Origin of the sequence: Rothia santali, from assembly GCF_024199905.1 — a bacterium.
In the GTDB taxonomy this organism is placed as follows: Bacteria; Actinomycetota; Actinomycetes; order Actinomycetales; family Micrococcaceae; genus Rothia; species Rothia santali.
This window is the reverse complement of record NZ_JANAFB010000004.1, coordinates 57,672-111,444: the sequence shown is the minus strand read 5'-3', so window position 1 is coordinate 111,444 and position 53,773 is coordinate 57,672. Positions and strand designations below refer to the sequence as shown.

The 53,773-nt window shown below is 72.4% G+C and carries 60 protein-coding genes, 1 pseudogene and 1 riboswitch (2 of these 62 only partly in view); of the genes and pseudogenes, 31 read left to right on the top strand and 30 right to left on the bottom strand.

All coding sequences use genetic code 11. The features are described from left to right. Positions 1-306 carry the 3' end of an MFS transporter gene (locus NBM05_RS03075; protein ID WP_254165034.1) on the top strand. The gene continues 978 nt to the left of window position 1, outside the view, so only the last 306 of its 1,284 coding nucleotides appear in the window; its start codon lies beyond the left edge, outside the window; it ends in the stop codon at positions 304-306. Here the strand turns inward: NBM05_RS03075 and NBM05_RS03070 are convergent. Next, a complete protein-coding gene (locus NBM05_RS03070; RefSeq protein ID WP_254165033.1) occupies positions 303-596 on the bottom strand; it encodes a DUF4229 domain-containing protein in 294 nt (97 codons plus the stop codon). The two genes, NBM05_RS03075 and NBM05_RS03070, sit on opposite strands and share 4 nt — an antisense overlap. Positions 597-675: 79 nt before the next feature. Between NBM05_RS03070 and NBM05_RS03065 the strand changes: the two genes are divergently transcribed. Beyond that, positions 676-1,134 carry a PLD nuclease N-terminal domain-containing protein gene (locus tag NBM05_RS03065; RefSeq protein ID WP_254165032.1) on the top strand — a complete coding sequence of 153 codons (459 nt, stop codon included), beginning with the start codon at positions 676-678 and terminating at the stop codon, positions 1,132-1,134. Between the two features lie 241 nt (positions 1,135-1,375). Here NBM05_RS03065 and ccsB read toward each other — a convergent pair whose 3' ends face one another. The 9 genes from ccsB to NBM05_RS03020 all read right to left on the bottom strand — a co-directional run bounded on the left by ccsB (position 1,376) and on the right by NBM05_RS03020 (position 9,325). Continuing rightward, positions 1,376-2,497 carry a c-type cytochrome biogenesis protein CcsB gene (gene ccsB / locus NBM05_RS03060; protein ID WP_254165030.1) on the bottom strand — a complete coding sequence of 374 codons (1,122 nt, stop codon included), beginning with the start codon at positions 2,495-2,497 and terminating at the stop codon, positions 1,376-1,378. Next, a complete protein-coding gene (resB, locus tag NBM05_RS03055) occupies positions 2,494-4,173 on the bottom strand; it encodes a cytochrome c biogenesis protein ResB (RefSeq protein ID WP_254165028.1) in 1,680 nt (559 codons plus the stop codon). Before resB ends, ccsB begins: the two co-directional genes overlap by 4 nt. A gap of 58 nt (positions 4,174-4,231) precedes the next feature. Continuing rightward, the gene (locus tag NBM05_RS03050; protein ID WP_254165026.1) at positions 4,232-4,984 is read right to left on the bottom strand and encodes a cytochrome c biogenesis CcdA family protein; all 753 of its coding nucleotides are present in this window, start codon (positions 4,982-4,984) and stop codon (positions 4,232-4,234) included. Positions 4,985-4,991: 7 nt separating this feature from the next. After that, positions 4,992-5,627 carry a TlpA family protein disulfide reductase gene (locus NBM05_RS03045; RefSeq protein WP_254165025.1) on the bottom strand — a complete coding sequence of 212 codons (636 nt, stop codon included), beginning with the start codon at positions 5,625-5,627 and terminating at the stop codon, positions 4,992-4,994. Positions 5,628-5,769: 142 nt separating this feature from the next. Beyond that, positions 5,770-6,447 carry a histidine phosphatase family protein gene (locus NBM05_RS03040; RefSeq protein ID WP_254165024.1) on the bottom strand — a complete coding sequence of 226 codons (678 nt, stop codon included), beginning with the start codon at positions 6,445-6,447 and terminating at the stop codon, positions 5,770-5,772. 36 nt (positions 6,448-6,483) lie between these two features. Further along, the gene (locus NBM05_RS03035) at positions 6,484-6,759 is read right to left on the bottom strand and encodes a glutaredoxin family protein (RefSeq protein ID WP_254165023.1); all 276 of its coding nucleotides are present in this window, start codon (positions 6,757-6,759) and stop codon (positions 6,484-6,486) included. 106 nt (positions 6,760-6,865) lie between these two features. Beyond that, positions 6,866-6,964 (bottom strand): 30S ribosomal protein bS22, encoded by a 99-nt coding sequence (locus tag NBM05_RS03030; RefSeq protein WP_003792170.1) that lies wholly within the window; start codon positions 6,962-6,964, stop codon positions 6,866-6,868. 169 nt (positions 6,965-7,133) lie between these two features. After that, positions 7,134-8,267, bottom strand: coding sequence for a FadR/GntR family transcriptional regulator (locus NBM05_RS03025; protein ID WP_254165022.1), 1,134 nt, complete (start codon positions 8,265-8,267; stop codon positions 7,134-7,136). A 350-nt stretch (positions 8,268-8,617) separates the two neighbouring features. Continuing rightward, entirely contained in the window at positions 8,618-9,325 is a 708-nt protein-coding gene (locus tag NBM05_RS03020; RefSeq protein WP_254165021.1) for an Lrp/AsnC family transcriptional regulator, read from the bottom strand. 197 nt (positions 9,326-9,522) lie between these two features. Between NBM05_RS03020 and NBM05_RS03015 the strand changes: the two genes are divergently transcribed. From NBM05_RS03015 to NBM05_RS03005, 3 genes are all read left to right on the top strand, one after another. Then, positions 9,523-11,193 (top strand): amidohydrolase, encoded by a 1,671-nt coding sequence (locus tag NBM05_RS03015; RefSeq protein ID WP_254165020.1) that lies wholly within the window; start codon positions 9,523-9,525, stop codon positions 11,191-11,193. Between the two features lie 89 nt (positions 11,194-11,282). Then, positions 11,283-11,621 carry a hypothetical protein gene (locus NBM05_RS03010; RefSeq protein ID WP_254165019.1) on the top strand — a complete coding sequence of 113 codons (339 nt, stop codon included), beginning with the start codon at positions 11,283-11,285 and terminating at the stop codon, positions 11,619-11,621. Next, the gene (locus tag NBM05_RS03005) at positions 11,608-12,267 is read left to right on the top strand and encodes a nucleotidyl transferase AbiEii/AbiGii toxin family protein (protein WP_254165017.1); all 660 of its coding nucleotides are present in this window, start codon (positions 11,608-11,610) and stop codon (positions 12,265-12,267) included. Before NBM05_RS03010 ends, NBM05_RS03005 begins: the two co-directional genes overlap by 14 nt. 149 nt (positions 12,268-12,416) lie before the next feature. Here NBM05_RS03005 and NBM05_RS03000 read toward each other — a convergent pair whose 3' ends face one another. The 4 genes from NBM05_RS03000 to NBM05_RS02985 form a co-directional block, all read right to left on the bottom strand. Then, positions 12,417-14,186, bottom strand: coding sequence for a dipeptide ABC transporter ATP-binding protein (locus NBM05_RS03000; RefSeq protein ID WP_254165015.1), 1,770 nt, complete (start codon positions 14,184-14,186; stop codon positions 12,417-12,419). Then, entirely contained in the window at positions 14,186-15,160 is a 975-nt protein-coding gene (locus NBM05_RS02995) for an ABC transporter permease (RefSeq protein ID WP_254165013.1), read from the bottom strand. The genes NBM05_RS03000 and NBM05_RS02995 overlap by 1 nt, the downstream gene beginning before the upstream one ends. Then, complete coding sequence (locus NBM05_RS02990; RefSeq protein ID WP_254165011.1) at positions 15,153-16,079, bottom strand: ABC transporter permease; 927 nt, start codon at positions 16,077-16,079, stop codon at positions 15,153-15,155. Before NBM05_RS02990 ends, NBM05_RS02995 begins: the two co-directional genes overlap by 8 nt. 132 nt (positions 16,080-16,211) lie before the next feature. Beyond that, positions 16,212-17,822 carry a peptide ABC transporter substrate-binding protein gene (locus tag NBM05_RS02985; protein WP_254165009.1) on the bottom strand — a complete coding sequence of 537 codons (1,611 nt, stop codon included), beginning with the start codon at positions 17,820-17,822 and terminating at the stop codon, positions 16,212-16,214. Positions 17,823-18,934: 1,112 nt separating this feature from the next. Here NBM05_RS02985 and NBM05_RS02980 point away from each other — a divergent pair. After that, positions 18,935-19,357, top strand: coding sequence for a VOC family protein (locus tag NBM05_RS02980; protein WP_254165007.1), 423 nt, complete (start codon positions 18,935-18,937; stop codon positions 19,355-19,357). Between the two features lie 19 nt (positions 19,358-19,376). On the opposite strand, the gene NBM05_RS02975 is transcribed toward NBM05_RS02980, so the two are convergent. Further along, on the bottom strand, positions 19,377-20,618 hold the full coding sequence (locus NBM05_RS02975; protein WP_254165005.1) for an MFS transporter: 1,242 nt from the start codon (positions 20,616-20,618) through the stop codon (positions 19,377-19,379). A gap of 249 nt (positions 20,619-20,867) precedes the next feature. On the opposite strand from NBM05_RS02975, the gene NBM05_RS02970 reads away from it, so the two are divergent. After that, on the top strand, positions 20,868-21,233 hold the full coding sequence (locus tag NBM05_RS02970; protein ID WP_254165003.1) for a TA system antitoxin ParD family protein: 366 nt from the start codon (positions 20,868-20,870) through the stop codon (positions 21,231-21,233). Further along, positions 21,230-21,790, top strand: a complete 561-nt coding sequence (locus NBM05_RS02965) for an ATPase (protein WP_254165001.1) — start codon at positions 21,230-21,232, stop codon at positions 21,788-21,790. Before NBM05_RS02970 ends, NBM05_RS02965 begins: the two co-directional genes overlap by 4 nt. A gap of 40 nt (positions 21,791-21,830) precedes the next feature. Here the strand turns inward: NBM05_RS02965 and NBM05_RS02960 are convergent, their stop codons facing one another. The 4 genes from NBM05_RS02960 to NBM05_RS02945 all read right to left on the bottom strand — a co-directional run bounded on the left by NBM05_RS02960 (position 21,831) and on the right by NBM05_RS02945 (position 26,072). After that, the gene (locus NBM05_RS02960; protein ID WP_254164999.1) at positions 21,831-23,060 is read right to left on the bottom strand and encodes a cystathionine gamma-synthase; all 1,230 of its coding nucleotides are present in this window, start codon (positions 23,058-23,060) and stop codon (positions 21,831-21,833) included. Continuing rightward, positions 23,057-24,625 carry an O-acetylhomoserine aminocarboxypropyltransferase/cysteine synthase family protein gene (locus NBM05_RS02955; RefSeq protein ID WP_254164998.1) on the bottom strand — a complete coding sequence of 523 codons (1,569 nt, stop codon included), beginning with the start codon at positions 24,623-24,625 and terminating at the stop codon, positions 23,057-23,059. The genes NBM05_RS02960 and NBM05_RS02955 overlap by 4 nt, the downstream gene beginning before the upstream one ends. 42 nt (positions 24,626-24,667) lie before the next feature. Beyond that, positions 24,668-24,787: riboswitch (SAM riboswitch) on the bottom strand. A gap of 166 nt (positions 24,788-24,953) precedes the next feature. Next, positions 24,954-25,382 (bottom strand): ASCH domain-containing protein, encoded by a 429-nt coding sequence (locus NBM05_RS02950; protein ID WP_254164997.1) that lies wholly within the window; start codon positions 25,380-25,382, stop codon positions 24,954-24,956. Positions 25,383-25,493: 111 nt separating this feature from the next. Beyond that, complete coding sequence (locus NBM05_RS02945) at positions 25,494-26,072, bottom strand: GNAT family N-acetyltransferase (protein ID WP_254164996.1); 579 nt, start codon at positions 26,070-26,072, stop codon at positions 25,494-25,496. 184 nt (positions 26,073-26,256) lie between these two features. Between NBM05_RS02945 and NBM05_RS02940 the strand changes: the two genes are divergently transcribed. The 5 genes from NBM05_RS02940 to NBM05_RS02920 all read left to right on the top strand — a co-directional run bounded on the left by NBM05_RS02940 (position 26,257) and on the right by NBM05_RS02920 (position 31,033). Next, complete coding sequence (locus NBM05_RS02940; RefSeq protein WP_254164995.1) at positions 26,257-27,066, top strand: DUF4352 domain-containing protein; 810 nt, start codon at positions 26,257-26,259, stop codon at positions 27,064-27,066. Between the two features lie 350 nt (positions 27,067-27,416). Continuing rightward, a complete protein-coding gene (locus NBM05_RS15325; protein WP_302183637.1) occupies positions 27,417-28,190 on the top strand; it encodes a hypothetical protein in 774 nt (257 codons plus the stop codon). Positions 28,191-28,273: 83 nt separating this feature from the next. Next, positions 28,274-29,068, top strand: a complete 795-nt coding sequence (locus tag NBM05_RS02930) for a CDP-alcohol phosphatidyltransferase family protein (RefSeq protein ID WP_254164994.1) — start codon at positions 28,274-28,276, stop codon at positions 29,066-29,068. A gap of 78 nt (positions 29,069-29,146) precedes the next feature. Next, on the top strand, positions 29,147-30,208 hold the full coding sequence (locus tag NBM05_RS02925) for a zinc-dependent alcohol dehydrogenase (protein WP_254164993.1): 1,062 nt from the start codon (positions 29,147-29,149) through the stop codon (positions 30,206-30,208). Positions 30,209-30,343: 135 nt separating this feature from the next. Beyond that, complete coding sequence (locus NBM05_RS02920) at positions 30,344-31,033, top strand: hypothetical protein (RefSeq protein WP_254164992.1); 690 nt, start codon at positions 30,344-30,346, stop codon at positions 31,031-31,033. 73 nt (positions 31,034-31,106) lie between these two features. Here NBM05_RS02920 and map read toward each other — a convergent pair whose 3' ends face one another. Beyond that, the gene (map, locus tag NBM05_RS02915; RefSeq protein ID WP_254164991.1) at positions 31,107-31,877 is read right to left on the bottom strand and encodes a type I methionyl aminopeptidase; all 771 of its coding nucleotides are present in this window, start codon (positions 31,875-31,877) and stop codon (positions 31,107-31,109) included. Positions 31,878-31,943: 66 nt separating this feature from the next. Here map and NBM05_RS02910 point away from each other — a divergent pair, with 66 nt between their 5' ends. The 6 genes and pseudogenes from NBM05_RS02910 (at position 31,944) to NBM05_RS15560 (ending at position 35,585) form a co-directional block, all read left to right on the top strand. Continuing rightward, entirely contained in the window at positions 31,944-32,228 is a 285-nt protein-coding gene (locus tag NBM05_RS02910; RefSeq protein ID WP_254164989.1) for a helix-turn-helix domain-containing protein, read from the top strand. Between the two features lie 62 nt (positions 32,229-32,290). Continuing rightward, positions 32,291-32,671 carry a 6-pyruvoyl trahydropterin synthase family protein gene (locus NBM05_RS02905; protein ID WP_254164988.1) on the top strand — a complete coding sequence of 127 codons (381 nt, stop codon included), beginning with the start codon at positions 32,291-32,293 and terminating at the stop codon, positions 32,669-32,671. 61 nt (positions 32,672-32,732) lie between these two features. Continuing rightward, positions 32,733-33,779, top strand: a complete 1,047-nt coding sequence (locus NBM05_RS02900) for a glycosyltransferase family 4 protein (protein ID WP_254164987.1) — start codon at positions 32,733-32,735, stop codon at positions 33,777-33,779. Beyond that, complete coding sequence (locus tag NBM05_RS02895; RefSeq protein ID WP_254164986.1) at positions 33,776-34,696, top strand: hypothetical protein; 921 nt, start codon at positions 33,776-33,778, stop codon at positions 34,694-34,696. Before NBM05_RS02900 ends, NBM05_RS02895 begins: the two co-directional genes overlap by 4 nt. Next, positions 34,693-35,145: pseudogene (locus tag NBM05_RS15780) on the top strand (lysylphosphatidylglycerol synthase transmembrane domain-containing protein); the annotation flags it as partial. The gene NBM05_RS02895 and the pseudogene NBM05_RS15780, both read left to right, overlap by 4 nt. A 53-nt stretch (positions 35,146-35,198) precedes the next feature. Further along, a complete protein-coding gene (locus NBM05_RS15560) occupies positions 35,199-35,585 on the top strand; it encodes a hypothetical protein (protein ID WP_254164985.1) in 387 nt (128 codons plus the stop codon). A 143-nt stretch (positions 35,586-35,728) separates the two neighbouring features. Here NBM05_RS15560 and ribA read toward each other — a convergent pair whose 3' ends face one another. After that, positions 35,729-37,096, bottom strand: coding sequence for a GTP cyclohydrolase II (gene ribA / locus NBM05_RS02885; protein ID WP_254164984.1), 1,368 nt, complete (start codon positions 37,094-37,096; stop codon positions 35,729-35,731). Between the two features lie 291 nt (positions 37,097-37,387). On the opposite strand from ribA, the gene NBM05_RS02880 reads away from it, so the two are divergent. Then, positions 37,388-37,561 carry a hypothetical protein gene (locus NBM05_RS02880; protein WP_254164983.1) on the top strand — a complete coding sequence of 58 codons (174 nt, stop codon included), beginning with the start codon at positions 37,388-37,390 and terminating at the stop codon, positions 37,559-37,561. Positions 37,562-37,600: 39 nt separating this feature from the next. On the opposite strand, the gene NBM05_RS02875 is transcribed toward NBM05_RS02880, so the two are convergent. The 3 genes from NBM05_RS02875 to NBM05_RS02865 all read right to left on the bottom strand — a co-directional run bounded on the left by NBM05_RS02875 (position 37,601) and on the right by NBM05_RS02865 (position 40,227). Beyond that, on the bottom strand, positions 37,601-38,170 hold the full coding sequence (locus tag NBM05_RS02875; protein ID WP_254164982.1) for a YdeI/OmpD-associated family protein: 570 nt from the start codon (positions 38,168-38,170) through the stop codon (positions 37,601-37,603). A 71-nt stretch (positions 38,171-38,241) separates the two neighbouring features. After that, on the bottom strand, positions 38,242-38,874 hold the full coding sequence (locus NBM05_RS02870; RefSeq protein WP_254164981.1) for a winged helix-turn-helix domain-containing protein: 633 nt from the start codon (positions 38,872-38,874) through the stop codon (positions 38,242-38,244). 9 nt (positions 38,875-38,883) lie between these two features. Continuing rightward, a complete protein-coding gene (locus NBM05_RS02865; RefSeq protein ID WP_254164979.1) occupies positions 38,884-40,227 on the bottom strand; it encodes an MFS transporter in 1,344 nt (447 codons plus the stop codon). A 303-nt stretch (positions 40,228-40,530) separates the two neighbouring features. Between NBM05_RS02865 and NBM05_RS02860 the strand changes: the two genes are divergently transcribed. Genes NBM05_RS02860 through NBM05_RS02850 form a run of 3 tightly spaced genes read left to right on the top strand, consistent with a single transcriptional unit; the run spans position 40,531 to position 43,165 of the window. Then, positions 40,531-41,208 (top strand): isochorismatase family protein, encoded by a 678-nt coding sequence (locus NBM05_RS02860; RefSeq protein ID WP_254164977.1) that lies wholly within the window; start codon positions 40,531-40,533, stop codon positions 41,206-41,208. After that, positions 41,205-42,014 (top strand): SDR family oxidoreductase, encoded by an 810-nt coding sequence (locus NBM05_RS02855; protein WP_254164975.1) that lies wholly within the window; start codon positions 41,205-41,207, stop codon positions 42,012-42,014. Before NBM05_RS02860 ends, NBM05_RS02855 begins: the two co-directional genes overlap by 4 nt. Further along, positions 42,011-43,165, top strand: coding sequence for an isochorismate synthase (locus NBM05_RS02850; protein ID WP_254164974.1), 1,155 nt, complete (start codon positions 42,011-42,013; stop codon positions 43,163-43,165). The genes NBM05_RS02855 and NBM05_RS02850 overlap by 4 nt, the downstream gene beginning before the upstream one ends. Positions 43,166-43,395: 230 nt before the next feature. Here the strand turns inward: NBM05_RS02850 and NBM05_RS02845 are convergent, their stop codons facing one another. Beyond that, a complete protein-coding gene (locus NBM05_RS02845; RefSeq protein WP_254164973.1) occupies positions 43,396-44,055 on the bottom strand; it encodes a response regulator in 660 nt (219 codons plus the stop codon). Positions 44,056-44,208: 153 nt separating this feature from the next. On the opposite strand from NBM05_RS02845, the gene NBM05_RS02840 reads away from it, so the two are divergent. The 4 genes from NBM05_RS02840 (at position 44,209) to NBM05_RS02825 (ending at position 48,455) form a co-directional block, all read left to right on the top strand. Then, a complete protein-coding gene (locus NBM05_RS02840; RefSeq protein WP_254164972.1) occupies positions 44,209-44,364 on the top strand; it encodes a hypothetical protein in 156 nt (51 codons plus the stop codon). A gap of 88 nt (positions 44,365-44,452) precedes the next feature. Further along, on the top strand, positions 44,453-45,601 hold the full coding sequence (locus NBM05_RS02835; protein WP_254164971.1) for a sensor histidine kinase: 1,149 nt from the start codon (positions 44,453-44,455) through the stop codon (positions 45,599-45,601). A gap of 261 nt (positions 45,602-45,862) precedes the next feature. Then, positions 45,863-46,801: a sugar phosphate isomerase/epimerase family protein gene (locus NBM05_RS02830; protein ID WP_254164970.1), complete on the top strand. Its 939-nt coding sequence runs from the start codon at positions 45,863-45,865 to the stop codon at positions 46,799-46,801. A gap of 238 nt (positions 46,802-47,039) precedes the next feature. After that, a complete protein-coding gene (locus tag NBM05_RS02825; protein WP_254165039.1) occupies positions 47,040-48,455 on the top strand; it encodes a sugar porter family MFS transporter in 1,416 nt (471 codons plus the stop codon). Positions 48,456-48,639: 184 nt separating this feature from the next. On the opposite strand, the gene NBM05_RS02820 is transcribed toward NBM05_RS02825, so the two are convergent. Further along, positions 48,640-49,245 carry an NAD(P)-dependent oxidoreductase gene (locus tag NBM05_RS02820; RefSeq protein WP_254164968.1) on the bottom strand — a complete coding sequence of 202 codons (606 nt, stop codon included), beginning with the start codon at positions 49,243-49,245 and terminating at the stop codon, positions 48,640-48,642. A gap of 108 nt (positions 49,246-49,353) precedes the next feature. Here NBM05_RS02820 and NBM05_RS02815 point away from each other — a divergent pair, with 108 nt between their 5' ends. After that, a complete protein-coding gene (locus NBM05_RS02815; RefSeq protein ID WP_254164967.1) occupies positions 49,354-49,749 on the top strand; it encodes a winged helix-turn-helix transcriptional regulator in 396 nt (131 codons plus the stop codon). 21 nt (positions 49,750-49,770) lie between these two features. On the opposite strand, the gene NBM05_RS02810 is transcribed toward NBM05_RS02815, so the two are convergent. The 4 genes from NBM05_RS02810 to NBM05_RS02795 form a co-directional block, all read right to left on the bottom strand. Beyond that, positions 49,771-50,820, bottom strand: coding sequence for an NAD(P)-dependent alcohol dehydrogenase (locus NBM05_RS02810; protein ID WP_254164966.1), 1,050 nt, complete (start codon positions 50,818-50,820; stop codon positions 49,771-49,773). 221 nt (positions 50,821-51,041) lie between these two features. Further along, positions 51,042-51,476 (bottom strand): OsmC family peroxiredoxin, encoded by a 435-nt coding sequence (locus tag NBM05_RS02805; RefSeq protein ID WP_254164965.1) that lies wholly within the window; start codon positions 51,474-51,476, stop codon positions 51,042-51,044. A 164-nt stretch (positions 51,477-51,640) separates the two neighbouring features. Continuing rightward, the gene (locus NBM05_RS02800; protein WP_309248099.1) at positions 51,641-52,051 is read right to left on the bottom strand and encodes a DUF202 domain-containing protein; all 411 of its coding nucleotides are present in this window, start codon (positions 52,049-52,051) and stop codon (positions 51,641-51,643) included. Beyond that, positions 52,048-52,428, bottom strand: coding sequence for a YidH family protein (locus NBM05_RS02795; RefSeq protein ID WP_254164964.1), 381 nt, complete (start codon positions 52,426-52,428; stop codon positions 52,048-52,050). The genes NBM05_RS02800 and NBM05_RS02795 overlap by 4 nt, the downstream gene beginning before the upstream one ends. 301 nt (positions 52,429-52,729) lie before the next feature. Between NBM05_RS02795 and NBM05_RS02790 the strand changes: the two genes are divergently transcribed. From NBM05_RS02790 to NBM05_RS02780, 3 genes are all read left to right on the top strand, one after another. Then, complete coding sequence (locus tag NBM05_RS02790; RefSeq protein WP_254164963.1) at positions 52,730-53,227, top strand: MFS transporter; 498 nt, start codon at positions 52,730-52,732, stop codon at positions 53,225-53,227. Positions 53,228-53,236: 9 nt separating this feature from the next. Further along, a complete protein-coding gene (locus NBM05_RS02785; protein ID WP_254164962.1) occupies positions 53,237-53,641 on the top strand; it encodes a DUF6578 domain-containing protein in 405 nt (134 codons plus the stop codon). Positions 53,642-53,736: 95 nt separating this feature from the next. Next, positions 53,737-53,773 carry the 5' end (the start) of an antitoxin gene (locus tag NBM05_RS02780; protein ID WP_254164960.1) on the top strand. The gene runs 137 nt beyond the window's last position, so only the first 37 of its 174 coding nucleotides appear in the window; its start codon is at positions 53,737-53,739; its stop codon lies off the right edge, out of view.

Here is a 53,773-nt window from a genome sequence, read left to right as displayed (position 1 = left end):
CTGCCGCAGGCTGCCGTGGTGTGGGTCGGCCTGGCCGGCATCGGCTGCGGCGGCGGCTTCTCCCTCTCGCTGGCCATGATCGGGCTGCGCACGGCGAGCCCCGGGCAGACCATGCGGCTGTCCGGGATGGCGCAGTGCCTCGGCTACCTCATGGCCGCGGCCGGGCCGCTGCTGACGGGCTGGATCGCCGAGGCCACGGGGACCTGGGCGACCGTCCTGTGGGGCCTGCTGGTCCTGGTGGTTCTCCAGTTCGTCGCGGGCGGCCTGGCCGGGCGCGACCGGAAGATCGGGCAGCCGGCCGCCTAGACCTCGCGGCCCTCGCGGCGCAGCCGCTCGTCGACGTAGGAGTCCTCGGCCTCCGCGTCCCGGGAGGCCACCGTGCTGCGGCGCCGCTGGGGCGCGAGGCGGTGCCACAGCCGGGCGAAGTCCCGTCCCGCCGCGGCGTGCAGCCGGGGGAAGGCCAGGTAGGAGACGGCGAATCCGATGATCACCGCGAAGACGCCGGCCAGGACGAGTCCCGTGCCGAACCAGGCGCAGGCGCAGAACACCACTGCCATGATGCCGAAGCGCACGAGGGTGTAGTACAAGAAGCTCACGGGAGGACATGGTACCCGGCTTGCCTGAATGCCGCCTCGGTACCGGTCAACCCCCAGGTTGTACCGGTAGAATGGACGCATGCGAGCAGTCCTGATCATCGCCGCGGGGGCCCTCATCGTGGGGCTTACCATCTACGCCGTCCTCGACATCTCCCGCACCTCCCGGGAGCGGATCAAGGCGGTCTCCAAACCCCTGTGGGTGATCATCGCGCTGCTGTTCCCCGTGATCGGGCCCGGGCTGTGGCTGTTCTTCGGCACGGAGCGCTCCTCGGGCTCCCGCGTGGTCACCCGGGAGGCCCCGGGCTCGGCCCGCGCCGCCGCCCCGGACGACGACGCCTCCTACCTCGAGTTCCTGGCCAAACAGGCCCAGCGCCGCCGCGCCGACGAGGAGCGCGCCCGGCGCGAGGAGGAGAAGCGCCGCCAGCGTGAGCGCGGCGGCGGAACGAACGGCAACCACCCCCCGGACGACGACGAGGCGACTGATCCCACCCCGAGCGACCGGGACGACGACGGCCCGCGCGAGGACCGCGGCCGCTAGGGACGGGTCCCGCCACAGCGCACGCTACCCCCGGTTCCCCTCATCGGGGACGTCCAACTCCCCCTCACCGGCGGAAGCCACTCCCCCCACACCCGCGAAGGGCCCCGGATCCACCACGGATCCGGGGCCCTTCCTCGCGTCGTCCTCTTCGGTCACGACGCCGGAGCGGCGCGCACGTCCCGGGCCGGCGAGTACGTTCCGGCCCGGCCGGCCCGGCGCTGATGCCCCGGGCCGGCGCGCCTCACAGCCCCGAGTAGGAGTGCAGCCCCGAGAAGAAGACGTTGACCACCGTGAAGTTGAAGATGATGCACAGGTAGCCGATGATCGACAGCCAGGCCGAGCGGGGCCCGGTCCAGCCGCGGGTCGCGCGGGCGTGCAGGTAGGCGGCGTAGACGACCCAGATCACGAAGGTCCAGACCTCCTTGGTGTCCCAGCCCCAGTAGCGGCCCCACGCCTGCTCGGCCCAGATGGCCCCCATCGCGAGGGTGAAGGTCCACATCACGAAGCCCACGGTGTTGAGGCGGAACGCGAAGTTCTCCAGCGCCCGCGCCGAGGGCACGAGCCGCATGAACGGCATCCGGTCGGCCCCGCCCTCGGCGAGCCGGCGCTCCCGCCGGGTCTGCATGAGCTGGAGCACCGCGAGGGCGAAGGTGATGGTGAAGACCCCGCTGGCCATCACGGCCACGGAGACGTGGATGACGAGCCAGTAGGACTGGAGGGCCGGCTGGAGGTGGCCCACCGGCGTCGGGAACCCGATGGTCGCCGCGACCATCATGACCACCGCGAGGCCGGAGACCAGGGTCCCCACGAAGCGCAGGTCGCGGAAGATCAGCGCGATCAGGAAGACCACCGAGACCACGAGCGCGCCCGTGGTGCAGAACTCGTACATGTTGCCCCACGGCACGCGCGAGGCGGCGAGGCCGCGGGTCAGCACGCCCGCGAGGTGGATCAGCACGCCGATCACCATGACCGCCACGGCCACGTTGGCCGCCGGGCGCCGGGCGCCGGAGTAGACCATCGAGTCGTCGGCCGTCCTGCGGCCGGAGACGCGGTCCAGGTCCCCGGGCATCGAGGAGTCGACGGGCCAGGAGTCCTGGGCGGCGTCGTCCTCGGTCCCGGAGAGGGTGCCGGACCCGGCATCGTCGAACCCGGCGGCGGATCCGCGCTCGGCGGCGGGGCCCGCCCCGGCCATCGCGGGCCGCTTGGCGGACTCCGCGCGGCGGCCCGCGGCGTCGGCCCGGCGCGCCGCCTTCGAGTGGGAGGCGATGTCCCAGGTGAACGCGATGAACGCGACCAGGTAGGTCACGGCGGCCAGGAGCATCGACAGCTCGCTCCACTGGGCCAGGCTTTCATTGATGGTCATGATGCACCTTTCTGGGCCGCGGACAGCGGCGTCGAGCGGGGCGCTGCGTCCTCGCTGAATTCTAGACCCCATTGCTGGGCGAAGAGCTCGGTGAGCCGGTCCGCCTCGTGCGCCAGGCGCGGGTCCTCGCCGCGGGCCAGGAGCCCGTACTCGACGACGACGGCGCGGCGCCCGTCCGCGTCGACCGTCTCGCGGGCCTTGACCCACGCGCGGCGTCGGGCGACGAACAGCGAGATCAGCAGCCCGGCGAAGGCCAGGAGGAAGGACACGAGGACCACGGGCTTGCCCGGGTCGTAGTGGACGTCGAGCCCGACGTAGCGCGTGACGCCCTCGAACTCGATGCTGCCCTTGCCGTCGGGCAGCTGATAGGAGTTGTCCTCCTGGGTCAGCACGATCCCGCCGTCCGCGGACTGCATCGAGTTCAGCTCGTCGAGGCCCTCGGTGTCCAGGACGTAGACGTTCTGCGGGGTGCCGCCGTCCAGCCCCAGGTCGCCCGAGTAGGAGGCGAGCACCAGGGCCGGGTTGGCCAGCACCGGGTCGGCCGAGTACGGGACCTGGCCGTCCTCCAGCACCGCCGTGGGCAGGAACATGCCGACGAAGCCGAGCTGGTCCGGGGCGGCGTCGGGCACCTTGAGGACGATCGAGGAGGTGTAGTTCTGGTCGGTCGTCAGGGTCACGATGGGGCCCTCGTAGGCGAGGTTGCCCTCGCCGTCGTTGACCTTCACGATCGGCGCGTAGCCGTTGCCCGCGAGGTAGACCCGGTTGCCGTCCACCGTGAGCGGGGAGTTGACCTTGAGCGTCTCCTCGGTGGGCTCGGAGTCGCTGTCCGCGCGCACGGTCACGCCGGCCTCGAAGTCCAGCGGCTGGGCGTAGGTGGGCGAGCCGGGCTGGCGGTCGAACTCGACGTCGAAGCTGTCCAGCGTCAGGGAGAAGTTGTGCAGCCAGTCGGGGTTGAAGTTGGTGCCCGGGGTGAAGGAGTCGTAGCTGACCAGGGTGTTGACGAAGGACTCGTCCTGCACCACGATCTTCTGCCCGCTGTAGCCGAACAGCGAGCCGATGGCCATGCCGATCAGCACCCCGATCATGGCCGTGTGGAACACGAGGTTGCCGAGCTCGCGGAACATCCCGCGCTCGGCGGCGACGTTCGGCTCCGCCGAGTCCTCGCCGCGCAGCTCGGTGCGGTAGCGGCGCCGCCTGAGGATGTCCCGGGCCTGGGCGGCAGCCGACGCCGCGGTGAGCTCCCGGCCGTCCTCGAGCGACTCGGCGGGGATGGTCAGCACCCGGTGCTGCGGCATCCGGGAGAGGTTGCGCGGGGTGCGCGGCGGCTTGGCGCGGTACTCCTTGGCGTGCTTGAGCGCGCGGGGCACGACGCAGCCGACCAGGGAGACGAAGAGCAGGATGTAGATCGCGGAGAACCACACCGAGGAGAAGACGTCGAACAGCTGGAGGTTCTCGGCGATCGGCCCCCAGGTGGGGTGCTGGTCCAGGTAGTCCTGGACCCGGGCGGGGTCCTGGATGTTCTGCGGGAAGATCGAGCCGGGCACGGCGGCCACGGCGAGCAGCAGGAGCAGGAACAGTGCCGTGTTCATCTTGGTCAGCTGGCGCCAGGCCCAGCGCAGCATGCCGATCGGGCCGAGCGCCGGGGCGTCCGTCGCTGCCTTCTTCTCTGTACTCATGCGCACTCTTCCGGTCTCATCGCGGTGGTTCTGGGTCCTCTCGGGCGGGCGTCCGCGCTCATACGGGAAGCTCGTATCCCGGGAGCGCGGCCTGGACCCAGGACATCAGGGAGTTCCAGAGCCCCGTGGCGATCATGACGCCGATGAGGACCAGGACGGCCCCGCCGGTCACCTGCAGCGCCCGGCGGTGCCGGCGGAGGAAGGAGAACATCTCGGCGGAGCGGCGGAACCCCAGGGCGATCAGCAGGAACGGGATCCCGAGCCCGAGGCAGTAGATCAGGGTCAGGGTGATGGCCTTCGCGCTGCTGGGCCCCTCGACGTAGACGAGGGTCTGCACGGCGGCGAAGGTCGGTCCGATGCACGGCGCCCAGCCGAGGCCGAAGGTGATGCCCAGGATGGGCGCCCCCCACAGGCCCGACGGGGGCCGGGCGTGGATCTTGCGCTCGCGCTGGAACCAGGAGAACCCGCCCATGAAGACGACGCCCAGGAGGATCACCAGGACCCCCAGGACGACGTTGATCCAGGTGTGGCCCCTGACCCACGGCGCGGCGCCGATCTGCGCGAGCACCACCGACATCAGGACGAAGACCACGGAGAACCCGAGGACGAACAGACCCGTTCCCAGGACCATCCGGCCCCGGCGGCTGCGCTGCAGGTCGGAGCCGGTCAGGCCGGTGACGTAGCCGAGGTAGCCGGGGACCAGGGGCAGGACGCACGGGGAGGCGAAGGAGATGAGCCCGGCCAGGGCCGCGAGGGGGACGGCCGCCCAGAGCGAGCCGTCCATCACCACGGAACCGAAGGAGAAGTCCATCCCGGTCCTACTCGTCGCCCGAGCCGCTGCCCCCGCCGGGCAGCACGTCGTCGATCAGCGTGCGCAGGACCGACTCGTCGATCTGCCCCAGGACGCGGGCGGAGACCCGGCCCTCGGGGTCGAGGACCAGGGTCGTGGGCACGGCCTGGGCCGGGACGAAGTTGGAGAGGTCCATGAGGACTCCCCCGGCCCGGTCCTCGATCGAGGGGTAGTCGATGCCGAAGTTGCGCTCGAAGGCCTCGGCCGTGCCGCGCTCGTCCCTCAGGTTCACGCCAAGGAAGCCGACGCCGTCCCCGAACTCGTCGTGCAGGGCCCGCAGGTGCGGGGCCTCGGCCCGGCAGGGCGCGCAGCCGGCGTACCAGAAGTTGACCACCGCGGGCGCGCCGCGCAGCGACTCCCCCGTGACCTCCTCGCCGGTGAACAGCTTCCCGGAGAAGACCACGGGCTCGCCCCGCTCGTCCTCCCGGTACTCGGTCACCGTGCCGTCGCCGGAGATGTAGCCTTTGCCGTCGGCGGAGTCCGCCTGCTCGGCGAGGCCGGAGTCGTCGCTCGAGCAGGCCGACAGCGCGACCGCCCCGACGGCGGCGGTGGCGGCGACGAACAGGCCCCTGCGGGTCAGGCGGCGGGGAGTGGAGGCGGGCATAAGTCTTTCTCGAAGGTGTTGGTGACTCGTGGGCGGCGCGGGCGGGATCCGGCGGGGCCTGAGACGGCCGACGGCGGCCGGTCCGGACCGCGGGCGCGCCCGGGATCCTGGCGTGCGCCCGGACGCCGGAATGCGGTCTCCATTATGAGCCGGGAAGCTGAATGACCCCTGAATAGAGCTCCGCGGCGGGCTCGCAGTAGGCGACCGAGGGGCGCCCCGGCGCGCGGACGTCGTCGAACCTCAGGGACGTGAGGGAGGCGAGGTTGCACTGGCGGGTGCGGGGGTCGTGCGGCAGGGGCCGGCCCTCGACGCCGCTGCGGACCATCCAGATCGGCAGCTGGTGGGAGACGAGCACGGCCTCCGCGCCGTCGCCGCCGATCCGCACCGCCTCCGCCGCGGCGTCCTTGACCGCCTCGGACATGCGCCGGACCTGCTCCCGGTAGGGCTCGCCCCAGGAGGGCCGCAGCGGGTTCAGGAGGCGGGGCCAGTGCCGGGGGTTGCGCAGCAGCTCGTCGCGGTTCACGTGCAGGCCCTCGAAGTGGTTCCCGGCCTCGAGGAGGCGCTCGTCGGGGCGGGCCTGCAGGCCCAGGAGCTCCTCGATCGGCGCGGCGGTCTCCCGGGTGCGGGTCAGCGGCGAGATCGCGAGGTGGACGATCGCGGCGCCGTCGTCGGCCCGGCGGCGCAGCTCCTCGGCGGCCAGGCGGGCCATCGCCCGGCCCCGCTCCGAGAGGTGGTAGCCGGGCAGGCGGCCGTAGACGATGCGGTCGGGGTTGTGCACCTCGCCGTGGCGGAGCAGGTGGACGGTGGCGGAGTGGCTCATGATCCTCGAATCGTGGCGGCGGGCGGGGAGGCGGGCTCAGGCCTCGGGGTCGCGCCCCTCGAGCAGGCCTGTCAGGATCCGGGTGATCCGGGGGCGGTCGACGCGCCAGAAGTCGCGCGGGACGCCCTCGATCATGACGACCGGGATCTCCTCGGCGAACCGGCGCAGCAGCTCCGGGTCCAGGGTGACGTCGACCTCGGTCCAGGTCAGGCCCAGGGGCTCGACGACCTGATCGAGGTCCGCGCGGGCGGCCTCGCACAGGTGGCACCCGGGGCTGGTCAGCAGCTCGATGGTGGGGGCGGTGTGGCTCATGCTCCCAGGGTATCCGGCCCGGGCGGGCGGACGGACCCCGGGTACGGCTTCGGCCGCGCACCGTCTGACGAGGTGTGCGGCCGAAGACTGCGCGACGCCGGGGCGTCTACTTCTTGTTGCGGCGCTGGTGGCGGGTCTTGCGAAGCAGCTTGCGGTGCTTCTTCTTGGCCATGCGCTTGCGGCGCTTCTTGATGACTGAACCCATAGGATCCCTACCTTGCGTGTCGATTCACCGTACGGGGCGCTGCTGCGCCACCGCCACGGCATGTGCCGGCCCCCTGGTCCGGGACCGGACGAGGCCTGTGGTCAAAACGCTTGTTCACGGCTCCGGCGGGCAGAGCCGCCGGCAAGACCGAAAACGTTCCTCACACACCTTACAAGGTGGAGTCAAACTTCTTCGAATCCGCTCCGACCCGCTCGCCGCGCTCGGCCGGGTGCTCCGGCTCGTCGGCGCGGGCGCCGCGGGTCGCCCCCGGGCCGTCCGGCCGCTCCTCGTCCGCGTCGGGCTCTGACCGTTCCTCGGGGGCGGCCCCGAACGCCTTCTCGGCTCCGGAGGCCTCCCCCTGGCCGCGGAGGCCCGCGGGCTCGCCGGCGTCGTGCGGGGCGGCCGCCGGCTCGACGTCGCCCTCCTCCCCCGCGCCCGGACGGAGGGACCCGAGGCCCTCGCGGCGGGCGGGGGCGCTGTCCGGCAGGTCGGCGTCGGAGGCCCGGGAGTCGGCGACCGTGCTCGACAGGGGCGAGGCGGCGGTCAGGGGCTGCACCTCGCCTTCCGCGTCCGTCTCCGGCTGGACGAAGACGCTGGCCGAGGACCGCCGCTTCCGGTCCGGGTCCACGCCGGCCTCGAGGTAATGGCCCTCGATGTGCTCGGCGACCATGCGCGCCGCCAGCTCGTTGTCCCCCGACTCGATCGCCGCGTAGATGGCCCGGTGCTCGGCGCGCAAGCGCGTGGCCGTGGCGGACCACAGCGGGACGTAGCCGACCAGGGACATCGTGTACTCGTACACCGAGTCCCGCAGCGAGGTGGTCAGCCCCGTGATGAGGCTGTTGCCGGCCAGCCGGGTGAGCGCGACGTGGAAGGACACCTCGAGGCGGTGGAAGTCCTTCAGGCCGAGGTCCTCGCGGTCCATCTCGTCCATGATCGCGGCGAGCTCGCGCATGGCGGGGTGCTCGGGGTCGGCGCGGCGCACCGCCCACGTCTCCATGAGCACGCGGGTGTGGACGATGTCCCGCAGCGGGTATTCCGCGGTGGCCATATGCAGCTTCAGCCCCGGCGCCGCGCTGGCCGCGGGGTCGCGCACCAGCTGGGCGATGAGCTGCCGGCGCTTGCCCTCGAACAGGCGCACGACCCCGAGCGTCTCGAGGTCCTTGAGCGCCTGGTGGGTGGCGTTCCGGGTGGCTCCGATCGCCGAGGCGATGTGCCGTTCGTCCGGCAGCTCCTGGCCGAGGGCCAGGGCGCCGTCGAACAGCTGGTTCTCGAGCCACTGAAGTATTTTCCGGTCGGTAGCCATGCGGTGATGAGTCTTTCGTCCGTGGGGTCGGTGACGTGCGGTGTGAGCGTGGGGGCGTGCGAGGCGGCCCCGAGGTCGGCTATCTCGCGCGCCGCTTCCCAAACAGATTAGCCAGAAAACCTGTGGGTTTGCTCTCTGCTACGTGCCCCGCGTCACGCTGCGGGCGGGCCAGGGCGTCCACGGCCGGCTGCTCCTGGCCCGGCTCGGCGGAGGGTGAATCGTGGGACGAGGCGGGCCCGTCGGAGGCCTCGACGGCTTCGGCAGGCAGGGTTTCGGTCTCGGGCTCGGTCCCAGTTCCGGTCATGGGCTCGGGCTCGGGCTCGGGCGCAGGCTCGGGCTCCGGCTCGGGCTCAGTCTCGGCCTCGGCGGGGGGCCCCCCCCCGGGGACCCCGGGCCCCCCCGCGAGGGCCCCCAGGCGCGGGCCCGGGGGCCCCCCCGCCGCCCCCCCCCCCCCCGCCGATACGCATCACGCGCGCCTCCAGCAGCCGCAGCACCCGGCTCCGGCACGCCGAGGGCGAGTGCCCCGTGCGCCGAGCGAGCTCGCCGAAGGTCAGCCGCCCGTCCCGCTGCAGCTGCGTCATCAGCGCGACGTCGAAGTCGTCGAGGGACGCCTCCGGCGCCGTCGGCTCCTCGCCCAGCAGCAGGGTGCGCAGCACGCGGTCGTACAGCGTCAGCTGGACCTCGACGACGCCGGGGATCCCCCGGATCGCGTGCACGGTGCGGGCCAGCTCGCCCTGCGAGGACGCCCACGCCTCCACCACCGCCTGCGAGGCGCCCGTGACCTCGGAGAGGTAGACGACGGCGTCGAGCTCGCGCAGGCGCTCGAAGACGGGGCCGGTGGGCCCGGCGAGGCGCAGCGCGAGGTGGGCCTGGACCGGGAAGCCGAGCACGCGCGGGTGCACCGCGGCGAGGACCCGCAGCTCGCCGGAGCCCAGCAGCTCGTGGACGCGCTGGGCCACGAGGGACCGGTGGACGCCGAGCTCGGCTGCCAGGGCGGAGAACTGCGCGCGCCCGTCGACCTGCAGCGCCCGGAGCAGGTCCTCGTCGAAGTCGGTCATGGCCCGATCCTCCCAGATCCGGGCCGAGACCGGAACGACAGATCGTCTCAACCACCCCGGCATCCGTGCCGATTCACGATGAGATGACGGCTCCCAGCAGCTTTCCGTCTACATGCGAACCGTTGTCGAACGTTCTGCCGCCCGCACCCCGAGGCCCTCGCTATGCTCGAAGTCACCCGACCCGAAGGAGTCCCACCGTGCGCAAGCTCGCGTTCACCCAGGCCCCGGCGCCCACCGCACCCCAGATCGTCACGGCCGCCCGCATCCGGGCCCTCGACGAGGCGGGCGGCACCCCGGAGGCGTTCCTCGTGGTCGGAGACCGGATCGGGCACGTCGGCGGCGTCGAGGAGTGCCGGGCCGCGGCCGCCCGCCTCAGCGCGCTCGAACCCGAGCTGGTAGACCTCGGCGAGGCCACGGTGGTCCCCGGCTTCGTGGACGCCCACGCCCACCCGCTCATGCTCGGCCAGATGATGAGCTGGGTGGACTGCGGCCCCGAGAAGGCCGGCTCCATCCCGGAGATCGTCGAGCTGCTGCGCGCGGCCGCGGCGGACCTGCCCGCCGGCCGCCCGATCCGCGGGTACGGCTACGAGCAGCGCAACCTCGCCGAGCGCCGGCACCCGACCCGCCACGAGCTGGACGAGGTCTCGACCGACCGCGAGGTGTACCTCATGAACGCCTCCGGCCACGGCGGCGTCGTGAACTCCCACACCCTCGAGCTGCACGGCGTGACGCGCGAGACCCCCAACCCCCAGGGCGGGGAGTTTTTCCGGGACGCCGACGGCGAGCTCACCGGCGAGCTCTCCGACGCGGCGTGCAACGTGCTCACCGGCCTGGAGGGCGTCAAGATCGGCCACCACGGCCCCAACTTCCACCTCGCCGACGAGCCCGAGGAGCACCGCCGTCAGCTCGCCGCCGCGCAGGAGAGGTTCCTCGCCGGGGGCGTCACGACCATCGGCGACTGCCAGGTCAGCCGCCGCGAGTTCGACATGTACCTGCGCCTGGCCGAGTCCGGGGACCTGAAGGTGCGCGTGAGCATGTACCTGCTCTCCCACCTGCTCGACGACGCGATCGAGATGGGCCTGCACGGCCAGTTCGGCAATGAGCACCTGAGCTTCGCCGGCATCAAGTTCTACTCCGACGGCACCCTGGGCGGGTGGACCGCCTACTTCCCGGACGGCTACGTCGGGGACCCGTGCCGCACCGGCCAGCTCTACCACGACCCGCGCGACTACGCCGAGATGATCCGCAAGGCCCACCGGGTGGGCCTGCAGACCGCGACCCACTCGCAGTCGCCGACGGCGCTCGAGATGGTGATCTCCGCGATCGAGTCCGCCCTCGAGGAGCGGCCCGACGCCGACGCCCGCCACCGGATCGAGCACTGCGGGCTGCCCACGCCCGAGCAGATCGGCCGGATGGCCGCGGCCGGGATCTACCCAGTCAACCAGCCGCAGCACCACTACAACTGGGGCGAGGGCGTCGAGCAGGCCATCGGGACGCCGGGCGAGCGGTTCAACCCGCTGGGCGAGTTCGAGCGGGCGGGCGTGCAGGTCACGATCTCCTCGGACGCGCCCGTGGCCGACCCCCGCCCGATGGAGGCCCTCCAGGCGGCGACCACGCGCATCACCCGGCGCGGCACGCAGCTGGGGCCGGAGGACCTCGCGGTCTCCCTCGACACCGCGCTGCGCGGCCACACGATCGCCGCGGCGCGCGTGCTGGGCCGCGAGGACGAGATCGGCAGCCTCGAGACCGGCAAGCGCGCCGACTTCGCGGTGCTCGCGCGGGACCCGTACGAGACGCCCGCGACGGAGCTGGCCGGCGTCGAGGTCCTCTCGACCTGGGTCGGTGGGGAGCGCGTCCACGGGGGCTGAGACGGAGCGCGATGCGGCGGCCGGTCCCGTCCCCTCTGGAAGGAGCCGGAGGCCGTGGGTAGCGTAGGGAGTGAGAGGAGGTCGTGAGCATGACCGTCGAAGACCGGGTCGGATTCGGTGACCGGAAGGTGTACTCGGTTCCCGAGCGCTGGGAGGACCTGCGGGGACCGGAGCGAGGCGTCCTCGAGCTGCCGGTGACCCTGCATTGGGTCGAGGACCGGCGCATCCGCCTGCAGGATCCGGGTGAGCTCCGCATGGGATACCGTGCCGTGATCTGCGAAGGTCTGGCCGCAGACCAGGGAAAGTACCTCAATCCACTGCTGCTGCGCTCCATCTGGACGGACATGGTCCTCCCTCCCCGTGTCCGTGCGATGTGGCGCGCCCGCTTCCCCGACCACCTGCCGGAGAACGCGCATGGCGTCCTCTGATCGGATCCGCGACCTGCGGTTCCAGCAGGAGGTGACTCGCCTGCTGCTGGAGCAGCTGCAAAAGCCGGGTTTCGTGCTCACCGGCTCGGGAGCGCTGCGCGAGCACGGACTCATCGACCGGCCCACCGAGGATGTGGACCTGTTCACCGAGATGTCATCGGCTCAGGACTTCGGACCGGCTACCGAACGAGCAGTCGCGATGCTACGCGACGCCGGATACGACGTCGACATCAACCGCGACTTCCCCGCCTACAAGGCCCTGGGAGTCAGCCGCGGAGGTCAACGCCTCGAGGTGGACTTCGGAATAGACTACCGCGGCCACCAACCGGTCCGGATGGCCATCGGCCGGGTCCTCGCAGTCGAGGATGCCGTCGGGAGCAAGGTCAGCGCCCTCTACAGCCGGGGCTATCCCAGAGATTTCCTCGACGTCGACGCGATCCGCCGGTCCGGGCGCTTCACCGATGAAGACCTGCTGGAGGCCGGCCGTGCCCAGGATCCGAGCCTGGATCGACGCGCCTTCGGCGAGCTGCTCATGGACGTCCGCAAGATCCGATACGGCGAGGTGGCTCCCTACGGGGTCACCGAGGACGAGTTCGAGGAGATCAGGGAACGCATGATCGCATGGGGCAAGGTTCTCAGCGGATAGAGGCCCCTGGGCCCTGGCAGGCCTCGAGCGCCCTCAGTACCGCTGTCCTCTTCGTGAGCAGCGCCTATCCCCCTCGCCTATTCAAGGCAAGGGGGATAGACGATTGTGGATCAAAGCTCGGACGGAGTCGAACCCGCCGGGCATCACCCCTAGGAGGCCAGCTCCACGCTCCTCCCCGGGATCGCCGCCAGCAGCCGCTTGGTGTACTCCTCGCGCGGGGAGTCGAAGACCTCCAGGCTGCCCGCCTGCTCGACCACGCGCCCCTGCTGCATGACCAGCACCTGGTCCGCGATCTGCCGCACCACCGCGAGGTCGTGCGTGATGAACAGGTAGCTCAGCCCCAGCTCGGCCTGCAGGTCGTTGAGCAGCTTGAGGATCTGCGCCTGGACCAGCACGTCCAGGGCGGAGACCGCCTCGTCGAGCACCACGACCTCCGGGTCCAGCGCCAGCGCCCGGGCGATCGCCACGCGCTGCCGCTGACCACCCGAGAGCTCGTTGGGGTACCGGCTCATCACCGCGGCCGGCAGGGAGACCTTGTCCAGCAGGTCGCGGATCTTCCGCTCCCGCTCCTTGCCCGTCCCGACGCCGTGCAGCCGCAGCGGCTCCTCGATGGACCGGTAGATGGAGTACATCGGATCCAGCGAGGCGTACGGGTTCTGGAAGACCGGCTGCACGCGGCGCCGGAAGGCCAGCTGCTGCGCGCGGCTGCGGATCGTGGTGATGTCGACGCCGTCGAACTCCACGGTGCCCGACGTCGGCTCCAGCAGCCCCAGCACCATCCGCGCGACCGTGGACTTGCCCGAGCCGGACTCCCCCACGATCGCGGTGGTGGTGCCGCGCGCCAGCTCGAAGGAGACGGCGTCGACCGCGGTGAAGTCCCGCTTGGCCAGCCCCTTGCCCGGCAGCTTGAACACCTTGGTCAGGTCCGTGGTGCGGATGACCGGGGCGCTGACCTGACCTCCGAACTCATCGGCCGACGCGGCGTCCGCGCTCGAGGGGGATCCGGCGGATTCCGGCCCTTCGCCGTGCCCGATGACCTCCTCGGCGTGCTCCAGGGCGGTCTCCGCGGCCTCGGCCCGCACCTCCGCCCGCTCCCGCGCCATGAGCCGGCGCGAGCGCAGCGAGGGCGCCGAGTTGATGAGCCGCTGCGAGTACGGATGCTGCGGGTCCTGCAGGATCTGCAGCGCCGGCCCCGACTCCACGACCTGCCCCTTGTACATGACCACCAGGTGGTCCGCCCGCTCGGCGGCGAGGCCGAGGTCGTGCGTGATGAGCAGGACCGCGACGCCGAGCTCGTCCGTCAGCCCGTCCAGGTGGTCCAGGATCTGCTTCTGCACGGTCACGTCCAGCGCCGAGGTCGGCTCGTCCGCGATCAGCAGCTGCGGCCGGGCGGCCAAGCCCGCGGCGATCAGCGCGCGCTGGCGCATGCCGCCCGAGTACTCGTGCGGGTACTGCCGGGCCCGGGACTCGGCGTCGCCCAGCCCGGCCTCCTCCAGCAGCTCGACGACGCGGCGGTCCGCGGCCTTGCCGCGCGCGACGTCGTTGACCTCCAGGACCTCCTTGATCTGCGTCCCGACCCGGTAGAGCGGGTTGAGGTTGGACATGGGGTCCTGCGGGACCAGCCCGATCCGGTCGCCCCGGTAGGCGCGCTTCTTTCGCGCGCTGAGGGAGGTGAGGTCGACGCCGTCGAACTCGATGCTCCCGCCGGTGATGTGGCCGGTGCCGGGCAGCAGGTCGATGATCGCGTGCGCCGTGGTGGACTTGCCCGAGCCGGACTCCCCCACGATGGCCACGGTCTGGCCGGGGTAGACGGTGAGGTCGACGCCGCGCACCGCGGGGACGTCCTTCTTGCCGGAGGTGAAGGCGATGTGGAGGTCCCTGATCTGCAGCAGGGGACGTTCGGTGGCGACCGCGGTCATCACTTCCTCGCTTTCGGGTCGAGCGCGTCGCGCACGGCGTCGCCGAGGAGCATGAAGCTCAGCACGGTGACGGCCAGCGCGCCCGCGGGGGCGAACAGGACGTGCAGGTTGTCGCCGGAGCGGACCTGGCTCTGGGCGGCGGCGATGTCGTTGCCCCACGAGACGATGCTCGGCGGCAGCCCGATGCCCAGGAAGGACAGGGTCGCCTCGGCCACGATGTACACGCCCAGGGAGACGGTCGCGGTCACGATGACCGGGGCCAGCGAGTTGGGGATGATGTGCGAGAACAGGTTCCGCCACTTCGAGGCGCCGATCGCCCGCGAGGCGTCGACGAACTCCAGCCCCTTGATCTCCAGGACGGCGCCGCGCGCGATCCTGGTGACCTGCGGCCAGCCGAAGGCCGCGAGCGCGAAGACCACGGCGAGCACGCCGCCCCAGTACCCGCGGTTGGGCCACACGTTGTTCAGCGCGGACAGCCCGACGATCGCGGCCAGCAGCAGCGGGATCGCGAAGAAGATGTCCGCGATGCGGGCGATCACGGCGTCGACCCACCGGCCGAAGAACCCGGCGACCGCGCCCGAGAACAGGCCGATCACGGTCACGATGACCGTGGTCAGCAGGCCCACGACGACGGAGGCGCGCGCCCCGTAGACCACGCGGGAGTACACGTCGTACCCCTGCTTGTCGAAGCCGAAGGGGTGCCCGGCCTGCGGGCCCTCGAGGCTGCGGGACAGCGAGGAGGCGCGGGGGTCCACGCTGGTGAACAGCCCGGGGAAGCAGACCACCACGAGGATGATCAGCAGCAGGACCGCGGAGACCCAGAACATCCAGTTGCGGCGCAGGACCTTCCAGGCCTCCTTCCACTGGCCCTCGGGCGGCGCGCTGGTGTCCACCATGCCGGTGGCCTGCAGCGGCGTCTCGGAGGAGGGGGCGACGAAGTGCGTCTGCCCGGCGAGGGGCATGGTCTCAGGCATAACGAATCCTCGGGTCGAGCGCGGCGTAGAGAAGGTCGACGGCCAGGCTGGTCACCACGTAGATGATCACCATGACCGTCACCACGGAGACGACGGTCGGGTTCTCACCGCGGAGGATCGCCTGGTACGCGAGGTTCCCGATGCCGTTGATGTTGAAGATGCCCTCGGTGACCACGGCGCCCGCCATGAGCGCCCCCAGGTCGGCGCCCAGGAAGGTCACCACGGGGATCATCGAGTTGCGCAGCACGTGCCGCCGGTTGACCATGCCGTCCGGGACGCCGTGGGCGCGGGCCGTGCGGACGTGGTCGGCCGTCAGGTTCTCGATGACGGAGGTGCGGGTCAGCCTCAGCACGTAGGCGAAGGAGACCAGGCCCAGCACCAGGGCCGGCAGGATCATGTTGGTGAACGAGGTGTTGCTGCCGACCGTGGGCGGCACCCATTGGAGCTGGATGCCGAAGATCAGCTGCATCATGAAGCCGAGGACGAAGATCGGCACCGCGATCACGACCAGCGAGACCACCAGCATGGTCGAGTCGAAGATCCGCCCGCGGCGCAGCCCGGCGTAGAAGCCGGCGACGACGCCCAGGATCGCCTCGAAGATCAGGGCCATGACCGCGAGCTGGAACGTGATGGGCAGGGCCCGGCCGATGAGGTCGGAGACGGGCTGGCCCGAGTAGGAGATGCCGAAGTCTCCGACCAGCGCGCCCTTGAGGAAGAGGAGCCACTGGATCAGGAACGGCTGGTCGAGGTTGTACTGCGCCGTGAGCTGGGCCCGGGCGGCGTCGGAGATCGGCTTCTCGCCGAACAGGGCGACGATCGGGTCTCCGGGCTGGAGGAAGACCATCGCGTAGATGAGGAGGGTGGACCCCAGGACCACGGGTACGGTCTGGAGCAGCCTTTTGGCAATGTAGCGCCACACAGTCGGTGAACCTCCGTGAGGAGCGGCGTCGTCGCCCGGGTCCGGGTGGGGCCGGGGCGCGAGGCCGGGGAGCGGGGAGGGAGCCTGCGACCGGGGGCTCGGGCCGCCGGTCGCAGGCTCCTTCGAGGGTCGTTACTTGGTGATGGTGTGGTAGGTCGGCTGGTCCTGCCAGGTGAAGTCGACTCCCTGGACGCCCTGTGCGGCGACGCCGAAGGAGTTGCGATCCCACAGCGGGATGGCCGGGAGGTCCTCGAAGAGGATCGACTGCGCGTCGGCCAGGGCCGCCTTGCGGTCGTCCTCGTTCTGCGAGCTCGCGGCGTCGACCAGGGCGGCGTCGAAGTCCGGGTTGGAGTAGTCGCCGTCGTTGGAGCCGGCGCCCGTGCCGAAGACCGGGGCCAGGTAGTTGTAGACCGACGGGTAGTCGGGCTGCCAGCCGGCGCGGAAGGCCGTGTTGATGTTGCGCTCGGTGATCAGCTCGCGGAACTCCGCGAAGGTCGCGAAGGGCTTGGGCTCCGCGTTGATCTGCAGGTTCTCGCGCAGCTGGTTGGTCACGGCCTCGACCCACTCGGCGTTGCCGGAGCCGTCGGCGTTGTAGGAGACCTCGAAGGTGCCGTCGAAGTCGCTGATCTGGTTGGCCTGGTTCCAGAGGTCGCGGGCCCGCTCGGGGTCGAAGTCCAGGACGTCGTTGCCCTCCACGTCGTCCGAGTAGTCGGCCATGATCGGCGACGAGAAGTCGGTGGCGGGGGTGTAGGTGTCGTCGAAGATCTGCGAGGTGATCTCCCCGCGGTCGATCGCATGCGAGATCGCCTGGCGGCGCAGCTTGCCCTCCTCGTCCTCGCCGAAGTGCTCGAGCGAGGCGGGGATCGTGATGTTGGCGCTGACGGGGCCCGGGTCGTTGAAGGCCTGGACCTGGTCGTCGGTGGTGAAGGTCGAGATCGCGCTGGTGGGGACCTCGTCCAGGATGTCCAGGACGCCGGACTGGACGTCGGTGTAGGCGGCGTCGGGGTCCGTGTAGAACTTGAAGGTCACGCCGTCGTTCTGGGGGTCGCGGTTGCCGTCGTAGTCGTCGTTGGCCAGCAGACGGGCCTCGGTGTTGTGGTCCCAGCCGTCCAGCGTGTAGGGGCCGTTGCCGATCGGGCTCTCGCCGAAGGCCTCGGGGTCGTCGAAGGCGGCCTCGGGCAGCGGGAAGTAGCTGGAGTAGCCCAGGCGGTCGGCGAAGTCCGACGCCGGGTCCTTCAGCGTGATCGTGAAGGTCGAGTCGTCGACGACGTTCAGGCCGGAGATGCTGTCCGCGCCCTCGGCGAAGGTGCCGTCGTCGGTGGTGCCCTCGATGGGGTAGAAGAAGTACGCGCCGAGCTGCGCGTTGTCCGGGTTGGCGCCGTAGTTCCAGGCGTCCACGAAGGAGTTGGCGGTGACGGGAGAGCCGTCCGAGAAGGTCCAGCCGTCCTTGAGGTTGACGGTCCAGGTCTTGTTGTCGTCGGACTCGATTGAGTCGGCGACCTCCATCTGGGTCTCGCCGTCGGCGGAGTAGGAGACCAGGCCGGCGTACAGCAGGTCCACGATGCGACCGCCGCCGACCTCGTTGGTGGAGGTCGGGATCAGCGGGTTCTGGGGCTCGAGGCCGCGGGCGTTGATGATCATCTCGCCATCGCCGCCGCCTCCCCCACCGCCGCCGTCATCGCCGCCCCCACCGCAGCCGGCGAGCACGAGGGCCGCGGCGCTCAGGCCCGCGGTGATCGTCATAATTCTTCTCGTTCGCATCGAGGATCTCCGTCTTCTCACGAGGTGATTGATGGTCTTCGGTGCCCCCTGACACCGAGAGTACCCGGTGACCGCGGTCACAGGTAATTAATCGTACTCCATTGTCGACGTCCCCGCTTACGGGTGGCGGGGGGCGCCGAGAGACGTTGAGCGGCGGCTATGAGGCCGGACACCCCGGGCGTCTCGAAGGGGGCATCGGGTCGCCCTCTCCCGCTCAGAAGAGTAGAGATCGATTGTTTCCCGGGGGTAACGCGAAATAGTGGGTGTCACGACTTATTTAATCGAGACGGCTCCTCATGCACCCTTTGTTTCATGCAGGTAAACATGCGCTGACTACTAGATATGGGGCGTGAGACGTGCTACGCGCCGCACCCACACCAGCCGTGGCTGCCGCCACGTCGGGAAGGCAGGCGTCATTTGAGGCTTCCCGTCGCTCTCGTCGACGCGTCGAGCCGCCACGAAGAGGCCGGTCGATTCCTGCGACCACACAACCATCGGTCAGCAACATAACCTTGCGCCACGAACCTTTTTCATGAAAATCATCCGGAGCATTCATGCAAGGTCTCATTCATCTCAAGAGAATGCGATTTCGACATTTCTCGTGAATTCATGATCGCGTCAAATGGATTTCTCACGAGCCCCTGAACTCATCTTTCCCACTGCACTCCGTGCAATTTTCTCGAATGGCGAGACGCGGACTGGACGGACGGCGGTTCGCCTTGTCGCCCACCGAGAATGCCGCCTCGCGGACCCCTGGCTCGCCTCGGAGTTTCCGCATCTTTCCTGGTCGCACCCCGGTGGATGGTCGAAGGTCCCCGCGCTTCGCGGCCGCCTCGGGGAAATGTCGGACTAATCCCCGGCCCCGCGATAGTGGAAGGACGGATGTCGTGAACTCATGATCAGCGCGAGGGCCTCACGCCCATTCCGCCGTGAGGTATCTCGAATGCTGAGAATGCGGCGTCGTGCACGGTCCCGCGATTGCCGTTGCGGGGCATCGCATTTCGTCCGCGACGCCCGCGGCCGGGAACGATCGGTGCGTCGTCGCATTCGGTCATTCATCGCCGCGGAGGGAATCCGGACGCATACTGGTGGCCATGTCACCGATCACGCACCCCCAGCTGGCGGCCACCGTCCTGGACACCGAGGACGTCGCCGGTCTCGCCGAGTTCTATCGCGGGCTCCTGGGCTGGGAGTACGCCGCGCAGAGCGGCCCGGCCGCGGAGGACGGCGACGAGTGGCGGACCCTCGTGGCCCCCTCCGGGACGCGGCTGTCCTTCCAGCGGGTCGACGCGCTGCCCCGCTCGACCTGGCCCGGCGTCGAGCGCCCCCAGCAGGTCCACCTCGACCTCACGGTCCCCGACGCCGCCGCGCTGAGGGGGCTTCACCCGCACGTCGTCGAGCTCGGCGCGACCCTGCTGCACGACGCCTCGGACGACCCGGACGAACTGGTCTGCATCTACGCGGATCCCGCCGGCCACCCCTTCTGCGTCTTCGTGCCGCTGCCCGCGGGGGGCTGAGCCGGGGCGATCCGCCCGCTCAGCCCCGCGCCGCGGCCCGGGACCGCTGCGCCACCAGCATGGCCACGGCCATCCCGGTGCCCAGCAGGGCAGCGAGCCCGCCCAGCAGCGAAGGCGCCCCGAGGCCCCAGCCGACGCCGATCACCGCGCCGCCGAACCAGGCGCCGAAGGCGTTGGCCAGGTTGAACGCCGAGTGGGTGAGCGCCGAGGAGATCTGCGGCGCGTGCGGCGCGCAGTCGATCAGGTGCATCTGCAGCGCCGGGGCCAGGGACTGCCCGCTGATGCCCACCAGCGTCATGAACAGCAGGGCCAGGGGCAGCACGTCCGCGGTCATGGAGAACAGCAGGAGCGAGACCATGAGCACGGCCATCGCCCCGGCCACGGTGCCGAGCACCGAGATGTCGGCCAGCCGCCCGCCCAGCATGTTGCCCACGACCATGCCGACGCCGTAGATCGCGAGCGCAAACGGCAGCATCGACGGCGCGAGCCCGGCGGTCTCGGTGAGCACCGGCGCGATGTAGGCGTACAGCGCGAACATCCCGGAGAACCCCACGATGGCCAGCAGGATCGCCAGCCATAGCCGCGGGGACCGCAGCGCGGAGAGCTCGTTGCGCATCGAGACGGAGGCCCCGACCGGCTGGGCGGGGATGACGGCCCGGATCATGACGCCGGTGACCACCGCGGCCCCGAGCGCGACGCCGAGCATCCAGCGCCAGCCGAAGTTCTGCCCCAGCCAGGTCACCACCGGGACCCCGACGACGTTGGCGATCGAGAGCCCGACCATGACCCACGACGCCGCCCGGGCCCGCTTGGCGGGCCCGACCAGCCCGGCGGCCAGCAGGCTGGCCCCCGCGAGGTACGCCCCGTGCGGCAGCCCGGACAGGAACCGCCCGGCCAGCAGCAGCCCGTAGGTCGGCGCGAGGAGGGACAGGGCGTGCCCGAGGACGAACAGTCCCAGCAGGGAGATCACGAGCGTGCGCCGCTCGATCCGCGCGGTCACGACCGAGAGCAGCGGGCCGCCGACGACGGCCCCAAGCGCGTAGGCGCTGACCAGGTTGCCGCCCTGCGAGAGGTCGATCCCGAGGTCGGCCACGGCCTCCTGGAGCAGTCCCATCATGGAGAACTCGGTGATGCCGATGGCGAAGCTGCCGAGCGCGAGGGCCAGGATCGCGACGGCGAGGCTCGCCCCCCTGCGCTGGTTTCGAGAGACGGCGGGGATCTGTCGGGTCATCTCTTCGGTGATCGGGCTGTTGAGCGTCACGCTGGCTGCCCTCCCTTCACGAGGTCGGTGGTCGGGTCCGCGCCGCGCCTCCCCCGGGATCCGCCGGGTCGAAGCGGGCACCCCCGGGTCAACCGGACGGGACGGGGTGCTATTCCCCCGATCCCGCGGATGGGGCGGTGATGTCGCTCGCATCGCGGGCGCCGGCGGCGACGGGGCTCGAACGGCCGGAGGCCGGGGATGGGAGATCACCCCCATCTCGTTCCCAGAACGGATTGGTATCATCGGGTCATGTCCGACATGACCTCGATCCACGTCGACCGCGAGCTGGCTGCCCAGGCGCATGCCAGTGGCGAGCGTGATCATCGCAGCGTGGACGATCAGATCAGTCACTGGGCCCGGATCGGGCGGGCGCTGGAGTCCGCGTCCCTTCCGGCACTCAGCGAGATCCGCGCTGTCCTGGACGGCGAGGGCTCGTATGACGACCTTCCCGAGACCACGCAGGCCGTGGTGCGGGGTGCCTGGGACGAACGCATGGATCAGCACCTGCGCGAGCTCGACCTGGTCGCGGAGTTCACCGAGGCGGGGCGGGGTTGGAGCGAAGTGGACGCCGAGGGCCGCCTGGTGAGGCGGCTCCCCGGGGTCGACGAGCCGTGACGCCAGTCCTGCACGTTCTGGCGGGGCCCAACGGCGCCGGGAAGTCCACCTTCGTCGAGCGAGTCGTCAAGCCTGCCACCCGCCTGCCATTCATCAACGCGGACGAGATTGCCGCCGAGCGGTGGAGGGATCCGGAAGGGCATGCCTACGAGGCAGCCCGGCTCGCAGCAGATCGCCGCCGGGATCTGCTGTCCCTCGGCCGATCCTTTATCACCGAGACGGTGTTCAGCCATCCCAGCGAAACGAGCCTCATCGCGGAAGCCGTGGATCTCGGCTATCACGTGACGATGCACGTCATCATGGTTCCTCTGCCTCTGGCACGGGCCCGCGTCGAGGACCGCGTCGCCCGGGGAGGTCATTCAGTTCCTCCGCAGAAGATCGGGGATCGGTACTCCCGCCTCTGGGGGCATGTCGCCGACGCCCGGCACATTGCGAGCAGAACCCTGATCTATGACAACTCCACCATCAAGAACCGCTTCCGTACGGTGGCCGAGTACGACCGCGGGATGCTCGCGTGGCACGCCAACTGGCCTCTGTGGTCGCCCCTGCCCCTCTGATCAAGAGTGCGGAGGGGCAGGGGCCAGGCCGCCGGTCGGATCAGCGCAGCCGGCGCAGCGCCCGGTCCAGGTCCTCGATCAGGTCCTCGGCGTCCTCGATGCCGGCGGAGAGGCGCACGACGTCGCGCGGCGGGGCCTGCGGGGTCCCCTGCGTCGAGCCGTGGGTCATGGTGGCCGGGTGCGAGATCAGCGACTCGACGCCGCCCAGGCTCACCGAGAGCCCGAAGACCTCGGTCGACTCCGCGACCGTGCGCGCCGCCTGCTCGCCGCCGGCGAGCTGAAACGTCACGATCCCGCCGAACCCGGACATCTGCCGCCGCGCGAGCTCGTGCGTCGGGTGCTCCGGCAGGCCCGGGTAGAAGACGCGCGCGACGTCGTCCTGCCCCGTCAGCCACTCCGCGATCGCCTGCGCGTTCTCGCAGTGCTGGCGGATGCGCACGCCGAGCGTCTTGAGGCCGCGAGTCGTCAGGAACGCGTCCTGCGGGCCGGCCACCGCACCGCCGGCGAACTGCTGGAAGCGGATCAGCTCGGCGAGCGGCTGGTCCTCCCACACGGCGTCGTCGATCACCAGGGCGCCGCCGAGCACGTCGGAGTGGCCGCCGATGTACTTGGTGGTCGAGTGGACGACGGCGTCCGCGCCGAGCGCGAGCGGCGTCTGCAGCGCGGGCGAGGCAAACGTGTTGTCGACGACCAGCAGGGCCCCGTGGGCGTGCGCGGCGCGTGACCACTCGTCGATGTCGACGACGGTCAGCAGCGGGTTGGTCGGCGACTCGAGCCACACGAGCTTGGTCGCGGGGTCCGCAAGCGCCTCGTCCCGGGCCGCGGCGTCGTCGGGGGCCACGAAGGTGGTCCGCACGTCCCAGCGGGAGTAGAGCTGGCTGAGCAGGCGGTGCGTGCCGCCGTAGGTCTCCCCGACGGAGACGACCCGGTCGCCCGGGCGCAGCGTGGCGCGCAGGAGCGCGTCCTCGGCCGCGATGCCCGAGGCGAACGCGAAGCCGTGGGCCCCGCCCTCGAGCGCGGCCAGCTGCACCTCGAGCCCGGTGCGGGTGGGGTTGCCGCCGCGCGAGTACTCGTAGCCGCCGCGCAGGGTCTCCACCGTGGGCTGGGTGAACGTGGAGGTCTGGTAGATCGGGGGGATGACGGCGCCGGTCAGGGGGTCGGGCGCCTGGCCGGCGTGCACCGCGGCGGTCCGGAAGCCCGGGCGGACCGTGGGACGGTCGGCATCCCGGGGCGTCGGGATCAGGGGGCTGAGGTCTTCGGTGACGGTCATGCTCGGACGGCCTCCTTCGCGGCGGGCTGGTGGGGAGTGCGGGGTGCGGCGTTGTCGGCGGTCAGCGCGGCGTCGGCGGCGGTGGGCGCGGCGACACTGGCGGCGGGCGCGGCATCGGCGGCCGACGAAGCGTTGTCGGTCGGCGCGGCGTTGTCGGCCGACGCCGTGGCACCGGCCCGCGCGTGGGCGGCGGTTTCCGCGGCGTCGCCCTTCACGGTCGCGGCGTCGAGCGCCTGGGCGAGGTCCGCCCAGAGGTCCGCGACGTCCTCGCGGCCGAGGGACAGCCGCACGGTCCGCTCGGTGATCTCGCCGGTCTCCCGGAGCTCCGGCGTCAGCCGGCAGTGGGTGGTCCAGGCGGGGTGGGTCGCCATCGAGCGGCCGTCGCCGATGTTGGCGGCCAGCTTGAACAGCCGGAGCGAGTCGAAGAACCGCTCGACGTCGTCGGTGTCCCCGTCGATCTCGAAGGACAGGACCGCGCCGGTGCCCCGAGGGAAGTCGCGGGCAGCGATGGCCGCGTCGCGGGAGCCCGGGACGCTGGGGTGCCTGACGACTCGCACTCCGGGGTGGGTGACGAGTCGTCGCGCGATCTCCTCCGCGACCCGGCAGTGGCGCTCGACGCGGACGTCCAGCGTCTCCACGCCCTCGAGCGCCTGCTGCGCGTTGAGCGGGGCGAGGCTGGGCCCGAGGTCGTTGAGCAGCTGCGCGCGGACCAGGTGCAGCAGGGCGCCGCGGTCGCCGAAGCCCTCGACCAGGGAGCGGCCGCCGAAGCGCCGGCGCGGCGCGGTGAACTGCGGCCACCGCTCGGGATCGGCGCTCGGGGCGAACCTCCCGGTGTCGACGACGACGCCGGCCAGCGAGGTGCCGTTGCCGGTGAGGTACTTGGTCACGGAGTGGACGACGACGTCGGCCCCCAGCGTCCCGGGCTGCAGCAGGTAGGGCGTGGCCAGCGTGTTGTCGACGACGAGCGCCGCCCCGACGCGGTGGGCGACCTCCGCGATCGCGGGGATGTCCGGCAGGTCCGCGTGAGGGTTGCCGATGGACTCGAGGACGAAGGCCCGCGTGCGGTCGGTCGCCGCCGCGGCCCACGCCGCCGGGTCGTGGGGGTCGACCCAGGTGACGCCGATGCCGGCCTCGGCCAGGGTGTCGTTGAGCAGGTCGGCGGTGCCCCCGTAGATCCGGTTGGACGCGACGACGTGGCCCGCCGGGACGTCCGGGTGCGGCTCGCCGTCGGGGCTCTGCCCGGAGCGGCCCGCGAGCGCCAGGATGGTCAGCGTGACAGCCGCCTGGCCGGAGGCCGTGGCGACGGCGCCCACGCCGCCCTCGAGAGCGGCGAGTCGTCGCTCCAGGAGGGCGACCGTCGGGCTGCCGGTGCGGGAGTAGGTGAATCCGGGCTCGCGCTGGGCGAAGCACTCGCGGGCGTCGCGCAGCGAGGCGAACTCGTACGACGCCGTCAGGTAGATCGGCGGGTGCACCGGGCGCGCGGCCGGCGGGTTGGCGGTGCCGCCGTGCACCTGGAGCGTGCCGATGCCGGGTGCGTCCGGGTGCGGATATGGCTCAGCAGACATGCTGTCCCCCTCGGGAAGGTGGGGCGCCTGGGAGTCCTCGAAGCGCCGTGCTTGCCGATGGGCGGACTGTGCCCACGGCCGGATCGTCATCTGGGGCACCCCATCACAGCGGGAAGGGTTGCCGACCGGCCAGCCAGAGCCGAAAGACCGGTGCTCGTGATCCTGCTTACGAACCTAACAGGAGCGCCGGAGGGCGGGAAGCAGATGACGCGCGGCGCAGGAGAGCCGTCACATCTCGGTAACGCTCGGGCGACGAGTCGTCACATGACGCCCGGGGAGGACGGCGCTGAGTGACGACGGGAGGACCCGGGTGAGGAGCGACGAGTCGTCACGCGGCGGAGAGGGGAAGCACGCTGAAGCGCTCGAGGACCACGGGCGTCGCGTCGTCGACGGCGAATTCCAGGTCGCCGAGCGCCGCGCGGAACAGGGGACTGTGCCAGAACTCCTCGTGCGCGGCGCGCCACCGGGCAACCGTCCCGTATCCCTCCCCCTCCGCGACGGCGTGCGCGAGGTCCACTTCGTCCAGGCGGACGACCCGCACCTCCGTCACCTCGGTGATGCAGACCGGTCGATCGTCGGAGTCGACGACCACCCGGCGGTCCCCTGGAGAGGGCAGCGGCTCGCCCTCGTGCTGGGTTTCCGCGAGCAGCGCCGTCGTCGAGGTCTTCCTGCCATCGAGGATCGCCACGACCAGTCGATCGCGCAGCGGACCGGGGAAGGCGTACTCGTCGCGGGGGAGGTCGTTCAGAGAGGACATGTGGCCGTTACCTTCCTCAGCCCGCCGTACCCCGGCGGTCATGCGGTCATGCGGTCATGCGGTCATGCGGTCATGCAACGATCCGGCTTCGGCGGTTCCGGGCGCGAGTCGTCACCCGTCGCCCTCCGCCTCTCCGTCGAATCGGTAGAGCATGGTGTGGCCGCCGAGGTCGTCCGGGCCTAGGTCCTCGAAGCCCGCCTTCTCGTAGGCGCGGCGAGCGCGGTCGTTGCCGTTCTCGACCGAGAGGCTAATTCCCGGATATCCCAGTTCGCGGGCCTGCCGGAGGACCTCCGCCAGGAGCCTGGACCCGAGCCCGCGGCCCTCCCGGCCGGCGCGGACCGCGATGGCCAGCTCGGGGTACTCGTCGGCGACGTATCCGTAGCCCGGGTCGTCGTCCGTGAGGCGGCGCAGCCAGGCGGCGCCGACCCGGGCGGCGTCGGCGTCCCCGGGAGGCGCCTCGCCCGATCGCCGCTCGGGGCGCGCCCCCTCGCCCGCACCGGGCACCTCCACCAGGACGACGCCGCCCTCCGCGGGCTCCCAGCCCTCGACGTATCGGTCCATGTCGTCGTCGAAGTTCTCCGGCAGCTCGCCGTCCGGCTCGCCCCAGGTCTCGGTGAGCACGAACATCTCGCGGATGAAGGCGCGGTCCGCCTCCTCGGCGGGGCGCGCGCTGTAAGTGGTATCGGCCATGCCGCCAGCCTATCCGGGGCCGCGGGGAGGGTCACGGCCTGTCCACCGAACGCTACCTGGGAGTAACCTGACTGCCATACGGGCAGCGCCGCCCGCGAGACGGCCCCGCCGCGGGTGGGGCTTCGAACGGGTCGGCGTGCGCGGGCGCCCCTGGTCCCGCGGCCCCTCTCGAAAGGACACGCTCGTGAACAACCGACAGCTCGGCTGCCTGACCGGGGTCGCCGCCGCGACCCTCCTCCTCAGTGCCTGCGGCGGCGGTGACGACTCGTCGACGGGTGGTGACGAGTCGCCAGCCTCGACGTCGTCCGCCTCCCCCGCGCCCGCGGCGTCGTCGGCGACGCCGAGCACCTCCCCCTCGGTTTCCGCGAGTGACGAGTCGCGGCCGTCGGACGCCACAAGCGGACCCGCCGCGAGCGATCCCGCCACCAGCCCCGCCGCCCCATCTCCCGACGCCGACCAACCGACTGCTGCGTCCCCCACGGCCGCTCCGGACGCCGCGGACGATCCGATCACCCCCGAGGCCGGTCCCGCGGGCCGCTCGGACCGCGGCTACCTCGTCAAGGAGATCGGCCAGCCCAGCTACATCAACGACTCCTCCGGGACCCCGGCGGTGACCTTTGTCGTCACCGACGTCGTCGCGGACCCGGTCTGCAGCGCGCCCTACGCGGCGGCGCCGGAGAACGGCCACCTGGTCCGCGTCGACGTCGAGGTGGAGACCGGCTCCGCCGCCTCGCTCGAGGAGCTCTTCTACGGCGACTCCTACTACTTCTCCGCCTCCGACTGGCGATTCGTCGACACCGAGGGCGTGCGCGCGAACACCACCGACACCGTCGCCTCGTGGTCCTGCCTCGAGCCCAGCGAGCAGCTCCCCATCGACATCGGCCCCGGGGAGCGCGTCACGGGCTCGGTGGTCCTGGACCTGCCCTCGACCGCGGGGACGCTGATCTATGTCCAGCCGCTCATCGACGACGGCTGGGAGTGGCGGATCGGGTGACCGCGGCCCGTCGCGCGGCCCCTCGCGGCAGGCCATCGGCCGGGAGGGGCCGCGGGCGGGCGCTGCGCCGCGTGACGGGCAATCCGCCGTCAGGAGGCCGGGCCATGTTCGGAAAGGCCCGTCGTTTCCGGATCCGCGTCCGGCGGGGCGCCCGCGTGGGTACGTTGTGCCCAGGTTCCGACGACGCAGCGCAGCGGTCTCGGCGCACCCCACCCACGAGGAGCGGAGGCGGAGCCCGTCGTCGACCGCCGGGACCCGCCGGCCCGCCGACGACCCGCGCCGAGAGCAACGGGCGGCGACCGCGCCCGCCCCGGCGCGCGTCATCGTTCCACTTCCTCGAAGGATCCGTCATGAAAACCCGCACCGCCGGCCGCCTGCTCGGCGCCGCCGCCCTCGTCCTCGCGCTGTCCGCCTGCGAGGGCACCATCACCGTCCAACCTCAAGAGTCGCCCTCCTCCAGCCCGGCCCCGTCGGGTACGACGTCCGCCCCCGCCGACTCCACTCCGGCAGCGGACCCGGGGCCGCAGGATTCCACTCCGGCCCCCGCACAGGCGCAGCCCCCTGTGGAGGAACCAGCTGATGCCCCCGCCGCCGGCCAACCTGCTCCCGGCGCCGTCGGCCAGCCGGCTCCAGGCCCCGTCGACCAACCGGTCTTCGGTCCGGGCACCTCATCCGTCGACTACGTGCCCAAGTTCATCGGCGAGGACGCATACCTCAACACCGTCGACGGGAGCCACGCCGTGACGTTCACCCTGAATGACGTCGTCTCCAACGTCTCGTGCGACTACCCGACGGCCCCCACTGCGGAGCACGGTCGCCTGATCCGACTCGACATCGACCTCCACACGGCTGGATCGGCCACCATGGAACAGGTGCTCGGCGCCAACTCCTTCGGTTTCTCGGGCCCCCAGTGGAATTTCGTGGATGCCAACGGGATCAGCACCAACTCGATCAACACGTTCTCCGCCTATTCCTGCCTGGACCCTGCTGGGACGTTCCCCTACGGGGTCGGCCCCAACGAGCACGTCACGGGATACATCGTCCTCGACATCCCCTCCACCTCCGGAACCCTGCGCTACATGGACCCCACCATCGGCCAGGGCTGGGAGTGGCAGATCGGCTGACGGCTGAACGTCGCGTCCCCTCCCCGGGCGGCCCGCCACGATAAAATTCGAGGACAGGGCCGTTCGACGGAGGGAGCGCGACGATGCAGCAGACCGGACGCTCGACCCGCCGTCGTGCAGTGGCCGACGCCCTCGCCGCACCCGCCCTCTACCTCCTCGCGATCCTCGCCATCGGCTGGTTCGTCGCCCCGCCGCTCCGCGTGGGCCTGCCCGCCCTCGGCGCGGGCCTGGCGATCGTGGGGCTCGCCGTGCTCTCGGTGCTGCGGCGTCGTCCCCCGTTCACCACCGCCGCGGACCGGATCACGCTGTTCCGCGTGACCCTCGCGGGGCTCTGCGCCGCGTCGACCGTGCTGATGCTGGCCGGCCAGCTCCCGGCCCGCGGCTGGCTGATCTCCGTGATCGTCTCGGTCACCCTGATCCTCGACGCCGTCGACGGCTGGGTGGCCCGCCGGACGGGAAGCTCCACGCCGGAGGGCGCCCGCCTGGACATGGAGTCCGACGCCGCCCTCCTCCTCATCCTCTCCACCGCCGCGGCCCTGACCCTGGGCCCGTGGGTCCTGGCGATCGGACTGATGCGCTACGCCTACGTCCTCGCCGCCCGGTTCCGCCGCCCGCTCCGAGCTGAGCTGCCGTTCAGCCAGTTCCGGCGGGTGGTCGCCGCGACGCAGGGGGTCGTGCTGCTGGCCGTGTTCGCCCCATTCATGCCGCTGCCGCTCGTGGGGGCCTCGGCCGCGGCGGCTCTGACCCTGCTGATCGCCTCGTTCGCGCGCGACGTCGTGCTCCTGGAACGGCGCGCGGCCACCGAGCGGCGTGCGGCAGTCGGCCCGCGCCCGGCCCCGGGACCCGGCCCCCGGCTGCGACGCCCGCGGCTACCGTAGGAGGACAGGAGTCCCCCGCGTCCGGGCGCCCCCGCGCCCGGACGGACGTCATCCCGCACCGACAGGAGCCCCCACCGCATGGATCCCACCCGCCGCCAGGACCCGACGTCGTCGCCCGCCCCCGCTGGGAGGGCCGCGCCCGCGGATGCGCCCGGCCCCGCGGCCTCCCCCGGCGGCTGCACGGCCTACTGGGTGACCGCACCGGGCGAGGGCGAGCTGCGCCGCGCCGAGCTCCCACCCCTCGGCCCCGGCGACGCCCTGGTCCGCACGCTCTACACGGGCATCAGCCGCGGCACGGAGCTGCTGGTGCGCGCGGGCCGGGTGCCCGACGCCGTCGCCGAGCGCATGCGCGCCCCGCACCAGGAGGGCTCCTTCGGCTTCCCGGTCAAGTACGGGTACCTCTCGGTCGGGATCGTGGAGGACGGCCCCGGCGAGCTGGTCGGGCGCCGAGTGTTCTGCCTCTACCCGCACCAGGACCGCTACGTCGTCCCGGCCGCCGACCTGGTGCCCCTGCCCGACGACGTCCCCAGCCGCCGCGCGATCCTCGCCGGCACCGTGGAGACCGTCCTCAACGCCGTGTGGGACGGCCCGCCGTGCGCCGGGGATCGGATCGCGGTGGTCGGGGCGGGGCTGATCGGGGCCGCGCTCGCCCGGTTGCTGGGGCGGTTCCCGCTGGACCGGCTGCAGGTCGTGGACCCCGACCCGGTGCAGCGCCTGCGGGCCGAGCGGCTCGGGATCGAGGCGGTCGATGTCGGCGATGCCGCCGGCGAGTGCGACCTCGTCTTCCACGCCTCCGCGACCCAGGCCGGGCTGGACCTGGGGCTCTCCCTGCTCGGCGACGAGGGGCAGCTGGTGGAGCTGTCCTGGTTCGGCACCCGCGCCCCCGAGGTCCCCCTCGGGGCCGACTTCCACGCCCGCCGGCTGAGCATCGTGGCCACGCAGGTCTCGCAGATCGGGCGGGCCCGGCGGAACCGGCGCGACCACCGCGAGCGCTTCGACTACGCGCTCCGGCTCCTCGCGGACCCGGCCTTCGACGAGCTGATCACGGGTGAGACCGAGTTCGCCGAGATCGAGGGGGCGCTCGCGGCGCTGGAGGCGGGGCGACTGCCCTCGGGGTGCCACGCGATCGCGTATCCGTAGGGGCGCCGGGCTCGTCTCCGCGTGTCGGCCTTTCGCTCCGCAGACATCAAGCAGACTTTCCGGGGACGTACCCCGCGGTACCAGCTTATGATCAGCTCACCGTGGCGAGCGCCCCGGGAGAGGGCGGTGATTACCATGGGCTCGGCTTCGCGGACGGCAAACAGCAGCTGGCGCGTCGCCACCGGTTGCTTCACCGTGGTCCTGGGGGTCTCGGCGGCCCTCCTGGCCTGGCCAGGCCTTCGGAGCTCCCTGCCCGCCACGCCGGTGTTGAGCTGGGCGCTCTGGTCCCTCGGTCCCCTGACGGTACTGATGGGGGTCTGGCTCGTCCGCGGCCGGTGGCGCGGCAGGGCCCTGGTGCTCTCCGGACATCCATGGAAGATCTGGCTCGGGGTGGGCACGATAGCGGTGCTTCTCACCTGCTTCGTCGTCCTGGCCCGCCCCATCCCGGGACGGAGCGGGGAGGACGTGGGGCCTCTGGTCCTCCCGGGGAGCATCGCGGTGGCGATCGCCGGCTGCCTGTGCCTGCTCTTCCTGCCGGACGGGGCGGAGGAGCCCCGGTTCCAGGGACCGCTCCGACTCACCGCGGCGCGGCGCCGCAAGGCGTACCGCCTCCTGCCGCTGTGCGGCCTCGCGGGCGTGGTCATCATGGCCGCCAGCTTCGCACTGGCTTGGTGGGACGTGGTGCCCGGAGCAAGCGCTGGCATGGGGTCCGGTCTGGTCGTCGTCGTGATGACCTGCGTACAGCTCCGCAGGGTGCGCGCCGCGGAGATCGTCGACGAGACACCCGGATCCCCACCGGACGGCACGGCGCACGACGCAGCCTGAGGCCCCGCAGAGCACACCGCCCGCGACGCGGCATGCCGGGTTTCCGCCGACCGAGGAGCGGCAGGGTGGCCGCCTACCGCGGCAGCGTCAGGATCTCCGCCCCGCCCTCGGTGATCGCGATCGTGTGCTCGCTGTGCGCCGCCCGGGCGCCGGTGGCGCTGCGCAGCGTCCAGCCGTCGGCGTCGGTCACCAGCTCGGCGGTGTCGGCCATGACCCACGGCTCCAGGGCCAGCAGCAGCCCGGGGCGCAGCTTGTACCCCCGGCCCGGCCGGCCGGTGTTGGGAACGTGCGGGTCCTGGTGCATGGTGGAGCCGATCCCGTGGCCGCCGAACTGCGTGTTGACCGGGTACCCGGCCTCCTCCAGGACCGAGCCGATCGCGGCCGAGAGGTCCCCGATGCGCGCGCCGGGCCGGGCGGCGTCGATCCCGGCGCTCAGGGCGCGCTCGGTGGCCCGGATCATCGCCAGGTCCTCCGCCGCCGGGGAGCCGCCGACGACGAAGCTCACGGCCGAGTCGGCGGCGATGCCGTCCAGGGTGACCGCGAGGTCGAGGGTCAGCAGGTCGCCGTCGGCCAGGGCGTAGTCGCGGGGCAGGCCGTGGAGCACGGCGTCGTTGACCCCGGTGCAGACGTAGTGGCCGAACGGCCCGCGGCCGAAGGACGGCGCGTAGTCGACGTAGCACGAGACCGCCCCGGCCTCCTCGATCATCTCCCGCGTCCAGCGGTCGATCTCCAGCAGGTTGACGCCGGGGACGCTGCGGCCCTTCAGGGTCTGGAGGATGCGGGCGACCAGGGCGCCCGCGGACCTCGCCCGGGCGATCTCGGCCGGGTTCAGGATCTCGATCATGCCGTGCCTCTTCTCAACGACCAATAACTATACCGGCCATACTATACCGGTATTACTATGGGATGCATGGTCAGACTTCCGCTCTCCCCTGCCGACGTCGAACGCGGGCGGCTCCTCGGCGCCCTGCTCCGGCGCGCCCGGGGCGGGCGCCCGATGCTCGAGGTGGCCCTCGACGCCGGCGTCTCCCCGGAGACGCTCCGCAAGATCGAGTCGGGCCGCGTCGCGACGCCGGCGTTCCCCACGATCGCCGCGATCGCCGGCGTCCTCGGCCTCTCGCTCGACGAGGTGTGGGCCGAGGTCAGCCGCCCCGAGCGCGACGCCGCCGCCTCGCCCGCCCGCGCCCTGCGCTGAACTACAGTGGTGGTGCGCGCCGCCACAGCCCGGGCGCGCACCGACCACTGAGAGGTGCCCGCGTGTTTCGTCTGACGGTCCGGAACCACATCATGATCGCCCACAGCCTGCCGGACGCGTTCTTCGGCCCCGCCCAGGGCCTGCACGGCGCGACCCTGGAGATCGAGGCGACCTGGCGACGTCGCGAGCTGGGCCCCCACGCCGTGGTCATGGACATCGGCGCGGCCTCGGAGATGCTCGACGCCGCCCTGGAGCCCCTGCGCTACCGGAACCTCGACGAGCACCCCGCCTTCGAGGGCCGGCTGAGCACGACCGAGGCCGTGGCCGAGCACGTGGCCCGGGACATCGCGGGGCGCTTCGACACCGAGGGCTTCGCGGGCCTCGAGATCCTGATCCGGGAGAACCCCGACGCCTGGGTCTCCTATGACCTCCCGTTCGAGTAGTCGCATCGACGACGCGGCGAGTGGTCACCCCGCGGAGCGGCCCAGCGCCCGAGCGACCCCCATGCCCCTGTCGCTCGTCCTGGTCGAGCCCGCCGACCTCCCCGGCCCCAGCGGCGGCCTGATCTTCAACTTCTCCCTGGTCCGGGCGCTGCGCGAGGCGGGCCACGCGGTGGAGGTCCGGCGCGTGCCCGGGGCGTGGCCCCGCCCTGGCGCCGGGGACCTCCTCACCCTGGGCCGCGCGCTGCGTCAGGACGTCGGCGGGCGGCCGGTGGTCGTGGACGGCATCGTCGCCTCGGCCGCCCCCGCGCAGGTGCGGGCCGCGGGCGAGGCGGGGAGCCGCGTCGTCGTGCTGGTCCACCTGCCCCTGCCCGCCGAGACCGGCCTGCCCGCCGAGGAGCGGGACCGCCTGGCCGCGGGCGAGCACGAGGCCCTGGCCGCCGCCGCCCGGGTGCTGTGCACGAGCGCCTGGGCCGCCCGGGACCTCGCGGAGCGGTACGGGATCCGGAAGCCGGGCGTCGTCGAGCCGGGGGTGGACGACGCCGCGCCGGCCCGCGGCAGCGACCCGCCCCGGATCCTGCTCCTCGGCTCCCTCACCCCGCGGAAGAACCCCCTGGCGGTCCTGCGCGCCCTGGGCCGACTGGCCGACCTGCCCTGGACGGCGTCGCTCACCGGCCCCTTCGACGAGTCGTCACCCTACGTCCGCCGTGTGCTCGACGCCGCCCGCGCGCTCGGACCCGGCCGCGCGGAGGTCACCGGCCCGCTGACCGGGCGCCCGCTCGACGAGGCGTGGGACCGCGCCGACCTGCTGGTCCTCGCCTCCACGGCGGAGACCTACGGGATGGTGGTCGCCGAGGCGCACGCGCGCGGGATCCCCACCCTGGTGGGGGCGGGCACCGCCGCCGAGGACGTGCTCCGCGGATCCGGGCCGACGCCCGGCGCGGCCGTGGACCCAGCTGACGAGGCCGCCATCGCCCTCGCCCTCCGACGCTGGCTCGTCGATTCGCGGCTGCGCCTCGCGTGGCGGGAGGCCGCGCTGCAGCGCCGTGATAATCTCCGACCGTGGAAGCAGACAGCAGAGACCCTGGTCACGCACCTGAACCGGTCGTGAGGCCGATCCCGGCCTCGTGGCTGACGCTGCGCCGCGAGGCCGACCACCGCGCCCGCGAGCACTCGCTCCCCCTCCTCGACGCCCTCGTCGAGCACGTCGGCCACCGCGAGTCGGTCGAGCTGATCGACATCGGCGCCGGGACGGGCTCCAACCAGGCGTGGCTGGCGCCCCGGCTCCCGTTCGAGCAGGTCTGGACCCTGCTGGACCACGACGCCGCCCTGATCGGCGAGACGACCTCGGCCGAGGGCCACCCCCGCGTCCTCGAGACCCGCCGGATCGTGGCGGGCATCGGCGAGCTGGACGGCCTGATCCCCGAGGGGTCCTCCCCTGTCGTGACCTGCTCCGCCGTCCTGGACCTGCTCACCCGCGCCCAGGCGGGCCAGCTGGCCCGCGTCGTCGCGGACCGCCGTCTGCCGGCCCTGTTCAGCCTCACCGTGACCGGCGACGTCGCGCTCGGGCCCGCCGACCCCCGGGACCGCACGGTCGCCGAGGCCTTCAACGCCCACCAGCGCCGCGAGGGGCTGCTGGGCCCCGACGCCGTCGGCGTCGTCACCGACCTGCTCCGCGAGGCGGGGTGCCGAGTCGTCACCCGGGCCACCGACTGGTCGCTCGGGCCGGAGCAGGCGCCGCTCATCGAGAAGTACCTGCGCGACCGGGCCGACGTCGTCGTCGAGCACGACGCCGCCGCGGAACCCGAGGCGTCCTCCTGGCTCGCCGCACGCCTCGAGCTGCTCGCCCGCGGCGGGCTGAGCCTCACCGTGGCCCACACGGACATCCTGTCCCTGCCCGCGGCCGCCCCGGCCGTCCCGGCTGCCGAAGCCGCCGGGAACGCCGCACCCGCTGCGGACCGGGCCCCGGATCCGGGCCCGGGCCCCGAACCGGACCCGGGCCCCGAACCGGACACGGCGGGGCGGTGACGCCCCGGAGCCCGACGCCGCGCCCCGGCCGCCGCACCCTGCTGCTGACGCTCCTGCAGGTCGGCGTCGCCGCGGCGATCCTCGGCTGGCTCTTCTCGCTCTGGGGCGCCCACCCGTTCCTCGAGGCGCTGCGGCGCCTGCCCTGGTACGCCGTCCCGCTCGGGATGGCGCTGGGGGCGATCGGCGTGCTGACGCAGGCGCAGCGGTGGCGACTCGTCGCGCGGCACCACGGGATCGACGTCGGGTTCGGCTCCGCGGTCGCGCGGGTCTGGCAGGCGGCGTTCCTGAACAGCGTGCTCCCGGGCGGCCTGGTCGGCGACGCGCTGCGGGTCGTGGACGACAGCTCCGACGCGGACGCGCCCGGCAGGCGGCGGGCGCTGGGCAGGAGCCTCGCGGCGGTCTCCGCGGAGCGACTGGTCGGGACCGCCGTGGTCTTCGCGGGCGCGGCCCTCGCGCTGATCGGCCCTGGCCGCTCGGCGCGGCGGTGTGCGGCGGCGTCGCGGTGGCCGTCGGGGCCGGCGCCCGGCCGTGGCTGCGCGGCCTGGGGGTCCGCGGCCTGGCCCGGGTCACGGGGCTGTCCGTGCTGGGGTGGGCGGGGTTCCTGGCGATGTTCGCGCTCTCGTGCGCCGCGATCGCCCCGCAGGTGGCCGGGGCGGACGTGCCGGGCCTCGGGGCGATCACGCTCGGCGGGATGTCGGTGCCCCTGAACGTCGGCGGATGGGGGCCGCGGGAGGGCGCGGCGGCCTTCGGCTTCGGGCTTCTCGGTTACCCGGGCGGCGTCGGGCTCAGCGTCTCGGTGGGCTACGGCGTGCTGGCGCTGGCCTCGACGCTGCCGGGGGCCGCCGTGCTGGTGAGCCGCCTCGCCCGGCGGCGCCGCTCGCGGGTCTGAGGACCCGGAGCGCGAGCAGCGAAATGCGAGCTACGCGCTACAGGCCATAAGCCACAACTGACAAACCAAGGCCATGGGCCACAGTCCCGCTTCACACGCCGGACGGCTGACGGCTCACCGCCCCGGGCAGCCCGCCCGCCCCCTCAGGCGCCGGAAAGGTCTAGGACCGTGCAGACGTCCTCGCCCAGCATGAACTGTCGGGCGGGGAAGCGGCGGGCGTCGGCCAGGACGTCCTCCCCGGCGAAGCGCAGGCCGGGGACGCCGTCGCCGATCAGCAGCGCGGCCGTGGTCAGGTACAGCCGGTCCACGGCGCCCGCGTGGACGAAGCGCGAGACGGTCCGGCCGCCGCCCTCGACCAGCACGCGACCCAGCCCCCGCTCGGCCAGGAGGTCCAGCAGCCCGGCGGGCTCGAGGTCCCGCAGGCCCGGGACCGGCAGGACCGTCACGTGCGGGGCGACCTCCGGCGTCGGGATCCCGGCGTCGATCAGCCACAGGGTGGGTGACGAGTCGTCGGTGAGGACGCCCGAGGCGCGCGGGGTGCGGGCCCCGGGGTCGAGGATCACGCGGGTCGGGTTCTGCCCCGAGACCGCGCGGACGGTGAGCTGCGGGTCGTCGGACTCCACGGTGCGCCAGCCGACCAGGACGGCGTCGACGAGCGCGCGCAGCCGGTGCAGGTGGGTCCGGTCCTCCTCGCCGGTCACGAACTCGGCGTCGCCGGTCCGGGAGGCGATGAAGCCGTCCAGGCTCTGCCCGAGCTGGGCGACCGCGAACCGGCTCCCGCGCGCCACGAGCGGCCCGTAGCGGTCCACGAGCTCCCGGTCCGACGCCGTGAGCGGCGCCTCCGGGACGCGGCCGGAGGTGAGCTCGGACCAGACGTCGCCGGCCGGGAGGTGGTCGTGGCCCATGCGGCTGCGCTTGACGTCGAGGTAGCGGGCGTTCTCGGCGCGGTCGGCCACGGGGAGGCGGACCCTCTCCGTGACCTCGATCCCCAGGCGCGTCAGCTCCTCCTGCTTGGCCGGGTTGGAGGAGAGCAGCCGGATGCGGCTCACCCCGAGGTCGCGCAGGATCGCGGCGCTCTGGGCGTAGTCGCGCGCCTCGGCGGGCAGGCCGAGGTGGATGTTCGCGTCGACCGTGTCCAGGCCGCCGTCCTGCAGCTCGTAGGCGCGCAGCTTGTTGAGCAGGCCGATGCCGCGGCCCTCGTGCCCGCGCGCGTACACGACGACGCCCGCCCCCGCCGCACTGATGACGCTCAGGGCGGCCGCGAGCTGCTCGCCGCAGTCGCAGCGCAGCGAGCCGAACGCGTCGCCGGTGAGGCACTCGGAGTGGATCCTGACCAGCGGGCCCGGGCCGCCCACCGCGGCGGGGTCGCCGTAGACGAGGGCGACGTGCTCGGTCCCCGCGTCGTTCTGGTACCCGATCATGTCGAAGATCCCGTGGACGGTGGGGAGCACGGTGGCGGTCACCCGCTCGACGTCGGCCGCGGGGTGGGCGGAGTCTGCGTTCAGAGGCATGGTTTCAGCCTAATCGGCCAGGGCCGGCGCGCGGTGACCCCCGTCATGTTCCGCGATGGGCGGACGGCGTCGCGCTCTGCCGGCGGGACGGGCTAGCCGCAGGGGGGCCGAGGTGTGCCATCCGTCAGGGGGCCTGGATGTGGAAACCGGCCAGGGACCGGGGTGCGGAATCCGCCAGGGGCCGGGGAGGGGCATTCAGCGGGGGCCGCGGCGGGTCTTCGTCGCGGGTCCGGGCGGGTCATCCGTCGTCATCGGGCGCGCCCGCACGGACGCGGATGGGAGGCTGGGGGAATGAGGAACCAGGTACCCGACGACGGCGGCTTCAAGCCCGGCACGAGCGACGGTCCCATGGCGTCGATGCCCGACGCCCAGGAACGGGGGCGCCCCTCCGGAGGGCGCGTCGTCGGGATCGTCGCGACGCTGATCGTGATGCTGGGGATCCTCGCGGCCGTCGTCCTGCTGTGAGGGCGGCGGGCGAGAGGGCCTCCGCCCGGGCCCGGCCGCTCAGAGCGGCTCCCCGCGCTCCAACTTCCCCACGACCTTCTCCAGCCGCCGACGCCGGGTGGCATCGGTGTGCGCCGTCATGAGGGGGAAGATGACCGAGTAGCGTCCCCCCGAGCCGAGGGCCTCGAACCGCTCGCGCGCCGCGGGCGAGGCCTCGAGCGCCGCCACGAGGTCCGGCGGCGCCTCCGCCGCGGCGGGCCCCGCGTAGGCGCGCTCCCACCGGCCGTCGGACATGGCCGCGGCGATCTCGGCGTGCCCGCGCTCGCGCATGCGGCGCTCCTCGATCAGGCGCTCCACGATGCCGATGTTGCGGAGGGACCACAGCGAGCGCCTGCGGCGCGGGGTGTAGCGCTGGATGAAGGTCGCGGCGTCGCGGGTCCTGCGCTGGCCATCGATCCAGCCGCTGCACAGGGCCTCCTCGAGGGCCTCGGCGTAGGTCAGCGACGTCGGGTCCTGCGTCCCCTTCTTGGCCAGCACCAGCCACACGCCGTCGGAGGCGTGCTCGTGCTCGTCGAGCCAGGCCCGCCAGGCGGCGGCGTCCGTCACGATCAGCTCTGAGTCGTCGCCCATCGGAGGCCTCCCGCATCGTCGTCGATCCTGCCGATCAGTCTTGCACACGGCACCGTCCGCCCGGCGGGGCCTCACTCTCCGGGCGGTGGCTCGTGGGGAAGCATCTGGATCTGGACCGAGACCGGGCGCCGTTCCTCCGGTCCCGCACCGGCCGGGTGCGCCGGGGCTCCGCGGCGTCGGTATCGGTCCATCAGGGCGCGCAGCTCACGCCGCAGCTCCAGCCCCTCGGCCGGGGTGACGTCGACGACCCAGTCGCTGAGCAGGGCCACGTCCTGCCAGGCGCGGTCCATTCCGGCCCGCTGGTCGAGGTACCGCTCCATCCCGTCCGCGTAGGCCACGACGACCGACCGCAGGAACGCCTCGTAGGCCTCCTCGCCCTCCGGCTCGGGCCCGAGGTCCTCTCGCTCCGCGCTCGTCACGGGGTGCGCGGCCCTCCACCATCGCTGCCGTCCGCTCCCCGGGCGCTCCTCCTCGACCACGTAGCCGTAGGCGGCCAGCTGCCGGAGGTGGTAGCTGGTGGACCCCGTGTTAAGACCCAGGGCCGCGGCCAACCGCGTCGCCGTCGAGGGCCCGTGCACGCGCAGGTGGCCGAGCAGCCTCAACCGCAGAGGATGGGCCACGCCCCGCATCGAGCGGGCATCGAGGCGCGCCGCCTCGGGCATCTCGGAGGGACCGGGCGGAGGGCCGGCACGGTGATCGTCCATGGCACCACCCTACTGATCCGCCCCGTGCCCCGGGTCCCGCGGCGAGCCGTCCCCACTCGGGCGGTCCATCGCCGCCCAACCGCGGTCCAGGATCGGCAGGCACGTGACGCAGAGGTACGTCGCGCCCAGCAGGAAGAGCGCGGCGGGCAACGACGCGGCCGCCGCCAAGCCCCCGCCGAGTGCGCCGCCGGCGGGCATGCCGGCCCAGGCCACCGAGCTCCCCAGGGCGCCGACACGCCCCACCAGGCCGGCCGGGATCCGCTCGTACGCGACGGCGCCGATGATCGGGTTCAGGAACCCGCTGGCGAAGCCCGCAACGGCGAACACCCCGAGGACCCACGGCAGCGGGAGGTCGGCGGCGAGGACCAGGTAGCGCGGCGCGCCGGCCAAGAAGAAGCCGAGGACGTAGGTGACCCGGCGAGGGAGCAGGTGGCCGAGGGCCGCGGCGATCCCCCCGCTCACGACCGCCGCGCCCCCCAGGACGGCGGCCAGCAGCCCCACGGTCCCCGCACCCCGGCCGCTCTCGAAGGCCCACAGCGGGAGGACGACCGCGAAGAGCGCCTGGTCGAGGGCGTTGGTCGCGGCGGCCATGAGGTAGATCCGCAGCAGCAGGGGCTCGCGCCGGAGATGCACGGCGCCCTCACCGAGCCGCGCGAGATACCCCCGGAAGGGCTCGATCCCGCGTGGCGCCCGCTCCCCCTCCCAAGAGGGAAGCACAGCCCGATCGAGGCGCGCCTTCGCACGGCCGGACGACCCCGCTTCCCCGCAGGAGGGAAGCGTCCGGAGCAGGAGCACGCCCGCGCCGAGGAAGCAGCCCGCCGTGATCCACAGGGCCGGCGCGGCGCCCAGCCACGCGATGACCGCCCCGGCGGCCGCGGCCCCCACCGTGGTGGCCAGCCTCTCCCCGGCGCCGACCAGCCCGGTAACCCGCTCCAGCGGCCGCCCCGCCCGCGCCGCCACCATTGGCACGGCGGCGGCCTTGGCGCCGTCGGCGGGTCCCGTCGTCGCGCCCGTCAGCAGCACCAGCCCCAGGAAGGCCCAGAGCGGCAGCGCCCCCAGGGCGTCGAGCAGCGGGATGAGCATGACGACGACGCCGCTCACCCCCTCGCCCCAGACCGCCACCCGCCGTGGCCCCCACCGGTCCACGAGCGGTCCGCCGAGGGCCTTGGCCACGACGTAGGGGGCCGTCTGGACGACCGCAGTGGCCCCGGTCAACGACGGGCTCCCCGTGGAACTGATCACGAACCAGGGCAGCGCGATCATGGCCAGCCTGGTCCCCACCAGGGAGACGACGTTGCCGGTCACGAGCCCGGCGATGCCCGCGCCACCGGGGTGCTGCGGTGTGAGGCCCATGCCTTTCACACTACGTGCACAGATATCTTTGCACAATAGTATTTGCTAGATCGGACTGCCCCCTCAGAGTGGGACATCCCACAACTCATCGCTTCATCGCCAGGCAAGGAATAAGGTAAGCCTTAGCAAAGTGATGCGTCGCATGGCAGACGATGACTGGGTGCAAGTGGCCGTCATACACCTGACCCCGGTCCCCGTCAACGTCACGCCCCGCCGCACGTCGGAAGCGCAGCCGCAGCGGTTGCAATAAGGACAACGTGGTGTAACTTAATCCGAGTTCGCCCCGAAGTTAGGAGAGCCTCAGTGAGCCTTCCCGCCATCACGCCCTATCGGCTGGATTCCGGTGAGCGGTGGAACAACCGCACCTCCTGGACCCTGGACCCGGATCGCGCCATGCTGCTGATCCACGACATGCAGAACCACTTCATCGACGCCTTCGACCGCCGCCCCGAGAGCCAGATCGAGCTCGCCATCGAGGAGATCGCCTCGCTGCGCGTCCACTGCGCCGAGGCCGGCGTCCCCTCGATCTACACGGCCCAGCCGCCCTCGCAGGACCCCGCCGACCGCCAGCTGCTCACCGAGTTCTGGGGCCCGGGGCTCGACGACGAGCGCGCCGCCTCGATCATCGACCGGCTCACCCCGACCGAGCGGGACACCATCCTCACCAAGTGGCGCTACAGCGCCTTCTTCCGCAGCGACCTCGAGCACCGCATGCGCAACCACGGCCGCGACCAGCTGATCATCACCGGCGTCTACTCCCACATCGGGTGCCTGACCACCGCGCTCGCGGCCTTCATGCTCGGCTTCCAGGTCTTCTTCGTCTCCGACGCGCAGGCCGACTTCACCGAGGCGGACCACCGCATGGCCCTGGAGTACGTGGCCAAGCGCTGCGGCCAGACCTGCCTCAGCGAGGACGTCAAGGCCGCGCTGTCCCGCGGCGCCTCGGTCGGCGCCTCCGCCGGCGGGGTCCTGACCGCATGAGGGAGAAGCCCGCGGCCATCCTCGTGACGGGGGCCTCCAGCGGCATCGGGCGCGACGTCGTCGAGCTCCTCGCCGAGCGGCACGCCGAGCACGGCCGCCCCGTCATCGTCGCCGCCGACATCACCGAGCGGGATCCCGCGCACTCCGAGCGGTCCGCGCCCCCTGCCCGGGCCGTCGTCGAGCGCCTCCCGCTCGACGTCGCCGACGCCGACGCCGTGGACGACGCCGTCCGCGAGCTGGGCGAGCGGTACCGGCTGCGCGCCCTCGTGAACGCCGCCGGGACGCTCACCTCCGCCCCCGCCCTGGAGACCACCGGCGAGGAGACCCGCCGCATGGTCGAGGTCAACGCCCTGGGCGTGGCGCACGTCAGCGCCGCGGCCGCACGGGTGATGGTCGAGCAGGGCGGGCACGTCCCGGGCGAGCGTCCCGAGCGCGCCATCGTCACCGTCGCCTCCAACGCGGGCACCGGGCCGCGGGCCGGCTTCTCGGCCTACGGCGCGAGCAAGGCCTTCGCCTCGCACTACACCCGCAGCCTCGGCCTGGAGATCGCGGAGCACGGCATTCGGTGCAACGTGGTCAACCCGGGGACCACGCGCACGCCGATGGTCGAGGAGCTGTGGGGCGGCGTCGACCGCGCCGCGGAGGCGGTCGCCGGGGATGCCACCGTGTTCCGGCCGGGCATCCCGCTGGGCCGCGTCGCGGAGGCCCGCGACGTCGCCGAGGTCGTGGAGTTCCTCGTCTCGCCGCGCGCCGCGCACGTGACCCTGGCCGAGATCAGCGTGGACGGGGGTGCGACGCAGCGATGAGCCTGGACACCTTCGCCCCCGGCGGATCCCCCGCCGCCGCCGAGCCGGTCCGCCGCGACCCCGACTTCACCATGACCTCCGGGCGCTGGACCCTGCGCGCCGAGGGCGGGGAGCGCGCAGCCCCGGCGTTCGCCGACCCCGACGCCGCCCCGGAGCTCCTCGCGAACCTGCGGGAACGCGAGCGCGCCACCGGCCGCGCGCACGTCCTCTACGGGATGATCCCCTTCGACCTCTCCGAGCCCGCCGACCTGCGCGTGACCGACCGCGCGGCGTGGCGGCCGCGCTCCGTCGAGCCCGCGGCGCTCGGCTCCGCGGGGGACCCCCTCCCGCCGGAGGACTCCCCCGCCTACCGGTCCATCGTGGCCGACGCGCTGGAGCGGATCGAGGCCGAGGAGGTGCAGAAGGTCGTGCTCTCCCGCACGATGACGCTCGACCTCGGCCCCGAGCACCGCGCGGAGGCCGAGCGGGTCATCGCCGAGCGCCTCGCGGCCTCGAGCCGCCGCGCCGACGTCTTCCGCGTCCGGCTGGCCGACGGAGCCACGTGGATCGGGGCGAGCCCCGAGATCATCGCCGACGTCAGCGACTCCCGGTTCCTGACCCACCCGCTGGCCGGCTCCCTGCCGCGCGTCCCCGGGGGGCTCGACGCCGCCCAGGCCGCCGCGCGCCTCGCCGGCTCGGCCAAGGACCTCCACGAGCACCGGTTCGTCACCCGGCACATCGTGCAGGCCCTGGAGCCGCTGGCCCGCGAGATCTCCGCGCCGGAGGAGCCGGAGCTGTTCGGCACCGACGCCATGTGGCACCTGGGCACCCGGATCGGGGGGCGGCTGCGGCCGGAGGTCTCGGCCCTCGAGGCGGCCCTGGCCATCCACCCCACCCCCGCGGTGGGCGGGGCGCCGACCCAGCCCGCGCTGCGGATGATCCGCGAGCTGGAGGGATCCTCGCGCGGGTTCTACTCGGGACTCGTCGGGTGGACGGACTCGAGCGGGAACGGGCGCTGGTCGCTGGTCCTGCGCTGCGCGAGCCTGCGCGGGGACGCCCTGACGCTCTACGCCGGGGCCGGCGTCGTCGCCGGGTCCACCCCGTCCGGGGAGCACGCCGAGACCGGGGCGAAGTTCAGCACCATGCTGCGCACCCTGGAGGGGTTGCTCTAAGAGGCACCGGTACGGCGCCGGGGCCTCGCGCGGCCGACGCCGGCCATGTCTCACGCAAGAAGGCCCGCTCCGTCGTCACGGGGCGGGCCTTCTTGCGTCACAGGGGGGGGTGCCGCGTCCTGGTGGGGGCCCGGCCGGTGCGGACCCGAGCAGACCGAGGCGTCCCAGAGGCCCGGGGCTCCGATCCCCGAGGTCCAGGCTCCAAGCTCCGGGCTCCGAGGAGAGAGTCCTCAGACCCCGATCCGGACCAGCCCCAGCTGGGCGGCGTGGATCAGGACCTGGACGCGGTCGCGCACGCCCCACTTGTCCATGACGCGGCCCATGTGGGTCTTCACCGTGGCCTCGGCGAGGTACAGCTCGGCCGCGATCTCGGCGTTGGAGTTCCCCTGCGCCAGCGAGAGCACGACCGCGAGCTCCCGCTCGGTCAGGCCGTGCTCGACCGTCATGCCGGGCAGCAGCGGGCCGCTCGAGGCGTCCCGGACGGCGTCGATGAGGTCCGAGGCCACCTGCGGCGCGATGACCCCGTTGCCCTCGTTCACGCCCCGGATCGCCGCGATCACCTCGTCCGGCTCCGCGTCCTTGACGATGTAGCCGGACGCGCCCGCGCGCAGGGCGGGCACGAGGTACTGCTCCGAGGAGAAGGTGGTGACGGCGAGGACCCGCGTCCTAGGGAACTCGCGGGTGATGAGCCGGGTGGCCTCGACGCCGTCCATGACGGGCATCTGCATGTCCATCACCACGACGTCGGGGGCGAGGCTGCGCACCTGTTCGATGGCCTCGGCGCCGTTGGAGGCGTCTCCCACCACCCTCATACCTTCGGATCCGCTGACGAATACCTTCAGCGCCTTAGCCATGAGCGGCTGGTCATCGACGATGAGCACCTCGATCACGATGTGACCTCCCTGTTGCGCGCGCCGCAGTCTCAAGAAATGCGAGTTAGATCAGCGGAAACGATACGAAAGTTGGAACCAATACGCTGAATTTTACACCAGACTGGTTAGCATCTACCTAAGTGTGTAGCAATGAGTACTGAGGAGTACACCATGCGTCGCATCGCCGCCATCGCCGCTCTCGCCATCTTCGCCACCATCCCGATGGGCGCGGCCTCGGCCGCTCCCGCGCAGGCAGCACCCCTGTCCGCGCAGGGGTCCGTCACCACCTATTCGTGGCTGTGCCACGCCTTCTATTTCTGCCGCTGACGTCGCAGAGGGGGCTGAGGTCTCGCCTTCGCCCCCCTCGGAGGTTTCCCCGACCATAATGAGTTGAGTGAAACGGTCCCTGCATTCGATGAAGCCCTCAGAACTCTTCAAGACGCTGCCCCTGCCGCGCTGGGTGAGCCTGACCATCACCATCTGCGTGGGGTGCCTCATAGCGCTCGAGGCGGGCGCCACCTTCCTTGGGCTGCCCTACACCTCCTATGAGGATCTGGTCGAGATCTGCCTCGTCGGCGCCCTGGTGGCCCTGACCGGGCGGTGGCCCGCCTACGGGGCCCTGGCCTTCCTCGTGGCCTCTCTCTTCTCCCTGGCCTGGATGGAGCCCGCGCTCTTCCGGATCACCACCATCCCGATGGCGGCCCTGGTGGCCCGCACCTGCAGCTGGCAGTTCGGGGTGCTCGCCTCCTGCCTGACGGGCTTGTGGGCCGTCATCCTCGGGCTGACCGGCGACACCATGTGGTTCGACGGCGTCACGCTCATCTTCTTCGTCGTCCTGGGCACCGGACTCGGGCTGTCCATCCGCCTCGCAGCCCTGCGCAACCTCCGCCTGAGCCAAGAGGTCAGGCTGCAGGAGGAGGCACGGGAGAAGGCGGTCACGGCCGAGCGCAAGCGGATCGCCGCCGAGCTGCACGACGTCGTCGCGCACGACCTCACGATCATCGCGATGCAGGCCCGCGTCCTGGACACCGCGACCGAGCCCGAGGATCGACTCGAGGCCCGCCAGGCGATCGGCGACGCCTCCCGTCAGGCCCTCAAGGACATGCGCCGGATGCTCGGGATCCTCTACGGGCCCGACACCGCTGCGAACGTCGCCGAAGCCGAGGAGACGACGGGCGGACTGCGCCTGCGCGTCCACGAGTTCGCGGGGCTCCTGAAGGCCCAGGGCGCCCGGGTCGAGGTGGACATGCCGGCGGACCTCGAGGTTCCCCGCTCGCTGGAGCTCACCCTCATCAGGATCGCCCAAGAGGCGACCACGAACATCCTGAAGCACGCCCTGGGGACGCCCTCGGTCCAGTACGTCGTCGAGACCGGAGAGAACTCGATCACGCTGTCGGTCACCAACAGCCGAGCGATCCGGAGGGCGCACACCGAGTTCCCCTCGTCCGGCTTCGGCCTGGTCGGCCTCCGCGAGCGCGTCACGGTCTACGGGGGCGCCATCGAAAGCGGCCCCACCGCCGAAGGGTGGATGGTCCGCGCCACGTTCGCGACCACCAACGCCTGAGGCCGCACGCTCCGGAGGCAGCGCCCTGCGCCGGACCGGGACCTCCACCTCGGCCGCGCGCTCGCACCGCCTCGACCAGTCGACTCGTCGGAGGCATCGAAAGCAGCGGTCGAGGTGGCGTCGGAGGCGACGCCCGTCCCGGCCCGCTGCGCCGGCAGACACGCGATCCCGCCTGGTGAACGGGCTGTGAGGTGTGCTACGTTCCACGGTAGGTCGCGTTAATTTGTACTGTCAATGTGTCAAAAGACGAAGGAGTCGCGCGTGAAGATCGGTGTTCTGACGGACAGCCTGACGGATCTGACCCTGGACGAGGCCCTGGCCCACTCCCGGAGCGTCGGGGCCGAGACCGTGGAGTTCGGCGCGGGGCCGTGGTCCCCGAAGCCGCACCTCAGCGCCCCGGAGCTGCTCGCCTCGGAGGCGGGGCGGCAGAACCTCCTGCGCCACGTGGCGGACGCGGGCCTGGAGATCTCCGCGATCAACGCCAGCGGCAACCCCCTCCACCCCGACGAGCCGGAGAACGACCGGGCCACCCGCGACGCGATTCGCCTCGCGGGCGAGCTGGGCGTGGGCACCGTGGTCCTGATGTCCGGGCTGCCCGCCGGGTGCGCGGAGGACCGCATGCCCAACTGGATCACCACCTCCTGGCCGCCGGAGACCACCCGGATGCTGCGGTACCAGTGGGACGACGTCGCCCTGCCGTACTGGGCCGACCTGGCAGCCTTCGCCCGGGAGGCCGGCGTCGAGCGCCTGGCCGTGGAGATGCACGCCAACCAGCTGGTCTACAACGTGCCCTCGGCGCTGCGCCTGCGCGAGGAGATCGGCGAGACCGTGGGCGTGAACTTCGACCCCAGCCACCTCATCTGGATGGGCGCGGACCCGATCCGGGCCATCGACGCCCTCGGTCCCGCGATCCAGCACGTGCACGCCAAGGACACCCGGGTCGAGGAGGCGGCCGCGATCCGCAGCCACCTCGAGTACCTGACCGTGGACCACCCCGCCGAGCGCTCTTGGAACTACGTCACCGTGGGCCGCGGGGCCGAGGGCGAGCGGTTCTGGGCCGAGTTCGTCGAGGCCCTGCGGGCCGTGGGGTACGACGGCGCGCTGTCGATCGAGCACGAGGACGTCGAGGTCGGCGGGGCGGACGGTGTCGCCGAGGCCGCGGGGGTGCTCCGCCGGGTGCTCGACGCCGCGCCGGCCTGACCCTCACACCGGGCCCGACGCCGCGGCGGCTCGATCGCCGCCGCGGCCTGACCCGCGGCCCTTGATCGCCGCGGTGGCCTGGCATCCGGCCGCCGAACGCCGCCGCGGCCCGATCCCCGAACGCCCGACGCCGCTCCCACACCGCGCGGGAGCCATCCGAGAACGGCGCGCCCTCGGCGCGCCCCTGACGAAGGAGTCATCCGTGTCCGACACGACCACCCGAGCGCCCGAGACGGCGATGCCGCCGCTCACCAAGGGCCCCCACACCCGCCGCCTGGGCCTCGTGGCCCTGGTGGCGACCCTGGGCGGCCTGCTCTTCGGCTACGACACGGGCGTGATCAACGGCGCCCTGCTGCCGATGAGCGAGGAGCTCGGGCTCACCGCCTTCACCGAGGGCGTGGTGACCAGCTCGCTGCTGTTCGGCGCGGCCGTCGGCGCGATGCTGATCGGCCGGCTCTCGGACGGGTGGGGCCGGCGCAACACCATCATCATGCTCTCGGTCATGTTCTTCGCCGGCGCGGTCCTCTGCGTCACCGCGCCCGGCCTGCCCGTCCTCGTCCTGGGGCGGGTGCTCCTGGGCCTGGCGGTCGGCGGCGCCTCGACCGTGGTCCCGGTGTTCCTCGCGGAGCTCGCCCCCTACGAGATCCGCGGCTCCCTGTCCGGGCGCAACGAGGTCATGATCGTGGCCGGGCAGCTGGCGGCCTTCGTCGTCAACGCCGTCATCGGCAACACGCTGGGCCACCTGGACGGCGTCTGGCGGATCATGCTGGCCGTCTCCGCGATCCCGGCCGTCTTCCTGTTCTTCGGGATGCTGCGCATGCCCGAGTCCCCGCGCTGGCTGCTCTCCCAGGGGCGGGACGAGGAGGCCCTCGCGGTCCTGAGCACGATCCGCTCCCCGGAGCGCGCCCGGGCCGAGGCGGAGTCCATCCGCCGGGCCGTCGCGGCCGAGGGTCGTGCGGAGCGCTCCGGGTGGCGGGCGATCCTCGCGAACCGGTGGCTGCGGCGCATCCTGGTGGTCGGCGTCGCGCTGGGCGTGCTCCAGCAGCTGACCGGCATCAACTCGATGATGTACTACGGGCAGGTCGTGCTCACGGAGTCGGGGTTCGGGCGGCAGGCGGCGCTGATCGCCAACATCGCGCCCGGCGCCATCGGCGTGGTCGGCAGCCTGATCGCCCTGTGGATGATGGAGAAGGTCAATCGCCGGACCATGGTCATCACGGGCTACAGCCTCACCGCGGTCTGCCACGTGCTCATCGGCGCGACGGCGCTGCTGCTGCCCGAGGGCAACCCCGCCCGGCCCTTCGTGATCCTCGCGCTGATCGTCGCCTTCGTCGGCTCGGTGCAGCTGTTCCTCAACGTCGCCACGTGGGTGCTGCTCAGCGAGATCTTCCCGCTGCACATGCGCGCGCTGGGCATGGGCATCTCGGTGTTCTGCATGTGGACGGCCAACGCGCTGCTGAGCCTGACGTTCCCGACGCTGGTCGAGCTCGTCGGGCTGACCGGGTCCTTCTTCGGCTTCGCGGCGGTCAACGCGCTGGCGGTGGCCGTGATGGCGTGGGGCCTGCCGGAGACCCGCGGCCGGACCCTCGAGGAGGTCGAGGAAGGCGTGACCACCGGCGCGATCTACACCGTGGGACGGGAGAGCCGCCGGTAGGGCGGATCCGCCCGGAGGCGACGACGCCGGCCGGGCCGGGCGGAGTCGCCCGCGCGGGCCCGGCGTCGGCGTCGCGGGACCGGCGTCGGCCTCGCAGGTCCGGCGGCGTCCGCGTCGGTCGCACGGGCCCGGCGGCGTCGTTCGTCGCACGGACCCGGCGATGGCGCCGGCCCCGCCTTCGGCGTCAGTTCGCCGCGGTGAAGCGCCTCCCGGCGTGGGCCGGGCGCTCCAGCTCGTCGACGAGCGCGACGGCGAAGTCCTCCGCCGAGATGGACTCGCCCGCGGGCCGGTCGTCCCCGGTCGAGTACTCCCCCGTCCGCTCGCCCGGCGCGATCACCGGGGCGGGTGCGAGCATCGTCCACTCGAGGCCCTCGGAGCCGCGGTAGGCCTCGTAGACCTCTGAGAAGGCGTCCGCCTCGGGCTTGTACTCGGCGGGGAAGCCCGGGGTGTCCTTGAGCAGGGTCCGCTCGTCGGCCTGGAGGGCGCCCGCGCCGCCGACCACCAGGAAGCGCCCGCTGGGTGCCGCCTCGATGAGCGCGCGGTGGTTCGCGACGTCGTCCGCGTAGCTCCCGGTGCGGCCGCTGACCACGGTGATGACGGTGGCGTCGTGGGCGCCGATGGCCTCAGCGACCGCCGCGGTGTCGGCGAGGTCCAGGGGAAGGGCCGTCTCGGCGCCCTGGACCATCGTGCCGCCGCGGCTGTAGGCGTCGACGACGTGACCGCGCTTGGACGCCTCGGCCACGACGCGGGAGCCGACCATGCCGGTGGCCCCGATGACTGCGATCTTCATGATGACTCCTTCGTTCCGGGGCCGGACGGTCGTCCGATCGACCCGATAGGGGCTACAGTATCTTTCGGATACCAGATACCTCAACGTAACCACAGGAGATGAGGACGGATGACGCTCACCGCGCCCGCCGGCGCCGCGGACCTCGCGGCGCAGGACTTCGACATCATGAGCCCCCGGTGCCCCTCGCGCACCGTGCTCCGGCACGTCGTCGACCGCTGGACCCCGCTGATCGTCACGGCCCTGGCCGAGGCGCCGCTGCGGTTCGGGCGGCTCCGCGAGCGCGTCGGCGGGGTGACGCCCAAGGTCCTCGCCGAGACGCTGCGCTCCCTGGAGCGGGACGGCCTCGTGCTGAGGACGGTCACCCCGACGTCGCCGCCGCGGGTCGACTACGAGCTGACGGGGCTGGGCGCCACGCTCGCCGGACCCATCCAGACCCTGCGCGAGTGGGCCGAGGACCACGCAGACACGGTCCTCGCGGCGCGGGAGCGCTACGACGCCGCGTGATCGGCGCCCGCGCCGCCGGCCTCACCCCTCCAGGGACGCGACGTCGATCACCGCCCGGTACCGCACGTCCCCGGACACGACGCGATCGTAGTACTCGCCCACCTGGTCGGCCCGGATGACCTCGACCGTCGCCCCGATCCCGTGCTCCGCGCAGAAGTCCAGCATCTCCTGGGTCTCCGGCAGGCCGCCGACCATCGAGCCGGCGTAGTTCCGGCGCATCGTGAGCAGCGAGAAGATGTTGAAGGGCTGCAGCTCGCTCGGGGCGCCCAGGTTGACCATGGTGCCGCCGCGGTTCAGCAGGCCGAAGAACGCATCGAGGTCCACGCCGGCGCCGACCGTGTTGACGATCAGGTCGAAGCTGCCGGCCAGCTCCTCGAAGACCCCCTCGTCCTCGGTCGCGTAGTAGTGCCGCGCGCCGAAGGCCAGTCCGTCCTCCCTCTTGCGGTCGGTGCGGCTGAGGACGCTGACCTCCGCGCCCAGGGCGGCCGCGATCTTCACGGCCACGTGCCCCAGCCCGCCCATGCCCACGACGCCGACCCGCTTCCCGGGCCCCGCCCCGTACCGCTTGAGCGGGGCGTAGGTGGTGATCCCGGCGCACAGCAGCGGGGTGGTCTCGGCGAGGTCGACGCCGTCGGGGATGCGCAGCACGAAGTGGTCCCTCACCACGACCTGCTGGCTGTAGCCGCCGTAGGTGACCTCGCCGTCGTACTCCGTGGAGTTGTAGGTCTGGACGACGCCGCGCTCGCAGAACTGCTCCTCGCCGTCCCGGCAGGCCTCGCACTCGAGGCACGAGTCGACGAAGCAGCCGACGCCGACCGTGTCCCCCTCCTTCAGGCCGGTCACCTCGGGGCCGGTCTCCGCGACGGTGCCGACGATCTCGTGCCCGGGGACCATGGGGAAGATCGCGCCGCCCCACTCGTCGCGGGCCTGGTGGATGTCGGAGTGGCAGATGCCGGCGTAGCGGATGTCGATGCGGACGTCGTGGGGCCGCAGGTCCCGCCGGTCGATGGAGGTGCGCTCGAACGGGCCGCTGGCCTCGGACACGGACAGGGCGTTGACTGTGGTCGTCATGCTTGCCTTTCCGGCGGGGCCGCGCGGAACGGGGTCCCGGCCTGGATCGCGATGCGGGGTGGGCGAGCCGTGATGCGGCTCACCAGGTCATCGTCTGCCATTTCAGTTTTGAAGTAAAGGGGCCGCCCGCGACACGACGAGGGCGTGCCCGCGACCCGCACCTCTCCCCACGAGCGGGGGGAGACGCGAGGGCGGGCACGCCCTTCGGACTGCCGCAGCGCCTAGAAGTCGGTCTTCAGCGTGATCTCGACGCCGGACAGCGCCTTGCTGACGGGGCAGGTGTCCTTGGCCTGCTCGGCGGCCTTGCGGATCGCGTCGCCGTCGATGCCGTCGACGTCGCCCGACACGTTCAGGACGATGCCGGTCAGCTTGAAGCCGCCGCTCTGCTCCGGACCCATCGAGACGTCGGCGGTGACGTCCAGGGAGTTCACGGTGCCGCCGGCCTCGCCGAGCAGCGCGGAGAACTGCATCGCGTAGCAGGAGGAGTGCGCCGCGGCGATGAGCTCCTCGGGGCTGGTGGTGCCGTCGGCCTTGTCGGAGGCGCGCTTGGGGAACGACACGTCGAAGGTGCCGATCTCGGAGCTGCTCATCTCGACCTGACCCGAGCCCTCCTCGAGGGAGCCCTTCCAAGCGGTTCGGGAAGTGCGTGTGGGCATGCTGTGTCTCCTATCACTGATGGGGCGTGGGTGATTCGAGACTATGCGCACCGCGAGCCGCCTGGCAACGCGAGTCCACGCCCGCGCGTCGTGACGCCCGCGACGACCGGGGAGCCCGGGACACCTGCGAAGCCCGGGACATCCGGGGCATGCGGGACACGCCCCTACCCCAGCACGACGACGACGCCCAGCACCCCCAGCGCACAGGTGGCCGCGCTCGTGACCAGGACCGCCGCGACGTCGGGCTCCAGGGACTCGTCCGAGATGCCCCGGCTCTGACGCCGGTAGCGCAGCCGCTGGGTCGCGTAGATGGCCCCGGCCACCGCGGCGGCGAGCAGCGCCAGCATGAGCATCAGCGCCCCGTAGCGGGGAAGCCAGCGGAGGAAGACGGCCGCGACCGTGGTGAACAGCAGGAGGGTCCGCCCCCACGCCAGCACCGTCCGCTCGGGCTGCAGCCCCGGGTCCTCGTGCAGGGGCGGACGGCGGGAGGCGCTCCCGGGCGAGCTGCGCCGGGCGGAGCGCCCCGGGGAGCCGCGGAAGGCGCCGCGCGGGCCCGGGCGGCGGCCGGTGCTCATCGCGCGAGCGCGATCACGACGATGACCAGGACCATCGCCGCCCCGCAGCTGAAGCTGAGCAACGGGACGATCAGCGGGACCGGCAGCGCGCGCCGGCGCCGCATGCTCCGCTCGACCCGCACCCAGCGGACCGCCGCCCCGGTGCTGACGAGCACGCCCACCCCGATCAGGACCACCGCGAAGACCTGGCGCAGGGGGTCGTCGAAGATCGGCACCGCGAAGGCCTCCAGCGCGATGCCGCCGGCCAGGAACGCCAGGGCCGTGCGGATCCACGCGAGGAAGGTGCGCTCGTTGGCGAGCGTGAAGCGGGGGTCCGGCTCCTCCCCGTCGGGGAAGAACCAGGCGGCGATCCGGCTCCGCTCCGGGGCGTCTGACATCGGTGTACCTTTCACCTTTCGCCGCTGCATCCGCGGTGCGTGGGCAGGGCTCGACGCAGTGTGGATGCTTCTCGAATCGTCTCTTAGTATGGCGTCCGCGCGGTGGGAAGACCAATGGAGACAGCACGGGCTGAGTGACGATGTCGGGATGAGTGACGTCGTCGTGCTCCGCTAGCCAAGAGCACCGGCGATCGTACCTTCGAACGCAGTGTCTTGCAGATCCTGCTCCCCTCATCGGCTATCTCGCCGGGCCATCGGCCTGCCCCGAGCATTTCTGTCGGTCGCCCTGGCGACGGGGCTGATGCTGCGCCGCGATCTCGGGGCGAGCGCGGTGACCGGCGCCACAGCTCTCACGCTCTTCAGCGCGGCGATGTTCGCCTCCCGCTCCCTCAGCGATGGCCTGCTGCGCAGCTGCCCCGACTCGCTGTTCCTGGTCGCTGCGGGAGGGTGCATGACGGTGGCCTCCGCCGCCGCGTACTTCGCGGGGGATCCGGTGGTCACCGCCGTCGCACTGCCCGTCGTCGGCCTGTGCATCGGTCCGGTCTTCCCGCTGGCACTATCCCGCGGAACCCGCGCCCTGCCCGGTCGCGCCGCACACGTCGCGGCCCATCTCAGCATCCTCGGGTACGCGGCGCACCTGGGCGGGCCACCGACCATCGGCTACCTCGCCGAGCTGGTCGGCCCGCCCCGGGCGTTCCCGGGGGTCCTGTGCGCGGTGGCCGTCCTGTTCCTCCTGGTCTCGCGCGGGTTCCGGGAACTCGGTCGAGATAGTCCTCGCGATGGACACCCGGATGTCTAGGGTGGAGGAATGAGGATCGACGTCGAGCTGGCCGAGTGGGAGCAGTCCTGCTGCGGCGCGCCCTTCGGCATCGGTGATTCGGTCGTCTGGATAGTTCGCGCTGTCGAACCGGGCACGACGTCGGCCGTATCCGCTCCCCCCTTCGTGGCGGATCTCCACGGGCAGACGGCCGACGGTGTCCCGTGCCTGCCCGTACCCGGCGTCGTCGTCGGAATCGCGGGGATCGCCTGGCCGAGGGGCCGGGTGCCGAGTTCACCGGGGCGGGTGGTCCGGAGCGAGGGACCGCCGAGGCTCACGACGCTGACGCGGGTGAGAGTGGGCGACCCCGACGGTCCGGATGCGTTCCTCGTCGCGCTCGAGGTGCCGGACGACGCCGAGCTCCCCGTTCCCCTTCCCGGGCCGCGCGCGCCGTGACGAGTGGAGCCCTGCGAGCTCCTTGTCCCGCCGTGACGGCCTCGGTAGCGTGAATCGCACATCGCCATACGGGCGGTGGAACAGGAGGACCTGGCATGGGACTGATGGACAAGGGCAAGGACGCCCTCAACA

Bases quoted from the DNA above. Each gene is read 5' to 3' on its own strand.
- NBM05_RS02805 (WP_254164965.1), bottom strand. From the start codon at position 51,476: ATGCCCACACGCACTTCCCGAACCGCTTGGAAGGGCTCCCTCGAGGAG.
- NBM05_RS03050 (WP_254165026.1), bottom strand. From the start codon at position 4,984: ATGGACTTCTCCTTCGGTTCCGTGGTGATGGACGGCTCGCTCTGGGCG.
- NBM05_RS02900 (WP_254164987.1), top strand. From the start codon at position 32,733: ATGCCCCTGTCGCTCGTCCTGGTCGAGCCCGCCGACCTCCCCGGCCCC.
- NBM05_RS03005 (WP_254165017.1), top strand. From the start codon at position 11,608: ATGGCGTCCTCTGATCGGATCCGCGACCTGCGGTTCCAGCAGGAGGTG.
- NBM05_RS02925 (WP_254164993.1), top strand. From the start codon at position 29,147: ATGGATCCCACCCGCCGCCAGGACCCGACGTCGTCGCCCGCCCCCGCT.
- ribA (WP_254164984.1), bottom strand. From the start codon at position 37,096: ATGCCTCTGAACGCAGACTCCGCCCACCCCGCGGCCGACGTCGAGCGG.
- resB (WP_254165028.1), bottom strand. From the start codon at position 4,173: ATGAGTACAGAGAAGAAGGCAGCGACGGACGCCCCGGCGCTCGGCCCG.
- NBM05_RS02795 (WP_254164964.1), bottom strand. From the start codon at position 52,428: ATGTCAGACGCCCCGGAGCGGAGCCGGATCGCCGCCTGGTTCTTCCCC.
- NBM05_RS03040 (WP_254165024.1), bottom strand. From the start codon at position 6,447: ATGAGCCACTCCGCCACCGTCCACCTGCTCCGCCACGGCGAGGTGCAC.
- NBM05_RS02800 (WP_309248099.1), bottom strand. From the start codon at position 52,051: ATGAGCACCGGCCGCCGCCCGGGCCCGCGCGGCGCCTTCCGCGGCTCC.
- NBM05_RS02880 (WP_254164983.1), top strand. From the start codon at position 37,388: ATGAGGAACCAGGTACCCGACGACGGCGGCTTCAAGCCCGGCACGAGC.
- NBM05_RS03035 (WP_254165023.1), bottom strand. From the start codon at position 6,759: ATGAGCCACACCGCCCCCACCATCGAGCTGCTGACCAGCCCCGGGTGC.
- NBM05_RS03025 (WP_254165022.1), bottom strand. From the start codon at position 8,267: ATGGCTACCGACCGGAAAATACTTCAGTGGCTCGAGAACCAGCTGTTC.
- NBM05_RS02850 (WP_254164974.1), top strand. From the start codon at position 42,011: ATGAGCCTGGACACCTTCGCCCCCGGCGGATCCCCCGCCGCCGCCGAG.
- NBM05_RS02980 (WP_254165007.1), top strand. From the start codon at position 18,935: ATGTCACCGATCACGCACCCCCAGCTGGCGGCCACCGTCCTGGACACC.
- NBM05_RS02945 (WP_254164996.1), bottom strand. From the start codon at position 26,072: ATGGCCGATACCACTTACAGCGCGCGCCCCGCCGAGGAGGCGGACCGC.
- NBM05_RS02950 (WP_254164997.1), bottom strand. From the start codon at position 25,382: ATGTCCTCTCTGAACGACCTCCCCCGCGACGAGTACGCCTTCCCCGGT.
- NBM05_RS03045 (WP_254165025.1), bottom strand. From the start codon at position 5,627: ATGCCCGCCTCCACTCCCCGCCGCCTGACCCGCAGGGGCCTGTTCGTC.
- NBM05_RS02865 (WP_254164979.1), bottom strand. From the start codon at position 40,227: ATGGGCCTCACACCGCAGCACCCCGGTGGCGCGGGCATCGCCGGGCTC.
- NBM05_RS02840 (WP_254164972.1), top strand. From the start codon at position 44,209: ATGCGTCGCATCGCCGCCATCGCCGCTCTCGCCATCTTCGCCACCATC.
- NBM05_RS02995 (WP_254165013.1), bottom strand. From the start codon at position 15,160: ATGCCTGAGACCATGCCCCTCGCCGGGCAGACGCACTTCGTCGCCCCC.
- NBM05_RS02825 (WP_254165039.1), top strand. From the start codon at position 47,040: ATGCCGCCGCTCACCAAGGGCCCCCACACCCGCCGCCTGGGCCTCGTG.
- NBM05_RS02970 (WP_254165003.1), top strand. From the start codon at position 20,868: ATGTCCGACATGACCTCGATCCACGTCGACCGCGAGCTGGCTGCCCAG.
- NBM05_RS02835 (WP_254164971.1), top strand. From the start codon at position 44,453: ATGAAGCCCTCAGAACTCTTCAAGACGCTGCCCCTGCCGCGCTGGGTG.
- NBM05_RS02785 (WP_254164962.1), top strand. From the start codon at position 53,237: ATGAGGATCGACGTCGAGCTGGCCGAGTGGGAGCAGTCCTGCTGCGGC.
- NBM05_RS03030 (WP_003792170.1), bottom strand. From the start codon at position 6,964: ATGGGTTCAGTCATCAAGAAGCGCCGCAAGCGCATGGCCAAGAAGAAG.
- NBM05_RS03000 (WP_254165015.1), bottom strand. From the start codon at position 14,186: ATGACCGCGGTCGCCACCGAACGTCCCCTGCTGCAGATCAGGGACCTC.
- NBM05_RS02870 (WP_254164981.1), bottom strand. From the start codon at position 38,874: ATGGACGATCACCGTGCCGGCCCTCCGCCCGGTCCCTCCGAGATGCCC.
- NBM05_RS02875 (WP_254164982.1), bottom strand. From the start codon at position 38,170: ATGGGCGACGACTCAGAGCTGATCGTGACGGACGCCGCCGCCTGGCGG.
- NBM05_RS03065 (WP_254165032.1), top strand. From the start codon at position 676: ATGCGAGCAGTCCTGATCATCGCCGCGGGGGCCCTCATCGTGGGGCTT.
- NBM05_RS02960 (WP_254164999.1), bottom strand. From the start codon at position 23,060: ATGACCGTCACCGAAGACCTCAGCCCCCTGATCCCGACGCCCCGGGAT.
- NBM05_RS03010 (WP_254165019.1), top strand. From the start codon at position 11,283: ATGACCGTCGAAGACCGGGTCGGATTCGGTGACCGGAAGGTGTACTCG.
- NBM05_RS02815 (WP_254164967.1), top strand. From the start codon at position 49,354: ATGACGCTCACCGCGCCCGCCGGCGCCGCGGACCTCGCGGCGCAGGAC.
- NBM05_RS02910 (WP_254164989.1), top strand. From the start codon at position 31,944: ATGGTCAGACTTCCGCTCTCCCCTGCCGACGTCGAACGCGGGCGGCTC.
- NBM05_RS02930 (WP_254164994.1), top strand. From the start codon at position 28,274: ATGCAGCAGACCGGACGCTCGACCCGCCGTCGTGCAGTGGCCGACGCC.
- NBM05_RS02920 (WP_254164992.1), top strand. From the start codon at position 30,344: ATGGGCTCGGCTTCGCGGACGGCAAACAGCAGCTGGCGCGTCGCCACC.
- NBM05_RS02955 (WP_254164998.1), bottom strand. From the start codon at position 24,625: ATGTCTGCTGAGCCATATCCGCACCCGGACGCACCCGGCATCGGCACG.
- NBM05_RS02855 (WP_254164975.1), top strand. From the start codon at position 41,205: ATGAGGGAGAAGCCCGCGGCCATCCTCGTGACGGGGGCCTCCAGCGGC.
- map (WP_254164991.1), bottom strand. From the start codon at position 31,877: ATGATCGAGATCCTGAACCCGGCCGAGATCGCCCGGGCGAGGTCCGCG.
- NBM05_RS15325 (WP_302183637.1), top strand. From the start codon at position 27,417: ATGAAAACCCGCACCGCCGGCCGCCTGCTCGGCGCCGCCGCCCTCGTC.
- NBM05_RS02790 (WP_254164963.1), top strand. From the start codon at position 52,730: ATGCTGCGCCGCGATCTCGGGGCGAGCGCGGTGACCGGCGCCACAGCT.
- NBM05_RS02985 (WP_254165009.1), bottom strand. From the start codon at position 17,822: ATGACGATCACCGCGGGCCTGAGCGCCGCGGCCCTCGTGCTCGCCGGC.
- NBM05_RS02820 (WP_254164968.1), bottom strand. From the start codon at position 49,245: ATGAAGATCGCAGTCATCGGGGCCACCGGCATGGTCGGCTCCCGCGTC.
- NBM05_RS02810 (WP_254164966.1), bottom strand. From the start codon at position 50,820: ATGACGACCACAGTCAACGCCCTGTCCGTGTCCGAGGCCAGCGGCCCG.
- ccsB (WP_254165030.1), bottom strand. From the start codon at position 2,497: ATGACCATCAATGAAAGCCTGGCCCAGTGGAGCGAGCTGTCGATGCTC.
- NBM05_RS03020 (WP_254165021.1), bottom strand. From the start codon at position 9,325: ATGACCGACTTCGACGAGGACCTGCTCCGGGCGCTGCAGGTCGACGGG.